46 protein-coding genes and 2 pseudogenes (2 of these 48 cut by a window edge) are annotated in these 57,671 nt (G+C 72.9%); 19 read left to right on the forward strand and 29 right to left on the reverse strand.

All coding sequences use genetic code 11. From position 1 onward, the window contains the following. From ACF061_RS26395 to ACF061_RS26410, 4 genes are all read right to left on the reverse strand, one after another. A protein-coding gene (locus tag ACF061_RS26395) for a FadR/GntR family transcriptional regulator (protein ID WP_392269451.1) crosses the window boundary here: on the reverse strand, positions 1-594 show its 5' portion. The gene continues 294 nt to the left of window position 1, outside the view; the window shows 594 of its 888 coding nt (coding positions 1-594); its start codon is at positions 592-594; the stop codon falls past the left edge of the window. A 162-nt stretch (positions 595-756) separates the two neighbouring features. After that, on the reverse strand, positions 757-3,429 hold the full coding sequence (locus ACF061_RS26400) for an ATP-binding cassette domain-containing protein (protein WP_392269452.1): 2,673 nt from the start codon (positions 3,427-3,429) through the stop codon (positions 757-759). A gap of 139 nt (positions 3,430-3,568) precedes the next feature. Then, positions 3,569-4,327: an NUDIX domain-containing protein gene (locus tag ACF061_RS26405; RefSeq protein ID WP_392269453.1), complete on the reverse strand. Its 759-nt coding sequence runs from the start codon at positions 4,325-4,327 to the stop codon at positions 3,569-3,571. Between the two features lie 456 nt (positions 4,328-4,783). Next, positions 4,784-6,343 carry a DUF4192 domain-containing protein gene (locus tag ACF061_RS26410; RefSeq protein WP_392269454.1) on the reverse strand — a complete coding sequence of 520 codons (1,560 nt, stop codon included), beginning with the start codon at positions 6,341-6,343 and terminating at the stop codon, positions 4,784-4,786. A gap of 141 nt (positions 6,344-6,484) precedes the next feature. On the opposite strand from ACF061_RS26410, the gene ACF061_RS26415 reads away from it, so the two are divergent. Together ACF061_RS26415 and ACF061_RS26420 are read left to right on the forward strand one after the other, a co-directional pair. After that, positions 6,485-8,650 (forward strand): RecQ family ATP-dependent DNA helicase, encoded by a 2,166-nt coding sequence (locus tag ACF061_RS26415; protein ID WP_392269455.1) that lies wholly within the window; start codon positions 6,485-6,487, stop codon positions 8,648-8,650. Positions 8,651-9,121: 471 nt separating this feature from the next. Beyond that, positions 9,122-9,739: a hypothetical protein gene (locus ACF061_RS26420; protein ID WP_392269456.1), complete on the forward strand. Its 618-nt coding sequence runs from the start codon at positions 9,122-9,124 to the stop codon at positions 9,737-9,739. Positions 9,740-10,100: 361 nt separating this feature from the next. On the opposite strand, the gene ACF061_RS26425 is transcribed toward ACF061_RS26420, so the two are convergent. The 3 genes from ACF061_RS26425 to ACF061_RS26435 all read right to left on the reverse strand — a co-directional run bounded on the left by ACF061_RS26425 (position 10,101) and on the right by ACF061_RS26435 (position 12,208). Beyond that, entirely contained in the window at positions 10,101-10,730 is a 630-nt protein-coding gene (locus ACF061_RS26425; protein WP_392269457.1) for a hypothetical protein, read from the reverse strand. Positions 10,731-10,799: 69 nt separating this feature from the next. Continuing rightward, a complete protein-coding gene (locus ACF061_RS26430) occupies positions 10,800-11,501 on the reverse strand; it encodes a ribonuclease HII (RefSeq protein ID WP_392269458.1) in 702 nt (233 codons plus the stop codon). 83 nt (positions 11,502-11,584) lie between these two features. Then, positions 11,585-12,208, reverse strand: a complete 624-nt coding sequence (locus ACF061_RS26435; RefSeq protein ID WP_392269459.1) for a TetR/AcrR family transcriptional regulator — start codon at positions 12,206-12,208, stop codon at positions 11,585-11,587. Positions 12,209-12,388: 180 nt separating this feature from the next. Between ACF061_RS26435 and ACF061_RS26440 the strand changes: the two genes are divergently transcribed. Next, positions 12,389-13,936 (forward strand): MFS transporter, encoded by a 1,548-nt coding sequence (locus ACF061_RS26440; protein ID WP_392269460.1) that lies wholly within the window; start codon positions 12,389-12,391, stop codon positions 13,934-13,936. A gap of 326 nt (positions 13,937-14,262) precedes the next feature. On the opposite strand, the gene ACF061_RS26445 is transcribed toward ACF061_RS26440, so the two are convergent. The 3 genes from ACF061_RS26445 to ACF061_RS26455 form a co-directional block, all read right to left on the reverse strand. Beyond that, a complete protein-coding gene (locus ACF061_RS26445; RefSeq protein ID WP_392269461.1) occupies positions 14,263-15,171 on the reverse strand; it encodes an ADP-ribosylglycohydrolase family protein in 909 nt (302 codons plus the stop codon). 3 nt (positions 15,172-15,174) lie between these two features. After that, entirely contained in the window at positions 15,175-15,843 is a 669-nt protein-coding gene (locus ACF061_RS26450) for a histidine phosphatase family protein (protein ID WP_392269462.1), read from the reverse strand. A 143-nt stretch (positions 15,844-15,986) separates the two neighbouring features. Continuing rightward, complete coding sequence (locus tag ACF061_RS26455) at positions 15,987-16,592, reverse strand: YdbC family protein (protein WP_392269463.1); 606 nt, start codon at positions 16,590-16,592, stop codon at positions 15,987-15,989. Between the two features lie 155 nt (positions 16,593-16,747). On the opposite strand from ACF061_RS26455, the gene ACF061_RS26460 reads away from it, so the two are divergent. Further along, positions 16,748-17,281: a TerD family protein gene (locus ACF061_RS26460; protein ID WP_392269464.1), complete on the forward strand. Its 534-nt coding sequence runs from the start codon at positions 16,748-16,750 to the stop codon at positions 17,279-17,281. A gap of 139 nt (positions 17,282-17,420) precedes the next feature. Here ACF061_RS26460 and ACF061_RS26465 read toward each other — a convergent pair whose 3' ends face one another. Further along, entirely contained in the window at positions 17,421-20,309 is a 2,889-nt protein-coding gene (locus ACF061_RS26465; RefSeq protein WP_392269465.1) for a vitamin B12-dependent ribonucleotide reductase, read from the reverse strand. Between the two features lie 162 nt (positions 20,310-20,471). Next, complete coding sequence (nrdR, locus tag ACF061_RS26470) at positions 20,472-21,032, reverse strand: transcriptional regulator NrdR (protein WP_392269466.1); 561 nt, start codon at positions 21,030-21,032, stop codon at positions 20,472-20,474. Between the two features lie 642 nt (positions 21,033-21,674). On the opposite strand from nrdR, the gene lexA reads away from it, so the two are divergent. Further along, entirely contained in the window at positions 21,675-22,379 is a 705-nt protein-coding gene (lexA, locus tag ACF061_RS26475) for a transcriptional repressor LexA (protein WP_392269467.1), read from the forward strand. Positions 22,380-22,590: 211 nt separating this feature from the next. Here lexA and ACF061_RS26480 read toward each other — a convergent pair whose 3' ends face one another. The 4 genes and pseudogenes from ACF061_RS26480 to ACF061_RS26495 all read right to left on the reverse strand — a co-directional run. Then, positions 22,591-24,579 carry an ATP-dependent DNA helicase gene (locus ACF061_RS26480; RefSeq protein WP_392269468.1) on the reverse strand — a complete coding sequence of 663 codons (1,989 nt, stop codon included), beginning with the start codon at positions 24,577-24,579 and terminating at the stop codon, positions 22,591-22,593. A gap of 146 nt (positions 24,580-24,725) precedes the next feature. Next, complete coding sequence (locus ACF061_RS26485; RefSeq protein ID WP_392269469.1) at positions 24,726-25,481, reverse strand: GNAT family N-acetyltransferase; 756 nt, start codon at positions 25,479-25,481, stop codon at positions 24,726-24,728. A gap of 93 nt (positions 25,482-25,574) precedes the next feature. Then, positions 25,575-27,533, reverse strand: a complete 1,959-nt coding sequence (locus ACF061_RS26490) for an IucA/IucC family protein (protein WP_392269470.1) — start codon at positions 27,531-27,533, stop codon at positions 25,575-25,577. Between the two features lie 62 nt (positions 27,534-27,595). Next, positions 27,596-27,946 (reverse strand): annotated as a pseudogene (locus ACF061_RS26495) (aspartate aminotransferase family protein); the annotation flags it as partial. Positions 27,947-28,568: 622 nt separating this feature from the next. Between ACF061_RS26495 and ACF061_RS26500 the strand changes: the two are divergent. Further along, complete coding sequence (locus ACF061_RS26500) at positions 28,569-29,798, forward strand: trypsin-like serine peptidase (RefSeq protein ID WP_392269471.1); 1,230 nt, start codon at positions 28,569-28,571, stop codon at positions 29,796-29,798. 130 nt (positions 29,799-29,928) lie between these two features. Here the strand turns inward: ACF061_RS26500 and hflX are convergent, their stop codons facing one another. The 6 genes from hflX to miaA form a co-directional block, all read right to left on the reverse strand. Further along, positions 29,929-31,419 carry a GTPase HflX gene (hflX, locus tag ACF061_RS26505; RefSeq protein ID WP_392269472.1) on the reverse strand — a complete coding sequence of 497 codons (1,491 nt, stop codon included), beginning with the start codon at positions 31,417-31,419 and terminating at the stop codon, positions 29,929-29,931. A 254-nt stretch (positions 31,420-31,673) separates the two neighbouring features. Beyond that, positions 31,674-33,152 carry a M1 family metallopeptidase gene (locus tag ACF061_RS26510; RefSeq protein ID WP_392269473.1) on the reverse strand — a complete coding sequence of 493 codons (1,479 nt, stop codon included), beginning with the start codon at positions 33,150-33,152 and terminating at the stop codon, positions 31,674-31,676. A gap of 293 nt (positions 33,153-33,445) precedes the next feature. Next, positions 33,446-35,599, reverse strand: a complete 2,154-nt coding sequence (locus tag ACF061_RS26515) for a RelA/SpoT family protein (RefSeq protein WP_392269474.1) — start codon at positions 35,597-35,599, stop codon at positions 33,446-33,448. 299 nt (positions 35,600-35,898) lie between these two features. Continuing rightward, positions 35,899-36,768 carry a diaminopimelate epimerase gene (gene dapF, locus ACF061_RS26520; protein WP_392269475.1) on the reverse strand — a complete coding sequence of 290 codons (870 nt, stop codon included), beginning with the start codon at positions 36,766-36,768 and terminating at the stop codon, positions 35,899-35,901. 122 nt (positions 36,769-36,890) lie between these two features. Then, complete coding sequence (locus ACF061_RS26525) at positions 36,891-37,397, reverse strand: hypothetical protein (RefSeq protein ID WP_392269516.1); 507 nt, start codon at positions 37,395-37,397, stop codon at positions 36,891-36,893. Positions 37,398-37,505: 108 nt separating this feature from the next. Continuing rightward, the gene (gene miaA, locus ACF061_RS26530) at positions 37,506-38,444 is read right to left on the reverse strand and encodes a tRNA (adenosine(37)-N6)-dimethylallyltransferase MiaA (protein WP_392269476.1); all 939 of its coding nucleotides are present in this window, start codon (positions 38,442-38,444) and stop codon (positions 37,506-37,508) included. Between the two features lie 258 nt (positions 38,445-38,702). Between miaA and ACF061_RS26535 the strand changes: the two genes are divergently transcribed. Both ACF061_RS26535 and ACF061_RS26540 read left to right on the forward strand, forming a co-directional pair. Then, entirely contained in the window at positions 38,703-38,915 is a 213-nt protein-coding gene (locus ACF061_RS26535) for a gliding motility protein (RefSeq protein WP_392269477.1), read from the forward strand. A 24-nt stretch (positions 38,916-38,939) separates the two neighbouring features. Continuing rightward, positions 38,940-39,311: an antitoxin gene (locus tag ACF061_RS26540; RefSeq protein ID WP_392269478.1), complete on the forward strand. Its 372-nt coding sequence runs from the start codon at positions 38,940-38,942 to the stop codon at positions 39,309-39,311. A gap of 211 nt (positions 39,312-39,522) precedes the next feature. Here ACF061_RS26540 and ACF061_RS26545 read toward each other — a convergent pair whose 3' ends face one another. Together ACF061_RS26545 and miaB are read right to left on the reverse strand one after the other, a co-directional pair. Further along, positions 39,523-40,236 (reverse strand): class III extradiol dioxygenase subunit B-like domain-containing protein, encoded by a 714-nt coding sequence (locus ACF061_RS26545; RefSeq protein ID WP_392269479.1) that lies wholly within the window; start codon positions 40,234-40,236, stop codon positions 39,523-39,525. Between the two features lie 188 nt (positions 40,237-40,424). Next, positions 40,425-41,945, reverse strand: a complete 1,521-nt coding sequence (gene miaB / locus ACF061_RS26550; RefSeq protein WP_392269480.1) for a tRNA (N6-isopentenyl adenosine(37)-C2)-methylthiotransferase MiaB — start codon at positions 41,943-41,945, stop codon at positions 40,425-40,427. 251 nt (positions 41,946-42,196) lie between these two features. On the opposite strand from miaB, the gene ACF061_RS26555 reads away from it, so the two are divergent. After that, the gene (locus tag ACF061_RS26555) at positions 42,197-43,432 is read left to right on the forward strand and encodes a glycosyltransferase 87 family protein (RefSeq protein WP_392269481.1); all 1,236 of its coding nucleotides are present in this window, start codon (positions 42,197-42,199) and stop codon (positions 43,430-43,432) included. A gap of 8 nt (positions 43,433-43,440) precedes the next feature. Here the strand turns inward: ACF061_RS26555 and ACF061_RS26560 are convergent, their stop codons facing one another. Further along, positions 43,441-43,845, reverse strand: a complete 405-nt coding sequence (locus ACF061_RS26560) for a MazG nucleotide pyrophosphohydrolase domain-containing protein (protein ID WP_392269482.1) — start codon at positions 43,843-43,845, stop codon at positions 43,441-43,443. A gap of 138 nt (positions 43,846-43,983) precedes the next feature. Here ACF061_RS26560 and ACF061_RS26565 point away from each other — a divergent pair, with 138 nt between their 5' ends. Continuing rightward, positions 43,984-44,982 carry a TAXI family TRAP transporter solute-binding subunit gene (locus tag ACF061_RS26565; protein ID WP_392269483.1) on the forward strand — a complete coding sequence of 333 codons (999 nt, stop codon included), beginning with the start codon at positions 43,984-43,986 and terminating at the stop codon, positions 44,980-44,982. A 21-nt stretch (positions 44,983-45,003) separates the two neighbouring features. Here the strand turns inward: ACF061_RS26565 and ACF061_RS26570 are convergent, their stop codons facing one another. Continuing rightward, a complete protein-coding gene (locus tag ACF061_RS26570; RefSeq protein WP_392269484.1) occupies positions 45,004-46,422 on the reverse strand; it encodes a sensor histidine kinase in 1,419 nt (472 codons plus the stop codon). Between the two features lie 9 nt (positions 46,423-46,431). After that, positions 46,432-47,118: a response regulator transcription factor gene (locus tag ACF061_RS26575; protein ID WP_392269485.1), complete on the reverse strand. Its 687-nt coding sequence runs from the start codon at positions 47,116-47,118 to the stop codon at positions 46,432-46,434. Between the two features lie 294 nt (positions 47,119-47,412). Between ACF061_RS26575 and ACF061_RS26580 the strand changes: the two genes are divergently transcribed. The 8 genes from ACF061_RS26580 (at position 47,413) to ACF061_RS26615 (ending at position 54,322) form a co-directional block, all read left to right on the forward strand. Beyond that, positions 47,413-48,189: an amino acid ABC transporter ATP-binding protein gene (locus ACF061_RS26580; RefSeq protein WP_392269486.1), complete on the forward strand. Its 777-nt coding sequence runs from the start codon at positions 47,413-47,415 to the stop codon at positions 48,187-48,189. Positions 48,190-48,388: 199 nt separating this feature from the next. Beyond that, positions 48,389-49,225 (forward strand): glutamate ABC transporter substrate-binding protein, encoded by an 837-nt coding sequence (locus ACF061_RS26585; RefSeq protein ID WP_392269487.1) that lies wholly within the window; start codon positions 48,389-48,391, stop codon positions 49,223-49,225. Between the two features lie 82 nt (positions 49,226-49,307). Further along, the gene (locus tag ACF061_RS26590; protein WP_392269488.1) at positions 49,308-49,973 is read left to right on the forward strand and encodes an amino acid ABC transporter permease; all 666 of its coding nucleotides are present in this window, start codon (positions 49,308-49,310) and stop codon (positions 49,971-49,973) included. Continuing rightward, positions 49,970-50,857, forward strand: a complete 888-nt coding sequence (locus ACF061_RS26595) for an amino acid ABC transporter permease (protein WP_392269489.1) — start codon at positions 49,970-49,972, stop codon at positions 50,855-50,857. The genes ACF061_RS26590 and ACF061_RS26595 overlap by 4 nt, the downstream gene beginning before the upstream one ends. 185 nt (positions 50,858-51,042) lie before the next feature. Continuing rightward, positions 51,043-52,662: an FAD-dependent monooxygenase gene (locus tag ACF061_RS26600; RefSeq protein WP_392269490.1), complete on the forward strand. Its 1,620-nt coding sequence runs from the start codon at positions 51,043-51,045 to the stop codon at positions 52,660-52,662. 541 nt (positions 52,663-53,203) lie between these two features. Then, positions 53,204-53,275, forward strand: a complete 72-nt coding sequence (locus ACF061_RS26605; protein ID WP_309544753.1) for a putative leader peptide — start codon at positions 53,204-53,206, stop codon at positions 53,273-53,275. 85 nt (positions 53,276-53,360) lie between these two features. Then, entirely contained in the window at positions 53,361-53,912 is a 552-nt protein-coding gene (locus ACF061_RS26610) for a cysteine dioxygenase (protein WP_392269491.1), read from the forward strand. Continuing rightward, entirely contained in the window at positions 53,909-54,322 is a 414-nt protein-coding gene (locus ACF061_RS26615) for a rhodanese-like domain-containing protein (protein ID WP_392269492.1), read from the forward strand. The genes ACF061_RS26610 and ACF061_RS26615 overlap by 4 nt, the downstream gene beginning before the upstream one ends. A 219-nt stretch (positions 54,323-54,541) precedes the next feature. Here ACF061_RS26615 and recX read toward each other — a convergent pair whose 3' ends face one another. Beyond that, positions 54,542-55,534, reverse strand: a complete 993-nt coding sequence (gene recX, locus ACF061_RS26620; protein ID WP_392269493.1) for a recombination regulator RecX — start codon at positions 55,532-55,534, stop codon at positions 54,542-54,544. Between the two features lie 3 nt (positions 55,535-55,537). After that, positions 55,538-56,665, reverse strand: coding sequence for a recombinase RecA (gene recA, locus ACF061_RS26625; RefSeq protein ID WP_392269494.1), 1,128 nt, complete (start codon positions 56,663-56,665; stop codon positions 55,538-55,540). A gap of 323 nt (positions 56,666-56,988) precedes the next feature. Between recA and ACF061_RS26630 the strand changes: the two are divergent. After that, a pseudogene (locus ACF061_RS26630) lies at positions 56,989-57,671 on the forward strand (hypothetical protein) (it continues 108 nt past the right edge of the window).

Genomic DNA, 57,671 nt, shown 5'->3' on the forward strand with positions numbered 1-57,671 from the left:
CTGCCCGAGTGCGTGCCCCATGATCTCGACCATGTCGGCGAGGCGCTGCTGGACGTCCTCGCGCCCGTGTCCGGCGGCGAGCCGTGCGGCGAGCGGCTCGATCGTCCAGCGCAGCTCGCTCAGCTCGCGGCGCTGGTCGTCGCGCTGCGGCCCGAAGGCCCGCCATTCGATGATGTCCGGGTCGAGGAGATTCCAGTCGCTGACCGGCCGCACCCGCGTGCCGACGTTCGGCCGGGCGCTGACCAGGCCCTTGGCCTCCAGGACGCGGAGCGACTCACGTACGACGGTGCGGGAGACCTCGAAGCGCTGGCCGATCTCCTCGGGCACCAGCGGGCGGTCGGCCCCGAGGTCCCCGGAGACGATCATCTGACCCAGCTGCTGGACGAGTTGGCCGTGCAGTCCGCGGCCTCGGCTGCCCGCGGCGCGACGGCCGACGCGGCCCAGCTCCGGCTCCGCGCCTTCCCAGGCGGGGCTCGAGACACGGTCGGGAGCGGCCGCCTCGGCGTACGGGTAGCGGTCGAGTCCGCCCGGGCCGGCGAGACCGGAGTCTGTGGGGCGGGCGGCGGTCATCATGGTGTGCGCAAGGGTACTCACGCATCCTTTGTCGGCGTCGTTTCCAACTCCCTTGAGGTCTTTGGTGAAAAGCACACGAAAGGGTGATCGCTCACTCTGTCGTAATTGACGCCTTCTTGAAAGGAAATGCACTTTCTGTAGCCAATTGAATTCGAGGAGCGACCGAAAGCGGGTGCACGGATGTCATCGACCCCTGCTCCGCAGAGCCGTCAGCAGGTACCCGCACACCAACGCGGCCAGCGACAACGCCAGTGCCGCGCCCATGGGTTGGGCGATCACATCGATCGCGGCGGCCAGGTAGCCGTCGCCCCCGAAGGGCCACTGCAACAGGAACGTCCGGCGCAGCCGGGCGGGGACCCCGTCCGCGCTCCAGGACGCTCCCCCCATGCCGCTCTGCACGAGCGGTGCGACGACGACCGGTACGGCGACCACCGCGGCGAGCCCGGCCGTGGTGGAACGGAACAGTCCGGCGGCCAGCACGCCGGCCCAGGCACACCCGACCACGAGCCCGAACCAACCCGCCCCCAGCGTGAGCCAGTCGCCGGGGATCCGCGTGAGCTCCCGTCCGTAGACGACGTAGAGCACCTCGGCGTCGCAGCCGACCGTGAGGAAGGCCAGCATCAGCCCGGTGACGGCGGCGACGACGAGCTTCGCGGTCAGCAGCCCGAGGCGGCGCGGCACGGTGCCCCGGTCCGCCGCCAGCGCGGGGTGGCGGAACTCGTCGCCGAAGGCGAGCGCACCGAGCAGTCCGGCGCCGAGCGCCGCGGGCGGCAGGGGAAGTTGCCGGGGCCATGCGGCCAGCAGCCGCGGCTGCGGGCTGTGACCGAGACGCCCCATGACCAGAGCTCCGAGGGCGGAGACCACGAGGACGGCCGCGCCGACGGCGAAACCCGTTCCGATGCCGGAGGCGCGGCGCAGTTCGTAACGGAGCGGTCGCAGCGGACCGGGGCCCAGGCGGACGGAGATGGGAGGCGGGAGAGGGGACGAGGCGTCGAGCGCGACGGCCTCGGCCGGGCGTGGAGTGGGGATGGAGGGGTGGACACTCGCGGGCCGCCAGGTCCCCGGCCGCGCCTTCGCGGCGTGCGGGGCGACGGCCGGCCCGGTCCGTGAGCCACCGGGGCGGGAGGTGGAGCGCTGTCGGGAGGAGGACGGCTCGGTGCCCGGGCGGTGGCCGTCCGGGGCCGCGCCGGCCGGCCCGTCCGCGCGGCCGGCCGGCGCGCACTCGGCGTCCCGGCGGCCGGCGGCGGACCCGTCGCCCGGGCGCGTGGTGGCGGGCGGGCCGTCCGGGCGCGTGGCAATGGAGGGCGGGGCGGGACGGGCGCCGGCCGACCGGTCCGGGTTCGCGCGATCGACGGGACGGACCCGGCCCTCGGTACGGTCCGCGCCGGACCCGCCGTCCGCGTCCGACGGTGGGGGTCCGCCGTCGGCGGGAGCCGTGCCGGAGGAATCACCGGGGCGCGGCGCCAGGGAGATCGTCCCGGCGGTGACGGACGCCCTTTCGCTCTGCTCGGCGGCGGCCGCGTCCTCGAACCGGGCGGAGACGTTTCCGCCCCTGGCCAGCCCGGGGACGGACGCTCCCTGGAAGCGTCCGCCGAAGGCGCTGCCGCCGTCCAGGGCCGGCGGTCCCGACGCCTCGTCGGCGCCTGCCGCGATCAGAGCCCCCTCGGCCGGCGCTCCCTGCTTCGTGTCCGTGGCACGGGCCGCGGGAGCGGACGCGGGGGGCGCCGTCGGCTCGGGAAGCCCGGCACCGGAGGCGGCCGACACCGGATCGGTCAGTGCTCGGCCGTGGTGCGACGCACTGTCGGAGTCGGGCGCGTGGATGTCGGCGAGCCGCCGGACGCCCACGGCCGCACGGTGCCCGGCGTGCGGCGCGTCGGCCGGTCTCTCCGACGTCCCTGCAGCCTCCGGGACCACCGTGCCGGCCGTGGCACGGGCCTGTCCCGCGGGGTGAGCGGAGGCCGGTGGCGTGGCGCCCGCACCAGGCCCCATGTCGCCCACCTCATCGGCTAGTTGGTGGACCAGAATGCCGTGGCGGAACGCCGCCTCGCCGACATCCGCGCAGGTACTGCCGTAGACGGACAGGCGGTTGCCGTCCTCGCGCACGACCTCGACGGAGCGGTGGGCCGTTCGAGCCTCCTTGGCCAGGAGGGCCGCGAGGCGTGCGGCGTGCGGGCTGCGGACGACGACACGGGGGCGCAGTCGGTTGCGGGCGAAGTCCGCGGCCTCCTGGTCGGCGACGAGAGCGCCGCGCTCCAGAGTGAGGACGCGGTCGGCCGTGCGGGCAGCCTCCTTGGCGTCGGCCGTGGAGAACAGGACGGTCCCGCCCTGGGCCGCATGGGCCCGCAGCATGCCGTGCAGCCAACGGCCCTCCCGTGCCGAGACCCCCTCGGCCGGGTTGTCCAGCACCAGCGTGTGCGGCTCGGGCAACAGGACGCAGGCCAGGCCCAGACGCCGGTCCAGTCCGCGGGAGAGCGTGCCCAGGCGTTCCTCGCGGAAACTGACGAGCCCGACGGCCTCGAGGACTTCGTCGGCGCGCCGGGCCGGGAGGCCCGCCGCCGCGCACAGCATGCGCAGGTGACCGCGTACCGTGCGCGACGGGTGGCCGGGGACGTCGCCCAGGAGAACACCGACTTCACGCGCCGGGCGGGGGATGCGGTGCAGCGGCCGGCCCCTGAAGTAGGCGATGCCACGGCCCTGTTGAAGTCCGAGCAGAAGTCTGAGCGTCGTCGTCTTGCCCGCGCCCGCCGCCCCCAGGAGCGCGGTGACACGCCCCGCGTGCGCTTCGAAGGAGACGTCGTCGACGGCGGAGGGAAGGTCCTTACGGGAGTCGCTGGTCAGTCCGAAGGCCTGGATCACCCGCAGCAAGATAGCGCGTTATGTACCTTTTTTGGTGATCGCGACGCGCGTAACGGCGTCCGTGACGCCGTCGCTCGACCCTGTGTTCGCCATTCGTGGAAAAGGCCGACCGGCAGCACGGCCCCCGACTCCGTCGGCGTCAGACCTCGGGACGGAGCATGGGCGGATTGAGCAGGGTGGCGCCCCCGGCCCTGAAGAGCTGGGCCGGCCGCCCGCCCTGGCGGGTGGTCGTGCCCCCGGTCGGCACGAGGAAGCCCGGAGTACCCGTCACCTTGCGGTGGAAGTTGCGCGGGTCGAGCGCCACGCCCCACACCGCCTCGTAGACACGGCGGAGTTCCCCGACGGTGAATTCCGGCGGGCAGAACGCCGTCGCCAGCGACGAGTACTCGATCTTGGAGCGGGCGCGTTCCACCCCGTCGGCGAGGATCTGCGCGTGGTCGAAGGCGAGCGGAGCCACCGGCTCGCCGTCGCGGCCGTAGCCGCCCCGCTGCAGCAACTCCGCCACGGGCGCCCAGCGGGCGTCGCCGGCGTCGCCGCCCGCCCTGGGCGCTGGCAGGTCCGGCGCGAGGGCCAGGTGGGCGACACTGACGACCCGCATACGGGGATCACGCTCGGGGTCGCCGTAGGTCGCGAGCTGCTCCAGGTGAGCGCCGTCGTCCTGGACCGGCGCGGACGAGTCGTGGGCGCGCAGACCGGCTTCCTCGGCCAGCTCCCGCGCCGCCGCCTGCGCAAGGTCCTCGTCGGCCCGCACGAAGCCGCCGGGGAGCGCCCAGCGCCCCTGGAAGGGCGGCTCCGCCCTGCGCACCGCCAGCGCGCACAGCGCATGTCGGCGCACGGTCAGCACGACCAGGTCAACGGTGACGGCGAAGGGCGGGAAGGCTGACGGGTCGTAGGACATGCGGCGATCATAGTCGTCTTCCTGACGATAAACACTCCCTCCGCCGGTCGTATCGACGGCCGGTCCAGCTCGGTCCGCCGCAGGTCCCGCCGCCGCGTCCCGCGATCGCCCGGCATCGCACCGTACGAGTTCGGACTCCCCTCCGGCTCTGCTCGGCCGCCCCTTCGGCCGGACCGGGCCGAGCCGGCCCGCCCGCTCCGAGGGCCCCCCCGTGCCCACAGCCCGGGAGGCCGGCCCCTCAGACGTGCCCGAACAACCCGGGCGGAGGATGACGCGGGCCCGGCACAGTCCAGGGGCGACTCGCCGAGCCGCCCGCCACGCGGTGAGCGACGTGCCGGCGGCCGCCATGGTGCCCGCGGGGCGGCCGTGCGGGGGCACCTGCCGTCGGAGCTTCGGCGCGGTGCCACGAAGCGTCCCCGGCCGGTCGTTCCGCCATCCGGGCGGACCCCGCGGAACTCACGCGCCGCTCCGCGGATCCGTGACCGGCGGGCACGCGCCGCGACGGCGAACGGCCTCCTTGGAGTTGATGCGCGTACGGTCCGGTGCCGGGGACGAGCCGGGACGGGCGCTGTCCGTTCGGGAGGCGGCCGGGCGCGCGCGGTCCGATCCCACCGGAGCCGGACCGCAGCCGTCCGCCCGCGGCCGGCGCCGGCGCCGGCGCGTCGTCTCGGGCCGCGCACCGGGGGAACCGGCGTCTCCACCGGCCACCGGGTTCCGCGCCGTGGGGCCCGGGCCGGCCGCGGCGGACGGGCGCTCCTCCCGGCCACCGTCCTCCGCGCCTGCGCCACCCGACCCGGCAACCTGGCCCCCCGCACCCCGGTCCCCGATTTCCTCGACGGCCGGCCCGGCAGACCCCTGGCGTTCCCTACGCAGGCAGCGCCGCACCGATTCGGGGTCCAGTCCTTCGTTGCAGGCCTGGTGCAGAAGCCGGGCGAAGAGATAGTCGGGGTCTGCGCCCAGCGCCATGGCCAGGGCTTCCCGGGCCTCCACGTCGTCGCCGGCCGACCATGCGACCCAGCCCGCGAGGGTCAGCGGCGCGGCCGCGTGTTCGCCGTACGGGCCGACGCAGCGGCGGGCCAGGGCCCGCCACAGCCGGAGCGCCGGGCCGGCCTCGTCCCCTTCCATCCACCCGGCCGCCCGGTCGCGGGTCGTGCGGTCCTGCAGGCCGAGGATCAGCGACGCGGCCTCCTCGTCGCCGAGCAGCCGGTCGTCGCGCAGGTCGGACGGGGCGGCGCCGGCGACGAGGGGCGCCTGGGCGAACCGCCGCATGACCCGTTCGGCGAGGCCCAGGGTCTCCTCGGCCACCGCCGCGCGGCCGGTCTCGTCGAGGATCCTGGGCACCAGGGCCATGCCCGCGGCGTCCAGTGCGGTCTCCTGGGCACGGACCTCGGAGGTCTCCCGGGGAAGCAGCCTGGCGCGCAGCTCCCGCAGGCTGCCCCGCACCTGGATGCCGGCGTAGGTCGCCGCGGCCGCCAGCACGGACGTACCGGGCAGCCCCATGGGCCGTCCTTCGTCGGGGCAGCACCCGTCGTCCGGACAGCAGTAGGACCAGAATCGACCGGCGGAGATGCAGAGTGCCTCGATCACCGGAACGTCGAGGCGGCCGCATTCCGTGCGCAGTTTCTGGGCCAGCGGACGCAGCCTGCGCATGACGTCCCGCCCCGACTCGCCCGGCGGCGGCTCCTGGCAGATGAAGGCGACCATCTGTTCCGGCTTGGCGCCCCTGCGCTCACTGCCCGTGACCAGACCCTGTGCCAGCTGGCGGGCGGCGGACTGCCAGTCGCCCTCGTTCGGCGGAATCCCGAGCCGGGCCCGGCCGCCGAACCTGCCGCGTCCGCCCCGGTCGTGCAGGGCGGCGAGGACGATGCTGTCCTCGGGCGGGTAGCCGAGGAGGTAGGGCAGGGCGTCGGCGAGCTCGGCGGGAGTACGCAGGGTGACCTGGTGTTCCGGGCCGAGACCGTCGTAGGTGATGTCCCCGTTTCCGGAGGGTCCGGCCGTTTCGCTGTGATTCGTCATGCGCCGACGATCTCGCGGAACAGAGAATCTCGCTTGGGCTTGTGGAAAACTCTGGTAAGGGCCATGACACCCAGGTCGGCGCATACCGGTCCGCGGCCGGGCCCGTCCCGATTGTCAGTGCCGTCCTGTTGTATGGGACGCATGGAGCACACGAGCAACGCGGAACTCCGGGCGGCCGCCGACGCGGTCCTCGCCCGCCTCGTCGGCGACGCCACGGGGACGGCCCGGCTGCGCGAGGACCAGTGGCGGGCGATCGAGGCGCTCGTCGCCGAGCGGCGACGGGCCCTGGTCGTCCAGCGCACGGGCTGGGGCAAGTCCGCGGTCTACTTCGTGGCCACCTCGTTGCTCCGGGCTCGGGGAAGCGGCCCCACCGTGATCGTCTCGCCGCTGCTCGCGCTCATGCGCAACCAGGTGGAGGCCGCGTCCCGCGCCGGTATCCACGCCCGCACGATCAACTCGGCGAACACCGAGGAGTGGGACACCGTCCAGGCCGAGATCGCCTCCGGCTCGGTCGATGTCCTGCTGGTGAGCCCGGAGCGGCTCAACAACCCGGACTTCCGCGACCAGGTCCTGCCCAAGCTGGCCGCCGCCACGGGGCTGCTGGTCGTCGACGAGGCCCACTGCATCTCCGACTGGGGGCACGACTTCCGTCCCGACTACCGACGCCTGCGGACCATGCTCGGCGACCTCCCTCCGGGCGTGCCCGTCCTCGCCACCACCGCCACCGCCAACGCGCGCGTGACCGCCGACGTCGCGGAGCAGCTGGGCACCGGCGACGCCTCGGACGCCCTGGTGCTCCGCGGCCCGCTGGACCGGGAGAGCCTCAGCATGAGCGTGCTGCGGCTGCCGGACGCCGCGCACCGGATGGCCTGGCTCGCCGACCACCTCGACGAGCTGCCCGGATCCGGGATCGTCTACACGCTCACCGTGGCGGCCGCCGAGGAGGTCACCGCCTTCCTGCGGCACCGCGGTCACGCGGTCGCCTCCTACACCGGCAGGACCGAGAACGCCGACCGGCAGCAGGCCGAGGACGACCTGCTCGCGAACAAGGTCAAGGCCCTCATCGCCACCTCGGCCCTCGGGATGGGCTTCGACAAGCCCGACCTCGGCTTCGTCGTGCACCTGGGATCGCCGTCCTCCCCCATCGCCTACTACCAGCAGGTGGGCCGCGCCGGCCGCGGTGTCGAGCACGCCGAGGTGCTGCTCCTGCCGGGCAAGGAGGACGAGGCGATCTGGGAGTACTTCGCCTCGCTCGCCTTTCCCTCCGAGGAACTGGTGCGCCGGACCCTCGACGTACTCGCCCGCGCGGAGGGGCCGCTGTCGCTGCCCGCGCTGGAGCCTCTGGTCGAGCTGCGCCGTTCCCGCCTGGAGGCCATGCTCAAGGTGCTCGACGTGGACGGGGCGGTCCGGCGGGTCAAGGGCGGCTGGGTCTCTACCGGCCGCCCGTGGACGTACGACGCCGAGCGGTACGACTGGGTCGCGCGGCAGCGGGCGGCCGAACAGCAGTCGATGCGGGAGTACGCGGCGACCACGGGCTGCCGGATGGAGTTCCTGCAGCGCCGGCTCGACGACGAGAGCGCCAGGCCGTGCGGCCGTTGCGACAACTGCGCCGGTGCCCGGTTCACCGTCGACGCCTCCGCGGCTGCGCTGGACGCCGCCCGCGTGGACCTCGGCCGGGCGGGAGTCGAGGTGGAGCCGCGTCGCATGTGGCCGACCGGCCTCGCGGCGATCGGAGTCGACCTCAAGGGACGCATCCCCGCCGGTGAACAGGCCGCCGCGGGTCGCGCGTTGGGACGTCTGTCGGACATCGGCTGGGGCAATCGGCTGCGGCCGATGCTCACCCAGCACGCCCCCGACGGCCCCGTGCCGGAGGATGTGGCCCGGGCCGTGGTGGGCGTGCTGGCCGACTGGGCGAAGGGGCCCGGCGGCTGGGCCACGGGGGCGGCGGACGCGCAGCCGCGCCCGATCGGCATCGTCACCCTGGCCTCGCGCACCCGGCCCCGTCTGATCCAGTCCCTGGGCGCGCACATCTCGCAGATCGGCCGGTTGCCGCTGCTGGGGGGCGTGGAGTACACCGAGGAAGCGCACCGGGTGTCGCGCAGCAACAGCGCCCAGCGTCTCAAGGCCCTCGACGGGGCGCTGACCGTTCCGCCCGCACTGGCCGCCGCGCTGGCCGGCAGCCCTGGGCCGGTGCTCCTCGTGGACGACTACACCGAGACCGGCTGGACCCTAGCGGTCGCCGCGCGGCTGCTGCGAAGGGCCGGTGCGCAGGCGGTGCTGCCCCTGGTGCTCGCCGTTCAGGGGTGAGCGGGCGGCGCACCCGCCGGGCTCGGGCGCACGGGCAGCGCGGTCCCCTGGTCCAGGACACCGTCAGCACCGTCGCCATCACCGCCATCGCGGCACAGCCCCCGGCGCACGCCGCCCGGCTCGCAGCGTGCTCACCCACCGTGATCCCGGCCACCGCTGGCGCCTCGGAGGCCGCGGAGAAGTGCCTAAGCCCCCTGACCGCTGATGTCTTCTGCCGCGCGACCACCGGAACGCGGTGCGGCCGCCGCTCCAGGCGTCGCCCGGCGACACCCTGGGTAGGGATATAAGGCGCGGGTCGTCCGATAACGGTCGGCGCCTCCAATTGCTCGTTGCCGCATCCCAGTTCGACAGGAAGAATTGAAGTCCGCTCCCCGCACGGCCCGGCCGTGATCCGGTAGGGCTCTGCTGCGGTGTGCGCTCCCCCGAAACCGACCCCGCCCGCAGTGTGGGCGCGTAGCCGAAGGGAGGAACGTGACCTTCGGATTCGCTCCGTCCTCGGCGGCGTCGTTGTCTGCGTCCGCCGCCTCCGCCCATCGCGTGCTCGAACCCGCGGAGTGGGCCGCCGCGGGCATCCCCCTGCTGCGCAACCCGCGCGAAGTGGTGAGCGGACTGCACGCCCGGCACCACCCCGGCCCCGCCACCGCCGTGGTCGCGGTCCTCGACCCGGACGAACGGCTGCGGGCGAGCGCCTCCTTCATCCGCCGCCCATCGGCTGCCGACGGCTGGATGTTCCGCAACGCGCTGCTCGCCCAGCTGCGCCGGGTCATCCCGCACGATCTGCGGCGCCGCACTCCGGTGCGCACCGCCGTGCTGCTCTACTGCCGCGAGGGCGACGCGCGTTGGACGGAGGAGGACGGGGCGTGGATGTGGGGCCTTCGTGACGCCTGCACGCTGCACGGGCTGCGCTGCGGGGCGTACATCACGCTGACCCGGGACGGCTGGCAGGTCCTCGGCGAGGGCCGCGGCGGCCGGCGACCGAGTGCCGACTCCGCTCCCGAGCCGTTCGGGACGGCCGGTACGCCGCCACCGCGCCCACCCCGCACCGGGGGCGCCGCCTCCGAGGTGCTGCGCCGCGCCGCGGCTCGCTGACGCCGACGCGGCGGGCTGACGCCGACGCGGCGGCCGACGAGGAGCCCGCGGAACACGCGCACCCCCGACCGGGGGCCTGCTGATCGGCGGATCACCGGCGAGCCCGCGCCGCGGGACTGGGCTGTTCCCACCGTCGACGGCACGGTCCCGGAGCCCGTCCGGCGGCCCGGCGGCCGCCCCGACGACAGCCGTCGGCCCCTCCAGACATGACCGCGCGCCGCATGGGCCACAACGCCGCACCGGGCGCCCGCAGTCGTCCGCGCACGCCCAAGCGGCCGTCGCGCGGTGACCACCGCGGCGACGGCTGCCGCCCAGCACGACCCCGGACGGACCGGGGTCTTCGGGCACGGCCCGAGACGACTCAGACGCCCGCGCCCAGCAGCGAGTTGATCTTCTGGGGGTCACCGCAGACGATCAGCAGCGCACCGGCCCGGGTGTGGGCCAGAGGCAGGACGGTGGCGGCGTCGGCGTCGGTGCCGCCGTTGACGGCGACCACGACCACCGGACGCGACGCGGCACGGGAGGCGGCGGCGGCGTCCAGGTAGAAGACGTCGTCACCCGCGTCGTGCTGCGCCCAGTAGGACGTGTCACCGAAGGACAGCTCGTGTGCGGCCCAGGGGTGCGGGTCACCCGTGGTGATCACCAGCACCTCACCGGGGGCACGACCCGACTCCAGGAGCAGGTCGACGGCCTCCTCGGCGGCGTCGAGCGCACCCTCGGCGGAGGCCGGGAGCAGCTGGATCTGAGGGCCCGCCGGGGCGGCGGGGGCGGCCGGGCTTGAAGGCCCGGGCTTGGTCGCGGTCACGTCCCGCGGCGTACGTTGCACCGGCGGCGCCGGCCGCGCGGGGCCAGGACGACCGGGGCGCGACGGAGCCGCGGGACGGGGGCCGGGTACGGGACGAGGGGTCGGCGCGGTGCGGCCGGTGGCCGGAGTGACGCGGGGACCCTGGGCGCTCTCGTGAATCTGAGGCTCCTCGGGAATGAGAGGCATGGGCTGATATTTATCAAACGTTGGTGCGGCTCGCGCGGGCGGGTGGCACTTCCGGGCAGGAGGGAACCATCAGAAGTCGAAACCGAGCTGACCCTCGATCTCCGGAACGCCTCCGTCCGCCTGAACGCGGACCTTCTTGAGGTGCTGCCACCGGGGCAGCGCATCAAGATACGCCCACGACAGCCGGTGGTACGGGGTGGGCCCCCGATCCTCCAGCGCGGCCTTGTGCACCGGCGACGGATATCCGGCGTTGGCCGCGAAACCGAAGTCTGCATGGTCGATGCCGAGTTCGGCCATCATTTTGTCGCGGTGGACCTTGGCGATCACCGATGCCGCCGCGACGGCCACGCAGGACCGGTCGCCCTTGATGACCGTGCGAACCGTCCAGGGAGCGCCGAGGTAGTCGTGCTTCCCGTCGAGGATGACCGCGTCCGGCCGGACGGGCAGTGCCCCCAGGGCGCGCGAGGCCGCGAGCCGCAGCGCCGCGGTCATCCCGAGGTCGTCGATCTCCTCGGGCGAGGCGTGCCCGAGGGCGTACGCCGTCACCCACTTCCGCAGCTCCGCGTCGAGTTCGGTGCGTCGCTTCGCGGTGAGCAGTTTGGAGTCGGTGAGACCCGCGGGGGGCCGGCGCAGTCCGGTGACCGCCGCGCAGACGGTGACGGGACCGGCCCACGCGCCGCGCCCCACTTCGTCGACACCGGCAATGACCTTCGCTCCGGTCGTGGCTCGAAGGGAGCGCTCGACGGTATGGGTGGGTGGTTCGTACGGCATGGCGCCCTTAGCCTACGCCGCCCGGATACCGCTGCGACACCCCGGTTTCCACCGGTGGCCGCACGGTCCGCCCTCCCCGGCGGTCAGGGACCGGCCGGGCGCAGCAGCGGGACCATCACCCGGTCGATCATCTCCTGGAGTTCCGCGTCCGTCCATTCGCTGGTGCACATCTTGGACCGGTACATCATCATGGCCGGGACGACGTCGAGGACATAGTCGTCCACCGCGTCGGGGCGCACCTCTCCCCGCTCGATTCCGCGGGTGATGACTTCCCGGAGGAGTCTGACGGTCGGCTCCACCACGGCGCTGTAGATCACACCGTGAAGGCGCTCCTCCTGGTCTGGATCGCATTCGTGAATGACGGCGCGCAGCGCGGTGCCGGGGCGCGAGAACATCGCCCCACGGACCCGCCGACACAGGGCCAGCAGGTCCTCACGTACAGCGCCCAGGTCCGGCGCCTCCTCGACGGGCGAGAACCCGGCTCGCAGGGCGTCCTCGACCAGGTCCTCCCTGGACGGCCAGCGCCGGTAGACGGCGGCCTTCCCGGTCCGGGCGCCGGCGGCCACGCCTTCCATGGTCAGACCCCTCCATCCGACCGTGCAGAGCTGTTCCAGGGCGGCTTCGAGGATCGCACGTTCGAGCACGGCGCCGCGCCGTCGGGGGGCGGCCGCCCTGGCGGGTGCGGCTTCCCAGCGCGAGGTAACCATCTGTCTTCTCCAGCGAGCGGTGAGCGGGATGTATGGGGAGGGGAGGGCCGAACGGCCGCGACGGGGGACACGTCGCATGACAGAGCCGAAAGTGAACGCTTGCGTTCACTATGGGGACTCACTACCGTTGGCGCAGCAGTGAACGGGTGCGTTCACTAACGCTGTCGTGGGGGACCCATAGTGACAACCTCTCAGTTGATCCAGAACCAGAAACCGGGTGCGGCCCGCCGGGAGGGGCATCCCGGTATCGCGCTCACCGTCATCGCGGCCTGCCAGCTCATGGTGGTACTCGACGCGACGATTGTGAACATCGCACTCCCGCACATTCAAGACGCGCTCGCGTTCAGCACCACCGACCTCACCTGGGTCGTCAGCGCGTACACACTCACCTTCGGCGGCCTGCTGCTGCTCGGCGCCCGGGCCGGCGACATCCTCGGCCGCCGCCGGATCTTCATGACCGGCATCCTCGTGTTCACCTTCGCCTCGTTGCTGGGCGGGCTCGCCCAGGAGCCCTGGCAGCTGCTGGCCGCACGAGCCCTGCAGGGCGTGGGCGGCGCGATAGCGTCGCCCACCTCGCTCGCACTCATCACGACGACCTTCCCCGAAGGCCCCGAGCGCAACCGGGCGTTCGGAGTCTTCGCCGCGGTCTCGGCCGGCGGCGGCGCCGTCGGACTGCTGGCCGGCGGAATGCTCACCCAGTGGCTCGACTGGCGCTGGGTGTTCTTCGTCAACGTGCCCATCGGCGTGCTGATCGCCCTGGTCGCGCCGGTGTTCATCAGCGAGTCCGAACGGCATCCCGGGCGCTTCGACATCGCGGGCGCGCTGACCTCCACGGCGGGCATGGCCTCTCTCGTCTACGGCTTCATCCGCGCGTCGGAGGACGGCTGGCGGGACGGTCTCACCCTCGGGTCCTTCGCCGCCGCGGTGGTCCTGCTGCTGGCCTTCGTACTCACCGAGCGGCGTGCCAAGGAACCGATCACACCGCTGCGGATGTTCGCCGACCGCAACCGCTCCGGCACCTATGTGATCATGCTCAGCCTGGCCGCGGCGATGTTCGGCATGTTCTTCTACATCGTGCTCTTCGTGCAGAACGTGCTGGGGTACAGCCCCATCAAGGCCGGGCTGGCCTTCCTCCCGGTCACCGCCGCCATCGCGGTGGGAGCGGGACTGTCGCAGCGGTTCCTCCCCGTGCTCGGCCCCAAGCCGTTCATGGTCACCGGCTCGGGACTCGTGGTGATCGGGCTCTTCTGGCTGACCTTCATCAGCCCCGGCAGTTCCTACGCCGGCGGAGTGCTCGGCCCGATGCTGGTGTTCGGCTTCGGCATGGGCCTGAACTTCGTGACCGTGACGGTCACCGCCGTCTCGGGCGTCGCCCAGCACGAGGCGGGCGCCGCATCGGGCCTGCTCAACGCCACCCAGCAGGTGGGCGGTTCGCTCGGACTGTCCATCCTCACCACGGTGTTCGGCTCGGCCAGCAAGGACGAGGGGAACAAGCAGCTTCCGAAGTTCCTCACGGACGGCTCCGCGGAGCAGAAGGCACAGTTCGCCAGGACCCACCAGTTGCCCGCTCCATGGGGACACGACGTCCTGGCCCAGGGCATCTCGACCGCCTTCGTCCCGGCCACGGCGATGGCCGCGCTCGCCCTGGCGACCGCCTTGCTGGTCATCCGCGTCCGCAGGAGCGACCTGGCGGCCCTGGCCGGAACGGCAGGACCCGGAATCGGCTGACGGCGGCGCGGGGCGGACCGGCCGGAGCCCTTCGGCGGCGGACGTCACGCTGCGACGTCCGGCGCGGACCGGCCGTCCCTCGCTCGGAACGCCACGCGACCGGAGGTGACCGATCCGGGACCACGGCACCGACCGCGTCCCGGCGGCGGCGGCCACCAAGAGCGGCACGACCTCCGCGGCCCGCGACCATGGCATGACTCCCCCGCCCCTCGGCCGACGCCTGTGTCCGGCGCGCCCACGGCACGCGCGGCCCATGCCGGGACAACGGACGAGGGTCACGCTGAGTTCCCGACGGACACGGAGAGTTCCCGGTCGCGTGGCCCTGGTCAGCCGGAGACCGGCACCCAGTCCGGCAGCGCCTCCGTGCGGCGTGCCCACTCCACGGGCGGGCTCCCCGCCCTTCCCGAGGCCAGGACACCGCCCACGATGGCGCAGGTGGTGTCCACGTCGCCGCCGACCTGGGCGGTCGTCCAGAACGCCTCCTCGAAGTCACCGAGGCGCCGGGCGGCCGACCAGAGCGCGAAGGGCACCGTGTCATGGGCCGTCGTGCGCCGGCCGCAGCCGAGGACGGCCGCGACCGTGACCGCGTCGCCGTAGTCGAGCATGTCGCGGGCCCGACGCAGTCCGGCGCCCACCGCGCTCCTGCCCGGCACCAGGGCGATGACGCCGTCGAGCAGCGCCCCGGGGCTCGGCGGCCCGCCGGGGGCGGCGGCCAGCGCGGCGGCTGCCGCCACGGCCATGGCGCCCACGACCGCCTCGCGGTGCTGGTGGGTCGGGTAGGCCGAGATCTCGGCCTGATGGGTGGCCTGCTCCGGGTCGTCCGCGTACCAGGCGCCCAGGGGGGCGATCCGCATGGCGGCGCCGTTGCCCCACGAGCCCTGGCCGTTGAACAGGGCGGCCGAGAGCACCCGCCAGTCCCCGCCCTCCCGGACGAGGCGCAGCAGGCGGTTGACCGCGGGACCGTAGCCCCGGTCGAAGTCGTGGTGCCGGGCGAAGGACTGCGCGAGGGCGTCCTGGTCGATGCGGTGGTGGGCGGCGAGTACGGCCACCACCGAGCAGGCCATCTCCGTGTCGTCCGTCCACTGCCAGCGGCCGGGCGGCAGCTCGCGGTTCCTCAGCAGGGGCCGGTTCGCCGGCACGAAGAACTGGGAGCCGAGGGCGTCCCCCACCGCCAGTCCGCGCGCGCTGGCCAGGGCGCGTTCCAGGCGCCCGCCGGAGGAGGAGTCATGGGTCATCGCTCAGCCGCTCCATCCAGTGATCCCGTACGGTTCCGGATCCCGCCATCGTTCGAACGGCCGGTTCAGGACGTACCTGCCGTCGTCCCCGAGAACGAGCATCCGCGTCTCGGCGTTCCCCGGGTTCGACAGCGACTCGAACTCCGCGACGGTCCAGTGGAACCAGCGCATGCAGAACAGCCGCATCGCCAGGCCATGGGTGACCAGGAGCACGTTGGGCGGGTGGTCGGGCTCCTCGAAGCTGCGGAAGAGGCTCTCCAGGAATCCGCCGACCCGGTCGTAGACGTCGGCCCCGGACTCCCCCTGGGCGAAGCGGTAGAAGAAGTGACCGTAGGCGTCCCGGCAGGCCTTCTGGAAGCGTACTTCGTCGCAGTCCTGCCAGTTCCCCCAGTCCTGCTCGCGCAGCCGCGGCTCCTCCCGCACCCGGATGAGCCCGGGATCGAGACGGAGGGCGCGGAGGGTCTCGTGGGTGCGGCGGTAGGGGGAGACGTAGACGCTCACGCGCTCCCGGCCGAACAGTGCGCGCAGTTCCTCGCCCGTCTCCTCGGCCTGCCGCAGGCCCCGCTCGGTCAGGGCCAGCGCGTGGTCGGGCTCGCGCTCGTACACCGAGTCGTCGACGTTGCCCGCCGACTCGCCGTGCCGGACAAGGACGATGCGCCGTGGTCGTGCCATGTCGAAACACTAGATCGGGTGACGGCCGTTCGAGGACTCGAGCGGCCCGCGTACGGCACAGATCACACGGATCGCGCCGGTGGCCGCCCGCCGGGGGAAGTGCCCGCCCGGCTCGTCCAGCACACCGCGCCGTCCGGGCGGGGCTACACCGTCCAGGCGGGTTCCAGCTCCACGATGTCGCCCGTGAGGGCCGCGACGTCGGCCTCCGTCTGCGCGCGCAGCGCGAGCCGCTCGACCCGCTCCGTGCGGTACTTGCCGTGCTCGGCGGACGACTGCCACATCGACAGCACCAGGAACTCGTTGCCCGGGGCCTCGCCGAACAGGCCGCGGACCATGCCGGGCGAGCCGGCCATCGCCGGGTTCCACACCTTCTCCTGCATCAGCGTGAAGTGCTCGGCGCGCTCCTCGTGGACCCGGCACAGGGCGACGCGCAGCAGGTCGGCGTCCGTGAAACGCGGTTGGAAACCCGTCTTTACGTCGAACCGGTGATCGAAGAGCCGCACCTGGGCGTTCTTGAAGGTGCCGGCCTGGGCCGCCGCCAGTCGGTCGTGCGAGCGGGCCATGAAGGAGTCGTAGAAGGCGCGGCTCTCCCAGAAGGCGAAGGTGTGCGCCACGCCCTGCCGCCCCCGGCTCCAGCCACCCCCCTGTCCCCGAAACCCCGGCTCTCCCAGAAGCCCCGCCCACTTCCGCTGCCCCCGCTCGAAGCCCCGGCGGTCCACCACGGTGCAGCGAATCCACTTGACCAGCACCGCGCCATGGTAAGGCCATGGAGCGTGGCGCCGGTCACGCTCGCGGGATCAGCGCCCGCGCGGGCGCCCCCGCGCACATGGCACGATGGACAACGAGCGCCCGCGATCCGGAAGTCGGGGCAGGGGGGCGCACGGAACCGGGAAGGGGGAGTCCGGTGAGCGGGCTCAGCAAGGGAATCCGCAAGGTCGAGGTCGCGATCAAGTGGGATCCGAGTCCGGCGGGGCAGCCACCCACCGATCTGGACATCGTCGCCGCCACCTACCTGGCGGGCGATCCGTACGGGGTCCCGTCCTACGTGGTGCACTTCGACAGCCGTTCACCCGACGGCACGATCTACCTCAACCGGGACAGCACGGACGGCAGGGGCTTCGGCTGGGACGAGGTCATGACCCTGGAGCTCGACCGGCTCTCCGAGCGCTACACGCGGGTGGTGGTCGGCGTCGTCATCCAGCAGCGCGCCGCGCACCGTACCTTCGCCGGCGTGCTCGACTCCGGCCTTCGCATCCGCGAGGGCTACACCGTGCTCGCCGAGGACGACTTCGGCACGGTCCCCTCAGCCACGGCCGCCGCCGTCGCGGAGTTCACCCGCGACGGCTCCGGGAGCTGGGACTTCCGCCCCGGCATCCACGGTTTCGAGGACGACCCGGCGACGTTCACCCGCGAGATGGGCCGGGCGCACCAGTCCTAGGTGCCGCAACAGGCAGCGTTCACCCCGCTCCTTGACGGGCGAACGCTGCCTGCCGCGGCACTGGCCGCCACGCGGCGGGGGGCGCCGGCTCGTGGCCGGCGCCCCCCGCCTCACGACGTTTCCGTCGGTTCCGCCCGCGTCAGCTGCAGCCGCTCGTCGAGCCGCAGCCCTCGCAGATGTAGCAGGAACCGGCGCGCTGCATCTTGGTGCCGCAGGAGAAGCACAGCGGGGCGTCGGCCTGGATACCCAGCTGCATCTCCACCAGCTCGGCGCTGGTGTGCGCCTGCTTCGGGGCGGGCTGGGCCGCCTCGACCTCGGCCTTCGGCGTGGCGACGGCCTTCAGGTCGGTCTGCCGCGGCGCGGACTGGGCCAGACCCTCGACGTCGACCTCCTCGTCGATCGGCTCGTAGGAGCCGGTCTCGAGGTGGCGCTGCCGCTCCTCGGCGGAGTGGATGCCGAGCGCGGAGCGCGTCTCGAACGGCAGGAAGTCCAGCGCCAGGCGGCGGAAGATGTAGTCGACGATCGACTGCGCCATCCGCACGTCCGGGTCGTCGGTCATGCCGGCCGGCTCGAAGCGCATGTTGGTGAACTTCGAGACGTACGTCTCCAGCGGGACGCCGTACTGCAGGCCCACCGACACCGCGATGGAGAAGGCGTCCATCATGCCCGCCAGGGTCGAGCCCTGCTTGGACATCTTCAGGAAGACCTCGCCGAGACCGTCGTCCGGGTAGGAGTTGGCGGTCATGTAGCCCTCGGCGCCGCCGACGGTGAAGGAGGTGGTGATTCCGGGACGACCCTTCGGCAGGCGCTTGCGGACCGGACGGTACTCGACGACCTTCTCGACCTTGGCCCGCGGCTCCTCGACGGCCTCGGCCTTCTTCTCCTCCTCCTTCTTCTTGGCGGAGAGCGGCTGGCCGACCTTGCAGTTGTCGCGGTAGATGGCGAGCGCCTTGACGCCCAGCTTCCAGGCCTCGAAGTAGATCTCCTCGACCTCCTCGACGGTCGCCGACTCCGGCATGTTGACCGTCTTGGAGATGGCGCCGGAGATCCAGGGCTGGATCGCCGCCATCATGCGGACGTGGCCCATCGGGGAGATGGCGCGCTCGCCCATGGCGCAGTCGAACACCTCGTAGTGCTCCTGCTTGAGGCCGGGAGCGTCGATCACGTTGCCGTGCTCGGAGATGTGGGCGACGATCGCCTCGATCTGCTCCTCCTGGTAGCCCAGGCGGCGCAGGGCCTGCGGGACGGTGCCGTTGACGATCTGCATCGAGCCGCCGCCGACCAGCTTCTTGAACTTGACCAGCGCGAGGTCGGGCTCGACACCGGTGGTGTCGCAGGACATCGCCAGACCGATGGTGCCGGTCGGGGCGAGGACCGACGCCTGGGAGTTACGGAAACCGTTCTTCTCGCCGAGGCGCAGGACGTCCTGCCAGGCCTCCGTGGCGGCCGCCCACACCGGGGTGTCCAGGTCGTCCATGCGGACGGCCGTGGCGTTGGCGTCGGCGTGCTGCTTCATCACCCGCTGGTGCGGCTGGGCGTTGCGGGCGTAGCCGTCGTACGGACCGACGACCGCGGCCAGCTCGGCGGAGCGCTTGTACGCGGTGCCGGTCATCAGCGAGGTGATGGCGCCGGCGAGGGCGCGGCCGCCGTCGGAGTCGTAGGCGTGGCCGGTCGCCATCAGCAGGGCGCCGAGGTTGGCGTAGCCGATGCCGAGCTGGCGGAAGGCGCGGGTGTTCTCGCCGATCTTCTGGGTGGGGAAGTCCGCGAAGCAGATGGAGATGTCCATCGCGGTGATGACCAGCTCGACGACCTGCGAGAAGCGCACGACGTCGAAGGACTGCTCGCCCTTGCCGTCGTCCTTCAGGAACTTCATCAGGTTCAGCGAGGCCAGGTTGCAGGACGTGTTGTCCAGGTGCATGTACTCGCTGCAGGGGTTCGAGCCGTTGATCCGGCCGGACTCCGGGCAGGTGTGCCAGTGGTTGATGGTGTCGTCGTACTGGATGCCCGGGTCGGCGCAGGCCCAGGCGGCCTCGGCCATCTTGCGGAACAGGGACTTGGCCTCGATCTCCTCGATGACCTCGCCGGTCATGCGGGCCCGCAGTCCGAACTTCCCGCCCTGCTCGACGGCCTTCATGAACTCGTCGTTCACACGGACCGAGTTGTTGGCGTTCTGGTACTGGACGGACGTGATGTCGTCGCCGCCCAGGTCCATGTCGAAGCCCGCGTCGCGCAGGGCGCGGATCTTCTCCTCCTCCTTCACCTTGGTCTCGATGAAGTCCTCCACGTCGGGGTGGTCGACGTCGAGGATGACCATCTTGGCCGCGCGGCGGGTGGCGCCACCGGACTTGATGGTGCCGGCGGAGGCGTCGGCGCCGCGCATGAAGGAGACGGGACCGGAGGCGTTGCCGCCGGAGGAGAGCAGTTCCTTGGAGGAGCGGATGCGGGACAGGTTCAGGCCCGCGCCGGAGCCGCCCTTGAAGATCATGCCCTCTTCCTTGTACCAGTCGAGGATCGACTCCATGGAGTCGTCGACGGACAGGATGAAGCAGGCGGAGACCTGCTGCGGCTGGGGCGTGCCGACGTTGAACCAGACGGGGCTGTTGAAGCTGAAGATCTGGTGCAGGAGGGCGTAGGCCAGTTCGTGCTCGAAGATCTCCGCGTCGGCGGGCGAGGCGAAGTACTTGTAGTCCTCACCGGCCTTCCGGTACGTCTTCACGATGCGGTCGATCAGCTGCCTGAGGCTGGTCTCCCGCTGCGGGGTGCCGACGGCACCGCGGAAGTACTTGCTGGTGACGATGTTGACCGCGTTCACCGACCAGAAGTCGGGGAACTCGACACCACGCTGCTCGAAGTTGATCGAGCCGTCGCGCCAGTTGGTCATGACGACGTCACGGCGCTCCCAGGCCACCTCGTCGTACGGGTGCACGCCGGGGGTGGTGTGGATGCGCTCGATCTGCAGTCCCTTGTTCCCTGCCTTGGAGCCCTTGGCGCGGGAACCACGTGCCGGACCGCTCGCCGTCTCTGTCATGCCGCCTCCCTGATACGGGCGAAAACGCCCTGAAGTGCCTCGATGTTCCGAGACACGGTGTTCTGTCTGGTGCTGCGGGCGCCTGTGTCGCCGCCGCCCGCAACCGTCTTTCCCGCCGCCGCTGAGCCGGCCCCGGACCCGTGGTCCGGACCGGCCCGCCTGTCAGTCGGCGGCGCGCGCGGGCCCGGGGACGTCAGCCGTCCCACCGCGCCCGCGGTCGTCTTCCTGGCTCCCCGCGACGGCGCATTCGCCGCCCTCCTGCTCCGCGGCGGGGCTTCGCGTCCCTTCCCTGAGTTCCGCGATGGCGGCCTCGAAGTCCTCCAGCGTGTCGAACGCCCGGTACACGGACGCGAACCGCAGATAGGCGACGAGGTCGAGCTCCCGCAGCGGGCCGAGTATGGCCAGCCCCACCTCGTGGGCCGCCACCTCGGCGCTTCCGCTGGCGCGCACCGCCTCCTCGACCCGCTGGCCGAGCTGGGCGAGCGCGTCCTCGGTGACGGGCCGTCCCTGGCATGCCTTGCGCACGCCGTTGATGACCTTGGTACGGCTGAAGGGCTCGGTGACTCCGGACCGCTTCACCACCATGAGCGAGCACGTCTCCACCGTCGTGAAACGACGGGTGCAGTCGGGGCACTGGCGGCGCCTGCGGATCGACGTGCCGTCGTCCGTCGTACGGCTGTCGACGACGCGACTGTCGGGGTGCCTGCAGAAGGGGCAGTGCATGGACTCCAACCCTCCTCACAGCAGACTCAAAAGCCTCGCCAGGCCTCATGGGCCCCGCGAAGCAGCCCCAAGCATAGGCGATGAAAGAGGCGGCCAAGACCCGGGGCAACACAACTTGTGGGCCGCTGTAGCCATCCAACCACTAGATGTGGGGATCGTCCCTCAAACGCCCGAGAGGCAGCCATGTGTCGCAAGGGCGGGGTCGTAGGCCGTCTGCCCGCGCCACGAGAGCGCACACGCCCCGCGCGCCTGTACCGCGGGAACGCCTGCGGGGATACCGTGAGCGCCCCGGGGAGGACGCGTGGGACTCCGGCGCGGAAGGGCACCGGTGCTCGGCCGGCGGGGCGCCGGATGGCAGACTGGGGCGCGGCCCCGGAGGACCCCGGCCCGGCGGTGAAGAGTACCGCAATGGTCCCGTATGTCCGTCAGGTGCGGCGTGAGCCATACACCCACAGACATGATCAAGTCTGGTGATTCGCGTTTTTTCACTCGAACGTGTGTTTGGCGCAACCTTTCGAAAGCCACTACCGTTGTGCCGGAGGGAGACCATCGAGAGGGGCCGACGTGACCACCACCGCCGCAGACAGTGCCACCATCACTGCCCAGGACCGCCCCCAGGGCCGACTCGAGCCGGTGCATGCCATGAACGAAGCCGCGAACCCCGAGGGGCCCAAGCGCTCCCTGCCGGGCCGACCTCCAGGCATCCGGGCCGACAGCTCGGGCCTCACCGACCGGCAGCGCCGGGTGATCGAGGTCATCAGGGACTCCGTCCAGCGGCGCGGCTACCCGCCGTCCATGCGGGAGATCGGCCAGGCCGTCGGTCTGTCCAGCACCTCCTCCGTCGCGCACCAGCTGATGGCCCTGGAGCGCAAGGGTTTCCTGCGCCGTGACCCGCACCGTCCGCGCGCCTACGAGGTCCGCGGCTCGGACCAGGCGGCCACGCTGCAGCCCACGGACACCGTCGGCAAGCCCGCCGCGTCGTACGTCCCGCTGGTCGGCCGGATCGCCGCCGGCGGCCCGATCCTCGCCGAGGAGTCGGTCGAGGACGTCTTCCCCCTCCCCCGGCAGCTGGTGGGCGACGGCGAGCTGTTCGTCCTGAAGGTCGTCGGCGACTCCATGATCGAGGCCGCGATCTGCGACGGGGACTGGGTGACGGTCCGCCGCCAGCAGGTCGCGGAGAACGGCGACATCGTGGCCGCCATGATCGACGGCGAGGCCACCGTCAAGCGCTTCAAGCGCGAGGACGGCCATGTCTGGCTGCTGCCGCACAACGCGGCCTACGAGCCGATCCCGGGTGACGACGCGACCATCCTCGGCAAGGTGGTGGCGGTCCTGCGCCGCGTCTGACGACCGCGGTGGGCCGGCTCACCGACCCCCTGATCGGGCCCCGGGACCCCTGCGCCGGTTCCGGGGCTCTGTGCTGCGCGCACGAGAACCGGGACCCGTGTGCGTCGCTGTGACGGTTCGGCGCACAGCCCGGCGCCCGGGCACGGGCCCCCGCGCGGTCGCGTGGGATCACGGTGGTGCTGCCCGGCCCGGTCAGCACCCCGCCCCGCGATCACTCCCCGTCCGGCCGGCCCTCCGACCGCTGTGCCGCCGCGTCGATGGCCGTCAGGGACTTCCGCACCTGGTTGCGGTCCGTGGTGGACCAGAAGTCGGGCAGCGACGCCTTCAGATAGCTCCCGTAGCGCGCCGTGGCCAGTCGCGGGTCCAGCACGGCGACCACGCCCCGGTCCCCCGAGGCGCGTACGAGGCGTCCGGCGCCCTGGGCCATCAGCAGCGCCGCGTGGGTCGCGGCGACCGCCATGAAGCCGTTGCCGCCGGCCTCCTCGACCGCCTTCTGGCGGGCGCTCATCAGCGGGTCGTCCGGGCGCGGGAACGGGATCTTGTCCATGACCACGAGCTGACAGCTGGGACCGGGGACGTCGACGCCCTGCCAGAGGGAGAGCGTGCCGAAGAGACAGGTCTTCGGGTCCGCGGCGAAGTTCTTGATCAGCTCGCCCAGGGTCTCCTCGCCCTGGAGCAGGATCGGGAACTCGGGGATCCGGGTGCGCAGCTCCTCCGCGGCGAGCTGAGCGGCCCGCATCGACGAGAAGAGGCCGAGCGTCCGGCCGCCGGCCGCCTGGATCAGCTCCGTCAGCTCATCGAGCATGTCGCCGCGGTCGCCGTCCCGCGCGGGGCGTGCCAGGTGCTTGGCCACATACAGGATGCCCTGCTTGGGGTAGTCGAACGGCGAGCCCACGTCCACCCCCTTCCACTTCGGCACGTCGTCGCCCTCGGTGCCCTCCGGGGCGAGGCCGAGGGAGGCGCCCACGCCGTTGAAGTCGCCGCCGAGCTTGAGGGTCGCGGAGGTCAGGACCACCGAACGGTCCGTGAAGAGCTTCTCCCGCAGCAGGCCGGACACGTTCATGGGAGCCACCCGCAGGGAGGCGCCGAACCGGTCGTGCCGCTCGTACCAGACGACGTCCCACTCGGAACCGTTGGTGATGCGCTCCGCCACATCGTGCACGTTCTCCACGGAGGCCAAGGCCTGCTTGCGGACGGCGTCCTCGTCCTGGACCGACTTGTCGCGGGTCTGGCCGAGCGCCGAGATGACCGTGCGGGCGGCGTCGCGCAGCGCCATCAACGCGTAGCCGAGGTCCTCCGGGATCTCCTCCAGCCGGCCGGGCAGAGCGAGCTCCATCAGCCGCTCGAAACCCTCGGCGGCGGTCTGGAGCTGGTCGGCGGCCTTCTCGTTGACGAGCTTGGCGGCGCGCCGGACCGCGCGGTTGACCTGTCCGGGGGTGAGCTCGCCGGTGGCGACACCGGTCACCCGGGAGACCAGCTCGTGCGCCTCGTCGACGATCAGCACCTCGTGCTGCGGGAGGACCGGCGCGCCCTCGATGGCGTCGATCGCGAGCAGCGCGTGGTTGGTGACCACGACCTCGGCGAGCTTGGCCTGCTCGCGGGCCGTCTCGGCGAAGCACTCGGCGCCGTAGGCGCACTTCGAGGCGCCCAGGCACTCCCGGGAGGAGACCGACACCTGCGCCCAGGCGCGGTCGGACACGCCGGGCGTGAGGTCGTCCCGGTCGCCGGACTCGGTCTCGTCGGACCAGTCGCGCAGCCGCAGCAGGTCCTGGCCCAGCCTGCTGGTGGGGGCGGCCGCCTCGAACTGGTCGAACAGGCCCTCCTCCTCGTCCTGCGGAACGCCCTCGTGCAGCCGGTGCAGGCACAGGTAGTTCGACCGGCCCTTGAGCATGGCGAATTCCGGGCGGCGGCGCAGCAGCGGATGCAGGGCGTCGACCGTGCGCGGCAGGTCCCGTTCGACCAGCTGACGCTGGAGGGCCAGGGTGGCGGTCGCCACGACGACCCGCTCCCCGTGGGCGAGCGCGGGCACGAGGTAGCCGAGGGACTTTCCGGTGCCGGTGCCGGCCTGGACCAGCAGGTGCGAGGCGTCGTCGATCGCGTCGGCGACGGCTTGGGCCATGGTCACCTGGCCGGGGCGCTCCGTACCGCCGACGGCTGCGACGGCGGCGTGGAGGAGTTCGGGAAGGGAGGGCTTCGTCATAGCGCGACCACCCTACGGCTCGGGACTGACAAACGGGCGGTCGAGGCGGGGGTCGGCGGCTCGGCTCCGGTCCGATCCGGCCGCGACGGGCGGGGACCGGATCGTCCCGCGCGGTGCACCGGCGGCGATGACGGCATCGCCCGCTGTCACATCAGGTCGCGCAGGGACCGGTCGCGGACCATGAGGGCGGCCCGCTTGTCGGGCAGGCCGACCTCGGCCGCGTAGCGGAATCCGGCGGTGAGGAACGCGGCCACGGAGGGCGCGTTGCGCAGGTCGGGTTCGGCCACGACCCGGGCGCAGCCGGGGCGCTTGTCGAGGATCAGGTCGGCCACGGCTCTCAGCAGGGCGCCTCCCAGTCCTCGGCCGCGGTCGGCGACGCTGCCGATGAGCAGGTGGACGCCGGTGTCGTGCGGCCGGGCGGGGTAATGCCGGGCGAGCGGATCGAGATCGGCCCGGTAGATCTCCCAGTAGCTCATCGGCGTGCCGTCGACCAGGCCGAGACAGGGGACGCTGCGTCCGTCGCCGTCGAGCTGGGCGCCGAGGTGGGCCTCCGTCACGCGCTGCTCACCGGCCAGTTGCCAGAACTCGGCGACGGCCGGGTCGTTCATCCAGCGGCTGATGACCGGCAGGTCGCGTTCGACGCGGACGGGAACCAGCCGAAAGGCGCCGACGGGGGTGCGGGTGGGGCCCCAGTCGCCGACGCCGCCCAGCAGGTCGTCGCTCCGGGCGGCGCCGGTCCCGGGCGTCCGCCCGAAGAGCGCCGTGAACTCGTCGGGCAGGTGCAGGTCCAGCGTGTCCTCGCCGTCGGCGCCCTGCTCGGGAGGAGCGGGTGGACGGTCGGCGTCGGGGGTGGTCGCGGCACAGGCGTGCTCGACGGCTGGGCCCGCGTCGGTGGGCGGCATGGCGCGCTCCTCTCGGAAGGCGGGGGTGGGGCGGGGTGCGGCGAAGTCCTGGCGGCGAAGGGGCGGCGGCGGAGGCGGCGGAGGCCGAGCCGCTCAGAGTCTCAAGGGGTTGGCGATGGTGACGTAGACGGACTGGGTGTCGACCGGGCCGACGAGTTCGTCGAGGCCGTGCAGCCGGGTCAGGAGGTTGGCCTTGCAGCGCAGCACCGGTGAGTCGAGCAGACGGGCCGGCAGGGTGGAACGCATTCGGGCGGGATGGGAGGCGGCCTCGCCGAGGAAGCGGCGGAACGCGGCCAGCAGCAGCCTCTCGTCCGCCAGCCGCTGGGAGCCGAAGGCGCCGATGAGGCCGAACACGTTGTTGACGGCGAGGTAGTACGCGAAGCGTTCGTCCGTGACCTCGTCGGGGACGAAGGTGTCGCTCCGCTCCCCGATGCCCGGGAGCCGTGCGTCCAGTTCCGCCCGCCGGGAGGCACGGAAGTAGTAGCCCTGGTTGTCCCGGTAACGACCGCCGGCGGGCCAGCCGTCGGCGTCCAGCAGGAGCAGCGTGTTCTGCTGATGGGCTTCGAGGGCGATCCCCGCCTCGCCGTCCAGCCAGAGCACGGGCCGGATCACTTGTTCGAGGTAGCGCAGGAACCACTCGACGGCGACGGCTGCGCGCGGCCGGCCGGTGCGCGCGGCGAGGCGCGTGACGATGTCGTCGAGCCGCGACCGCATCGTCGGGCCGGCGGCGGCCCGGGGGGCCGTACCCGTGCACGGGTACGGTCGGGGCGCGACGAGTCCGGCGACGCACGAGACGTCGTCCTCCGGAGCGAACGGATTGTGCCGGATCATCACGTCCAGCCCGGGCACCGGGGCTCCGTCCTGGTCGTCGACGGCCAGCCAGGCCGGGTCCCGGACGATGTCGAAGCCCGGGTGGACGGCCCGCCACTGGCTGCCCAGGCCACCGCGCAGCAGACGGTGGACCTCGACACCGCGGTGCAGTTCCTTGCGAAGGTTCTCCCGTCGGGAGTTGGTGATGCGCAGTGCCAGCGAGAGTTTGAGCATGGCGCGGGCGCCGGTGCGGTGCACGGTGCGCACGGAGGAGGTGGGACACCAGGACGGTCCGTGCGGTCCCAGGTCGCGGAGCAGTCCCGCGTCGAACAGCGCCGCCGGGCCCGCGCGGTGCCGGACCTCACGCAGCTGCCATGGGTGCAGCGGCAGGGCGGCGTACCCGTCGGGCAGAGGCAGCCCGGCCCCGGCGAGGCGGGCCGTGAGCCGGTCGGCGGGCACGGGGCGACCGCCTTCGGTCCAGGCCGAGTCGGCGGCGAGCAGGCGGGGGGAGACGGCCGTCCAGTGCAGGGGGAAGGCGCCGCGCGACTCCGGCGAGTAGGGGCGCGCTTCCGCTTCCGAGAGGCCGTCCCTGCTTTTCGGGGCGGGGTGCAGCGGGTGTCCGAGGATCAGCGCCTGTTCCGCGGCGAGGAAGCGGTCCGGCCCGTCGGCGGGACGTGCCCGGCGGTCACCGAGGAAGAGGGTGGTACGACGCACGGAGTCGGCGACCCGGGCGACGAGATCGGCCGCCTCGGCGCCGGTGGGACCGGCCGGGGCGGTCGGCCCCGGCATGAACGGAGCGGATGCCGTCGGCGCGTGCGCGGTCGTGGACGGACAGGCGGTTCGGGGCGTCTCCCGGGCGAGCAGGGCGGCGACCGTGACGGCGTCGGCCGGCGCGGCGGACACCGGGGCGCCGGCCAGGCGCGGCGGACCGAAACGGTGCCAGCCGGTCGGGGACCAGTGGCGGACCGGGACGAGCAGGGCGGTTCCGCTGGCCGGGAGGGGGATGCGAAGGGTGTCGCCGGCGGGCTCGGCGGTGCCGGTCTCGCGCACCCAGCAGCGCAGCAGACTCTCCACGGTCGCGGCCTGGGCGGCTGTGTGGGGGTCGGGGTGCTCCAGCGGATCGGCGGCACAGTCGTCGGTGAGCCCCAGGCCGTGCGGCGCCCCGCCGGACGGGCGCGGCACCGCCCCGGTCGGTGCGTGGGCGGGAGCCGGGTGACCGTGGGGTGTCCGGGCGGTGGTCAAGACGGGCTCCTCGTGGTGTGGTGCTGATCTCGGTGCCGGACCGCGGGCGGGCCGGGAAGCTACGCCCGGTCGGCGAGCCCGGGCGGCAGCGTGCCGAGGAGTTTGGCGGGCGTGGCCTTCTCCAGGGCGTGCAGCGGCGCGCCCTGGTCGAGTACCTTCCGGTTGGCTTCGGGAACGACCGGGTGGTTGTGCCCGAGGGCGAGGGAGCCCGCGCCCGAGAGGCAGGCCGGATAACGACGGCCGTCCGCGCCCTCGATGGTCAGTCCGCGGGCCCGCACCGGGACGATCGGCATGGTGCGCGCAGAGGCCCGCGCCGCCGACTCGCGCGCCGACTGACGCCGCAGGACGCCCTCGTGGAGGGGGCGCGCCTCCACGGAGGCGGTCCCTCCCGGCGCAGACTCCGTCACCGTCACGGTTCCCTGTCCTCCCGCTCTCCCAAGGCGTCGACCGCCCCCTGTCCCGAGGCGCCGGACTTCCGCCGCCGCACGGCGTCGGGCTCCCCGGCCGCAGGAAGCCGGTGCCTCCCGGCGCCCTGCCGCCGGACGCGGACGCCCGGCGCGTCATCGGGCGGCGGACGTCCCGGTGGCGCCGAACGCCGTGCCCGCGCCGGCGCCGAGTCGCCCACCGGCGGCGAGGGGCCCGGACGTGGACCGCGGGCCCCCGCCGCTACAACCGCGCACCGTCCGCTCGGTTACGGGTTTCCTCGAGATCCTTGCCGGGACGGAGCCGTCGCGGGTTCCGCTCGCCCGCCCCCGGCAGGGCCTCGGTCCCTCGACGTCCGTGTCACGGGGGCGGGGCCGCGACGCCGCCACCGGCCTCGGCCCGGGCCGCTCAAATCGGTGGATGTCCGGACGATCGTGCAGGTCAGGTGGCTTGTAGCCGAACCGTTGCCGTTCCGTCGGTGCTCCCCCACAGCGAGCGCATAGTGTGTGGTCGCGTTCCACCACACCGTGACCCGCCCGAGTCCAGCCGGAGTTGGGCGATCGGGCGCGGAGGGTTTTCAGCAAGTCCGTCCGTTCCAGGGGGAGTCAGAGCATGCGATCCACACGCCCGTCCGTCACCGCTCGCCGGGGAAGGAGCGCCCGGCGCACGACGTCCCCCGTCGTGGCCGCCGTCGCGCTGGTCTCGGTGGTGGCCCTCACCGCCACCGCCTGCGACTCGGGCGACGACGAGGCGGACGGGAAGCCGTCCGCCTCCGCGAACGCCGGCGGCACGGGCGACGGCAAGATCAAGATCCCGGACGACATCCGGAACAAGCTCAAGGAGCACGGGATCGACATCGACAAGTGGCGGAACGGCGCCTGGAGGGACTGGAGCAAGGACGACTGGCTGCGCGAGGCCAACGACTTCGTCAACCCCATCATCAAGGACCTGTGGGACCCGGACCGGATGCGCCGGGCCAAGAACCCCGACAAGCGCGTCGACGCCAACGACATCTCCGGTGACCAGGGAGTCACCGACCCGACGCCGGCCCCGGTGACGGCGCAGGCGGTGTCGCCCACGTACCACGCCAACGCCGCGACGGCGGGCAAGGTGTTCTTCGACTCCCCCGAGGGCACGATGGTCTGTTCCGCGACGGTCGTCGAGGACCCCGCCCACCCGGGCAAGTCCAACCTGGTGTGGACGGCCGGCCACTGCGTCCACGCCGGCAAAAAGGGCGGCTGGTACCGCAACATCGCTTTCGTGCCGTCGTACAACGACGCGGGCCGGAGTGCTGCGCAGTTGAAGGGCGCCCCCAAGGACGAGGTGGCCCCGTTCGGCCTCTGGTGGGGCGACTGGGCGCAGACCTCCGACCAGTGGATCGCGCAGGGCGGTTCGACCGGCGGGCAGGGCGCGCCGTACGACTACGCCGTCATCCACGTGACGCCGGAGAAGGGCGGGAACGGCAAGTCGCTCCAGGAGACGGTCGGCGCGGCGCTGCCCGTGAACTTCGACGCGCCCGCGGTGCCGAAGGTGCGGAGCCTCACCGCGACCGGCTACCCGGCGGCGGCACCGTACGACGGGCAGCGGCTGTACCAGTGCCAGGACAAGCCCGGACGGCTGTCGGTCACCGCGTCCGACCCGACGATGTACCGCATCGGCTGCACCATGACCGGCGGTTCCTCGGGTGGCGGCTGGGTGGAGACGGGCCCGGACGGCAAGCCCGCGCTGGTCTCCAACACCTCGATCGGCCCGGTGTCGTCGGGCTGGCTGGCGGGGCCGCGGCTGGGCCCGGTGGCCAAGAAGGTGTTCGACTCGGTCAGCGGCAAGTTCGCCGGGCGGTGAGCACCCGGTGACCCGGCGGCGGCGGTGGGGCGAGCCACGGCCGCCGTGGCACCGGCGCGCCGAGGGCCCGCCCCCCCTTTCGTGCGGGGGCGGGCCCTCCTGCTGTGCGGCCGGGCGGAGCCGGGACGCCTCAGAGCGCGGGAGCCGGTACGTACGGCGCCAGGTCCGCCGCCAGCTCCTCGTGCACCCGGGCCTTGAGCAGGGTTCCCTCCGCGGTGTGCTCCTCGGAGATCACCTCACCCTCGGAGTGGGCGCGGGCGACCAGCTTGCCGTGCGTGTAGGGCACGAGCGCCTCGATCTCGACGGACGGGCGGGGCAGCTCGGCGTCGATCAGGGCGAGCAGTTCGGCGATGCCCCGTCCGGTACGGGCCGAGACCGCGATGGAGCGCTTCTCCACCCGCAGCAGCCGCTGGAGCACCAGCGGATCGGCCGCGTCCGCCTTGTTGACGACGACGATCTCGGGCACGTCGGTGGCGCCGACGTCCCTGATCACCTCGCGCACGGCGGCCAGCTGCTCCTCCGGGTTCGGGTGCGAGCCGTCCACCACGTGCAGGATCAGGTCGGAGTCGCCGACCTCCTCCATCGTGGAGCGGAACGCCTCGACCAGGTGGTGGGGCAGGTGCCGGACGAAACCGACGGTGTCGGCCAGCGTGTAGAGCCGCCCGCTCGGGGTCTCGGCCCGGCGCACGGTCGGGTCCAGGGTCGCGAACAGCGCGTTCTCGACCAGGACGCCGGCGCCGGTGAGGCGGTTGAGCAGGGAGGACTTGCCGGCGTTGGTGTAGCCGGCGATGGCGACCGAGGGCACCTTGTTGCGGCGCCGCTCCTGGCGCTTGATCTCGCGGCCGGTCTTCATGTCCGCGATCTCCCGGCGCATCTTCGCCATCTTCTCGCGGATCCGCCGCCGGTCCGTCTCGATCTTGGTCTCACCGGGACCACGCGTGGCGAGGCCGCCGCTGCCGCCGCCCATCTGCCGGGACAGGGACTGACCCCAACCGCGCAGCCGCGGCAGCATGTACTGCATCTGCGCCAGCGCGACCTGCGCCTTGCCCTCGCGGGACTTGGCGTGCTGGGCGAAGATGTCCAGGATCAGGGCCGTACGGTCGATGACCTTGACCTTGACGATGTCCTCGAGGTGGATGAGCTGGCCCGGGCTCAGCTCACCGTCGCAGATGACGGTGTCGGCGCCGGTCTCCAGGACGATGTCCCGCAGCTCGTCGGCCTTGCCGGAGCCGATGTAGGTGGCGGCGTCGGGCTTGTCGCGGCGCTGGATCACGCCGTCGAGCACCATCGCGCCCGCGGTCTCCGCCAGGGCGGCGAGCTCGGCCAGGGAGTTCTCCGCGTCCTGCACGGTCCCCGAGGTCCAGACGCCGACGAGCACGACCCGCTCCAGACGGAGCTGCCGGTACTCGACCTCGGTGACGTCCTCGAGCTCGGTGGAGAGTCCCGCGACACGGCGCAGGGCCGCGCGCTCGGAGCGGTCGAACTGCTCGCCGTCCCGCTCTCCGTCGATCTCGTGGCTCCAGGCGACGTCCTCTTCCATCAGGGCATCGGCCCGAAGACCTTCGGGATGGGTGCGCGCGAAGCGCTTGGTGGCCTGGGAAGAGGAAGAAGAGGAGGTCATTGGGTCCTTACGTCGTTGGGAATCCGTGGTGCGGCGACGAAACCGCGGCGGAGTCCGACCGGCTTCCGACAGCCGTTCCGTCACTGCTGACAACGCACGGATACCCCGGGAGATTCCCGTGTACCGTGCCGCGCCGACCCCAAGATGGTCGCACGGCACGGCTCGTCTCGTCACGGTGTTATTTCCCGCCCGTCCCACCGCCCCGGCCCCGTCCGGACGGTCCCGTCCGGACACCGCCCCGGTCCCGTCACAGGTCACTTCTTCGCCGGCTTCGCGGGCGGTACGGGCTTCCAGTCCGGGTGACCCGGCATCGGCGGGGTCCTCACGCCGTACAGCCAGGCCTTGAAGAAGGCGCTCAGATCGCGTCCGGCGATGCCCGCGGCCAGGCGCTCGAAGTCGGCCGTGGTCGCCGTCCCGTCCCGGTGGTCGCGCACCCAGGCGCGCTCCAGGCGCTCGAAGGCCGGCCTGCCGATCTCCTGGCGCAGCGCGTACAGGACGAGGGCCGCTCCGTCGTAGATGTTGGGACGGAAGATGCCGATCTTGTCGCCGGCCTTGGGCGGCTTGGGCAGCCCGGGCGGTCCGCCTGCCGCCCGCCAGCCGTCGGAGGCTCCGTAGGCGGCCTTCATGCGCGCCTCCATGGGCCGGTGCGCGGTCTCCTCGGCGTACAGGGCCTCGTACCAGGTCGCGTGTCCCTCATTGAGCCACACGTCGGACCACGCGCGCGGGCTGACGCTGTCGCCGAACCACTGGTGGGACAGCTCGTGGACCATGACCGACTCGACGTACCACTTCGGGTAGGCGGGATCGGTGAACAGGTCCTTCTCGAAGAGGGAGAGGGTCTGCGTCTCGAGTTCGAAGCCGGTGGTGGCGGAGGCCATGAGCACGCCGTACGTCTCGAAGGGGTAGCGCCCGATCTTGCCCTCCAGCCAGGCGATCTGGTCCGGGGTCCGGGCGAGCCACGGCTCGAGCGTGCGGCGGTCCGCGGTGGGGACCACGTCGCGTACGGGCAGGCCGTGCGGGCCGGTCCGGTGCAGCACGGTGGAGCGGCCGATGGAGACCTGGGCGAGTTCGGTGGCCATGGGGTGTCGGGTGCGGTAGGTCCAGGTGGTCGACGCGCCGGTGCGGGCGGTGCCGGCGGGCAGGCCGTTCGCCACGGCCGTGTAGCCCTGGGGCGCGGTGACGTGGATGGTGAACATCGCCTTGTCGGAGGGGTGGTCGTTGCACGGGAACACCAGGTGGGCCACGTCGGCCTGATTGGCCATGGCGAGACCGTCGGCGGTGCGCACCCACCCGCCGTCCCGGCTCTTCCCGGGGACGGGGTCGCTGGTGTGCCGGACGGTGATCCGTGTCCGGCTGTCCTCGGGCAGCGGCACCGGCGGGGTGATCACGAGGTCCTCACCGGCGGTGGTGAAGGCGGCCGGCACGCCGTCGACCTCGACGGATTCGACGGTGCCGTGCGTGAAGTCGAGGTTCAGGCTCTCCAGGGGCCTGGTCGTCCGGGCGTCGATGGTGGTGACGGCCCGCAGCGGCTTGCTGTTGTCGCCGGCGTAGGTGAAGGAGAGGTCGTACGCCGACACGTCGTATCCCGGATTGCCGAGGTACGGGAAGAGCCGGTCGCCGACGCCGAGCGGTGCGGGCGGCGCGCTCGCCGCCAGCAGGCAGACGGAGACGGCGGAGGCGAGGAGGGGCGCCGTCAGGCGGCGCGGAAGGCGGTGACGGAGGGTGCGCGGCATGCACACACGGCTATCAGGGAGCGGCCCTCGTACGGCGCCGACGCGCGCCCGGCCCACCCGAACGGGTCCTTCGGGGGTGCGAGGCGGAACCGCACCACCCATGCAGGCCCGGCGCGCTCCCGAACGCTCGAAAACGCCGCCGAGACCCCCGCACGCCCCCCGGCCGTCCCTCACCCGGCTCTCCGTCGTCCCCGTCTCCGCAACGGTTCCGGTACGTCCGGGTGCCTGTCCGGGCGCCGTCCCCCCACCCCGGCCCCGGCCCCGGCGACCGGGGCGGGGGCCGGGCGCCCGTCTCAGAATCCCGGTGGCTGCGACTGGGGCTGCGGCTGGGCGCGGCTCACGTCGTACACCCCCGGGACGTTGCGCATCGCCCGCATGAGGGCGGGCAGCCGGGCGGCGTCGGGCAGTTGCAGCGTGTAGGTGTGGTGGACGCGCTGCTGGGCCGGCGGGGCCACGGTCGCCGAGACGATCTCGACGCCTTCCAGCGCGATGGCCTCGGTGAGGTCCGCGAGCAGATGGGGGCGGCCGAACGATTCGGCGAGCAGCGTCACACGGCACTCGGTGGTTTCGCCCCAGCGCACGCCGATCTCCGCGCGCCCCGCACTCTTCATCCGCTCGACCGCGGCGCACTCGACACGGTGCACGGTCACCACTCCGCCGCGCACGGCGAACGCGGCCACCCGGTCGGGCGGTACCGGTGTGCAGCAGCCGGCGAGCCGCACGGTGGCCTGGGGCCGGTCGACGACGACGGCGCCCGCCGTGCCGGGCCGGCCGCCGCGCGGACCCGCGCCCGGCCCGTCGGCGGTGTCCGGGACGGTGGTGCGGGCCTGCTCGTCGGCCTCGGGCGGGTCGACGGCCGTCGGATGGGTCGTCAGCCACCGCTGGATGGCGATGCGGGCGCCCGGGGTGCGGGCGTGGTCCAGCCATTCCCTGGAGGGTCCGGAGGCGGGGTCCTGACCCATGAGGAGCTGGACGGTGTCGCCGTCCCCGAGGACGGTGCTCAGCGTGGCCAGCCGACCGTTGACCCGGGCGCCGATGCACGCGTGCGCGTCCTCCCCGTACTGGGCGTACGCGGCGTCGACGCAGGTGGCGCCCTCGGGCAGGCCCAGGCTGCCGCCGTCCGGCCGGAAGACGGTGATCTCCCGGTCCTGGGCCAGGTCCTGGCGCAGGGTGGACCAGAAGGTGTCGGTGTCGGGCGCCGCCTGCTGCCAGTCGAGCAGACGGGAGAGCCAGCCGGGGCGGGTGGGGTCGGCGCGCTCGCCGTCGCCGGCGGCCTGCTCGTCCGAGGGGGGCGCGTAGGGGTTGCCGAGCGCGACGACGCCGGCCTCGGCGACCTTGTGCATCTGATGGGTGCGGATGAGGACTTCGACGACCTGGCCGTCCTCGCGGGCGACGGCGGTGTGCAGCGACTGGTACAGGTTGAACTTCGGTACGGCGATGAAGTCCTTGAACTCCGAGACGACCGGTGTCATGCACGTGTGCAGTTCGCCGAGGACCCCGTAGCAGTCGGCGTCCTCGTTGACCAGGACCAGCAGCCGCCCGAAGTCGGAGCCGCGCAGCCGGCCGCGCTTGCGGGCGACGCGGTGCACGGAGACGGAGTGACGGGGTCTGACGAGGACTTCCGCGGTGATGTCGGCATCCCGCAGCACCCCGCGGACCTGTTCGGCGACCTCGCTGAGCGGGTCGTCGGGGCGGCCCGCGTTCTCCGCGATGAGCTCGCGCGTCCGCTCGTACTCCTCCGGGCGCAGGATCGCGAAGACCAGGTCCTCCAGCTCGGTCTTGAGCGCCTGCACACCGAGCCGTTCGGCGAGCGGGATGAGCACGTCCCTCGTCACCTTGGCGATGCGGGCCTGTTTCTCCGGGCGCATGACGCCGAGGGTGCGCATGTTGTGCAGCCGGTCGGCGAGTTTGATCGACATCACACGGACGTCGTTGCCGGTGGCGACGAGCATCTTGCGGAAGGTCTCGGGTTCGGCGGCCGCGCCGTAGTCGACCTTCTCCAGCTTGGTGACGCCGTCGACGAGGTAGCGGACCTCGGCGCCGAACTGCTCGCCGACCTGGTCCAGTGTCACGTCGGTGTCCTCGACCGTGTCGTGGAGCAGGGAGGCCGTCAACGTCGTCGTCTCGGCGCCGAGTTCGGCGAGGATCAGGGTCACGGCGAGAGGGTGCGTGATGTACGGTTCGCCGCTCTTGCGCATCTGACCGCGGTGCGAGGACTCGGCGAGCACATAGGCGCGGCGCAGTGGTTCGAGGTCGGCGTCGGGGAAGTGGGCGCGGTGCGCCTCGGCCATGTGCCCGATGGCGTCGGGCAGACGGTCGCGGGCGGCGGGGCCGAGCAGCGCGGCCCGGCCCAGACGGCGCAGGTCGAGCCGCGGGCGGGTCCTTCTGCGGGGTGCCGCCGGCACCACCGGACCCGGGGCCGCGGGGTTCGTGGCATCCGCACTCATGGGCACCTCCGGCTGCGTGGACCGGCGGACGGGGTGCCCCGGGGCGTATTCGGCTCAGGGGTTGGCGTCGGATCCCCCGTCCGTGCCGGTGCTTGATGCTACCGAGCCCAGCACACTCGGCCGACCGCCTCTCGGGGAGCGTGAAACGGATCACCCATTCGAGCGACGAATCAGAGGTTTACGATTTTCGGCCACCTGGCAGAGGCCGGCCGTGCGTTCCACCCCCCGAACCGGACCGCGGACATGGATCTTGCCCCGGCCCGGTCCGCCGTCGCCGCGAATGCCAGGTCCACGCACGCTCAGCCTGCGGCGTTTTCCAGCCACTCCGCATCGATCGCGCCCTCGGCCACGATCACCGCGGGACCCGTCATCTCGATCTCGCCGTCCGGCCGCTCGGTGATGACCAGGGTGCCGCCGGGCACGTCGACCGTGTACGTGGCCGGAACACCGGTGACGGCCGGGTCGGCACCGTCGCGGCGGGCGGCCGCCACGGCGACGGCGCACGCGCCCGTGCCGCACGAACGGGTCTCGCCGGCCCCGCGCTCGTGCACGCGCATCGCGACGTGCCGGGGGCCGCGGTCGGCGACGAACTCGACGTTCACGCCGTCCGGGTAGGCGGCGGCCGGACTGAACGGCGGCGGGGAGATCAAATCGCCGGCGTCCGCGAGGTCGCCGACGAAGGCCACCGCGTGCGGGTTGCCCATGTTCACGTTCCGCGCGGGCCAGCTGTGCTCCCCGACGCTCACCGTGACGTCCCCCTCCGGGAGCCGGGCCCGGCCCATGCCGACCGTGATGTCACCGTCCTTGGCGATGTGGATGGTCTTCACGCCCCCGCGCGTGGCGACGGCGAGGTCACCCTCGGACACGTGCCCGGCGTGCTGGAGGTAGCGCGCGAACACGCGCACGCCGTTGCCGCACATCTCCGCGATCGAGCCGTCGCCGTTGCGGTAGTCCATGAACCACTGCGCCTCGGGCGCCAGATGGCGGGCCTCCGGGTGCGCGGCGGACCGGACGACGTGCAGCACGCCGTCGGCGCCGATGCCCGCGCGCCGGTCGCACAGCGCGGCGACGGCTGCGGGTGACAGGTCGAGGGCGTTCTCCGGATCGGGGAGGATCACGAAGTCGTTCTCCGTACCGTGGCCCTTGAGGAAGGCGATGCGGGTGCTCATGCCTCGATCGTACGGGGTGGACATGACGACACGGCGGCTCCGCCCGCCTGCCGGACCGCCCCCGCGCGGGCGGGGTTCCGTTCGGGGGAGCGGGCTCCGTGCGGGGAGTCCCGAGGGGCCGGCTAACGCAGCCGGGCGACCCGCCAGACGGCGAGGACCACGACCAGTGCGACGATCACCACGTAGGCCCCGATCAGTCGCCAGTCGGGTCGCCGGCCGGCTCCGCGCGGCGGCAGGCCCGGCCAGGTGTAGCCCACGCGGCGGGCGGCCATCATGCCCCAGCCCGCCGCGCAGGAGCAGATCAGCAGCCCGAGCATGGCGATCATCGCACCGCTGTCGCCGTCGAAGGCGAGCGGGAAGGCGAACATCAGCGAGCCGACCGCGGCCAGGCCGACGATCGGGGCCAGCTGCCAGATGCGCAGCCGCCGCTGCGGGCGCAGCTCGACCTCCACCTCGGGCCCGGCGAACATCTCCTCGGGCCCCGGTCCGTCCTCGGTCACACCGCCGAGCGGGCCGTCGGGGCCGTCGGGGCTCAGCGAGACCTCCTCCGGTTCCGTTCCCGTTCCGGTGCGCTCCGCGGTGACGCGCTCGGTGCCGCCTTGCGCGGTGTCGCGAGGGCCGGCCTCCATCGCCACGCGCCCTCCCAACTAGGATTCCATTTGGTCGATCGAAGCTCGATGATGGCACGGCGCCGGTGGCCTGGATGACGGCCTGGGCTTCCCGATGCCATCACGTGATCAGGCTGTAACCGGTCGTTCGACCAACGCCAGGGCCCGGTGCGGAAGTTCCGTGACGTCCCCGGCGGCCCCGCTCAGCCAGTGCACGCGCGGGTCGCGCCGGAACCAGGAGTCCTGGCGGCGCGCGAAGCGCTTGGTGGCGCGCACCGTCTCCGCGCGCGCCTCCTCCAGCGTGCACTCCCCCGCGAGCGCCGCGAGGACCTGCTGGTAGCCGAGCGCGCGCGAGGCCGTGCGCCCCTCTCGCAGACCCTGCGCCTCCAGCGCGCGCACCTCCGCCACGAGTCCGGCCTCCCACATCCGGTCGACCCGGCGCGCGATGCGCTCGTCGAGCTCGGGACGGGCGACGTCCACACCGATCTGCACGGTGTCGTAGACGGAGTCGTGGCCCGGGAGGTTGGCCGTGAAGGGCCGGCCGGTGATCTCGATCACTTCGAGGGCCCGGACGATGCGGCGGCCGTTTCCCGGCAGGATCGCCCGCGCCGCCTCGGGGTCGGCGGCGGCCAGCCGGGCGTGCAGCGCGCCGGAGCCGCGCAGGGTGAGTTCCTCCTCCAGCCGGGCCCGCACCCGCGGGTCCGTGCCGGGGAACTCCAGGTTGTCGACGGCCCCGCGCACGTAGAGCCCGGAGCCGCCGACCAGGATCGGCCAGCGCCCGTCGGCGAGCAGGGCGTCGATCCGCTCCCGGGCGAGCCGCTGATACTCGGCGACGGAGGCGGTGACCGTCACGTCCCAGACGTCCAGGAGGTGGTGCGGCACGCCGCCCCGTTCCTCGGACGTCAGTTTCGCGGTGCCGATGTCCATCCCCCGGTAGAGCTGCATGGAGTCGGCGTTGACGACCTCGCCGCCGAGACGCTGGGCCAGGAACACGCCGAGATCGGACTTTCCGGCCGCCGTGGGGCCGACGACGGCGATGACGCGGGGTACGAGGGGTGCGCTGCTCACCGCACCAGTTTCGCAAACCTCTCGCGGGCCCCTCGAACGAGTTACGTGACAGCGCGGACGCGGGGTCGTTGCCCGTTGAGAGGTTCCCGCGCCCGGATTCCGAGAGGCGGTGGCGCGGGCACCGCGAACGGAGACACCGGACCACGCGGGATTCCGCCCGCACAAGTAACGTATGGAGTTGATATGGGCGTTTTTGCGCGACTTTTCCGGAGGTCCAGGACGGCGGACGGGGCGACGGCCGCCGAGGAACCGGCCGACGTGACGGCATCCGGTCCGGAGAGCGTCCACTCCGAGGTGGGCGGCTCGCCGGCGGACGCCGGCGCCGGCGAGGAGGCGACGAAGGCCGGGGACGGCGGCGGCGAGGACGCGGCGGGCACCGGCAGCGGCGCCGCCGACGGCGTGGAGATCCCCAAGCAGCAGTCCGCCGACGAGGTGGCCGAGCAGGAGACCGGCAAGGGCGCCCGCACGTAACTGCCCCGCAAGGGAAGGTGAACCATGGGTCTGCTGGACAACATGAGGGCCCGGCTCGGCCCGGCCCGGAACAAGGTCTCGGACCTCGCACAGCGACACGGCGGCTCCATCGAGCACGGCCTCGACCGGGCCGCGAGGATGGTCGACGAGAGGACCAAGGGCAAGTACAGCGAGAAGATCCACGCGGGCACGGACAAGGCCAAGGGCGCCATGGACCGGCTCGCCCAGCAGGGCGAACCGGGTCCGCACGCGGGTCCGGCCGCCAGGACCGGCCAGGCGACGGCACCGGGCGGCGCGCCCGAGACCGGCGGCACCGGCCGGGCCGACACGACCGACCGGACGACGCGGACTCCGCAGCAGGACACACCGCCCGGACCACCTCCGCCCATGTCCTGAAACAACACACCGGCGCACGCCGGCGGACCGCCGGGCAGGCATCCGCGGACGACCGGTCAACCGGGCGCCCGGGGAGCCGGCGCACATCGGCGGACGGCCGGGAGGCATGTGACCCCCGGCCGTCCGCCGGTGTCCGGGCGGCGGTCCCGAGGGGTGCCGTTGCCGGACCGGTCCTCCGGCCGCTCCGGGCACGCGCCGCGGCCCCGCGGCGTCAGGACCAGGTCGCCACCAGGTAGCCCACGCCGTACGGCGCCTCGTCGTACAGGAGTGCTCCGGACAGACCCGCCTCCTCGGCCGCGCCCGCGAGCACCTGCCACGGGGCCCGGCCCGACACCTTCAGCTCGTCCGCGAGCCCGGCGTCGAGCGCCGCCAGGGCCGCCGGGTCCGCGGCGCCCAGGGCACGGGCGACCTCCGCGTCGAAGGGTTCGGCCCGTTCGTCGAGGTACCCCGGCGCCTTGAGCGACCGGCAGGCGCTCGCGTCGCCCATCACCAGCAGCGTCACTCGCCCGGGCCGCCCGGCGATGTCGCGCCCGGCGGCCAGGCACCGTTCGGGCGCCAGCGCCTCCCCCACGCCCAGCCCCTCCACCGGCGCGTCGGACCACCCGGTCCGCTCCAGCAGGTGTGCGGCCACGGCGAGCGAGGTCGGCAGCCCGCGCTCCGCGGCGGTGCCCAGGTCCCGGCCGAGCCGTACCTCCAGGTCCACGCCGAAGCCGCGGAACGAGCCCCGTGCGCCCTCCGGGTGCGGGACGACTCCCGCACCCTCGGCGGGCCCCACGACCACGAGGCGGTCGGGCCGGGCGGCGGCGAGCACGCCCAGCGCGTCCGTGCACGCGGCCCGCGCGGCGACCAGCTCGGGGGCGGCTCCGGCGGCGACCGCGGGCACGAGAAGGGGCGGACAGGGGCAGACTGCGGCGGCGACAAGCATGATCGGCAGGGTAACCCCGCGGGCGGGCGGGCCGCTCATCGCCGCCGCGCCCGCTTTTGGCCCCGCTCCTCGCTCCGCACCGCCGCCGCACCCGCCTCGGCCGCGGCTCGCAGCGCCCGGGCCGCCGGCAACGGCCGTCCCCCGTGGCCGCTCCGGCGGCCGTCCCCGGAAGGCGGTGCGTCCGCGGGTCAGTCGCGGACGCAGCCGCTGTTCGCCGCGACCGGCAGCGGCTCGGGGACACCGACCTTCGGCAGGCCCAGCAGGACGCCCGCCGGCTTGGCCGCGGCGGCGGCGGTGCGCTGCTCCCAGGCGTCACCCGCACGGGTGCGCCGCACGTCGAGCACCGCTCCCTCGGCGAGCAGGTGGTGCGGGGCGGCGTAGGTGACCTCGACCGTGACCATGTCGCCGGGGCGGACCTCCTGCTCCGGCTTGGTGAAGTGGACCAGACGGCTGTCGGGGGCGCGGCCGGACAGACGGTGCGTGGCGCCGTCCTTGCGGCCCTCGCCCTCGGCGACCATGAGTTCCAGCGTGCGGCCGACCTGCTTCTTGTTCTCCTCCCAGGAGATCTCCTCCTGGAGGGCGACGAGCCGCTCGTAGCGCGCCTGGACGACCTCCTTGGGGATCTGGTTCTCCATCTCGGCGGCGGGGGTGCCGGGCCGCTTGGAGTACTGGAAGGTGAACGCCTGGGCGAACCGTGCCTCGCGCACCACGTGCAGCGTCTGTTCGAAGTCCTCCTCGGTCTCGCCGGGGAAGCCCACGATGATGTCGGTGGTGATCGCCGCGTGCGGGATGGCGGCGCGGACCTTCTCGATGATCCCGAGGTAGCGGTCCTGGCGGTAGGACCGGCGCATCGCCTTCAGGACCGTGTCCGAGCCGGACTGCAGCGGCATGTGCAGCTGCGGCATGACGTTCGGGGTCTCGGCCATGGCGGCGATCACGTCGTCGGTGAAGTCGCGCGGGTGCGGGGAGGTGAAGCGGACGCGCTCCAGACCCTCGACCCTCCCGCAGGCCCGCAGCAGCTTGCTGAACGCCTCGCGGTCGCCGATGTCGGAGCCGTAGGCGTTGACGTTCTGACCGAGCAGCGTGATCTCCGAGACGCCCTCGCCGACCAGCGCCTCGACCTCGGCGAGGATGTCGCCGGGACGACGGTCCTTCTCCTTGCCGCGCAGCGCCGGGACGATGCAGAAGGTGCAGGTGTTGTTGCAGCCGACCGAGATGGAGACCCAGGCCGCGTACGCGCTCTCGCGGCGGGTCGGCAGCGTGGAGGGGAACGCCTCCAGGGACTCGGCGATCTCGACCTGCGCCTCCTCCTGGACGCGGGCGCGCTCCAGCAGGACCGGCAGCTTGCCGATGTTGTGCGTGCCGAAGACGACGTCCACCCAGGGCGCCTTCTTCACGATGGTGTCCCGGTCCTTCTGCGCCAGGCAGCCGCCGACCGCGATCTGCATCCCGGGCCGCTTCGCCTTCTTCGGGGCGAGGTGACCGAGGTTGCCGTAGAGCCGGTTGTCGGCGTTCTCGCGGACGGCGCAGGTGTTGAAGACGACGACGTCCGCGTCGCCGTCCGCTCCCTCCGGCGCCCGCACGTAGCCCGCGTCCTCGAGCAGCCCGGCCAGCCGCTCGGAGTCGTGGACGTTCATCTGGCACCCGTAGGTGCGGATCTCATAGCTGCGAGTGACGCCCACTTCTCGGCTCCGGTCGATGCTGCTCATGCCATAAGGGTAGGCGCTCGGCGCAGTGCCCCCGGACGGCGTGATCACCGGAGGGACACGCCCGCGACACGAGCCGGCTCTTGCCCCCCGAAGGGGGACGAGAGATCCAAAATGGGGACGCCCCGTCCACCCGGCCGGCGGGGTGGTTCCGCGCGGCGGCCCTCGCGCCCGCCGACCGGCCGCTCCTCCGCCCGCGGTCCGCCCGCTCCCCGACGTCCTCCCAGCGCAGCCCTCCCGGACAGGTACGTGTGATGCAGCTTCGTGACGCCCCCCGGACGTCCGCCCCGCGGGTGCCCGCGGTCCCGGTGCCGCGCGCGTGGCTCCTGCGGCCGGCCGGTCCGGTCGCGGTCGCCGTCCTCGCCGCCGTCCTGCTGGCCCGCGCCGCGCGCGTGGCGGCCGTCCACCCCCAGGGGGGCATGGACAACGCCTTCGTCGTCCACGCCGGGCAGGTCTGGCTGCACGGCGGGGCGCCGTACGCCGACCGGCGTTTCCTCTACCTGCCGAGCGCCGTGCTGTTCGCCGCCGGGCAGGCGCTGCTGCCGGCGCCCGTGCTCCGGATCGCAGCGCCCCTGGTGTGCGTGGCGCTGGTCGCGGCCGGCTGGTGGTGCGCCGTGCGCCTGTTCCGTCTCCCGGCGCTCAGTCGCTTCGCCGTGCTGGGGCTGCTGGGGCTGGTGCTGTTCTGGGCACCGGTCGGCCATCTGATGAACCTGGGGAACTGGACCGCGGTCGGCGTCCTGGCGCTGCCGTTGGCGCTGCTGCTGGCGGACCGCGGCCGCTGGGCCGCGGCCGGGATGGTGCTGGGCGTGTCCGTGGCGGTGAAACCGCTGCTGGTGCCGGTGGTCGTCCTGCTGGTCCTGGCCCGTCGGTGGCGGGCCGTGGCCTGGATGGTCGCGGTGCCCGTGGCACTGTCCGCGGGCACGGCGTTGATCATGCCGGATCCGGGCGGGTTCCTCACCCGCACGCTGCCCTTCCTCCTCAGGGGCGGGGACGCCCTGATGCGGCCGTTCGACTGCTCGTGGCCCGCGGTGCTGCCGCGGCTCGGAGTGCCGCCGGTGCTGGCCGAAGCCGTCGCCCTGGCCGCGGCGGCGGCGGGGGTGGTGTGCGCCCGGCGGCGCTGGCGGCGCGCCGACGCCGGTCCGGCCCGGCTGGTGGACACGGCCGCGATGCTCATGCTGGCCTCGTACCTGGTCTCCCGGCCGTCCTACGAGCACTACCTGGTGGTCGTCGTGCCGCTGCTGCTCGCCGGCGCTCTCACGGCGGCGGACTCGGCGGCGCGCTCGCCCTGGTTCTGGGCCTCGCTCGTTCCGCAGGCGCCCGACTTCGCGTTCCCCCACCTGGACGCCTCGACGCGCAGGGCGTTCAAGGACGTGGTGACGCTGTCCGGTCTCGCGCTGGTGCTGGCCGTGCGGTGCGTCCGGCCGTCACCCGGGCGGCCGCCCCGCCCGGCGGGCGGGCCGGCGGCGGACGTGCCGGGGCCGGCGCGCTGAGCCGGGCGTCAGGCGCCGTCGGGGTCCCAGCCCTGGCGGCGCAGGACGGCGGACACGTCGGGGGCCCGGTAGTGGTCGCCCTTCAGGACCTTGCCGTCGGTACGACGGGCGACCTGTCCGTCGGGGCCGACCTTGGTCATGTTGGCGCGGTGGATCTCGGCGATCACCTCGTCGAGGTCGATGCCGTGCACCAGGGCGGTGCCGTACGCCACGTAGACCACGTCCGCCAGTTCGTGCGCCAGCCGGTCGAGCGGGCCGCCGACGGACACCTCGGCGACCTCGGCCGCCTCCTCGGCGAGCAGTTCCCCGCGGTGCGCGGCGAGCTCCGGTGACACCCGTGCGGGTGTGCTGCGGGCGTCGAGCCCGAAGACCCGGTGGAACTCACGGACGAGGTCGGCGGGCGAGGAAGTCATACGGCGACTGTAGTCGGCGCCGCCGGCGCTCCTCCCCCACCGGCCGCGGCCGGACCCCGCCCCGCCGGCACCGCGCCCGCGCCCCCCGCCGGGGCGGGGCCTGGTCAGCACCCTGCCCCGGCTGGCAGGATCGCGCGCATGTCCAAGGTGCTCCTCTCCATCGGCAGGCGCCGCGGCCTGCAGGGCGCGGCCGCCGGGGTCGTCGTCCTCGGGCTGCTGCTGTGGTGGCTGCTGCCGTTGGGCGACCGCCCGCCGAGCGGGACGATCACCTTCAGCACCGGGACCCTGCGCGGGGTCTACCAGGAGTACGGCGAGCGGCTGCGCACCGCGTTCGGCAAGGACATGCCGGACCTGGAGGTGCGGTTGCTGACCAGCGACGGCTCCCAGGAGAACGTCACGCGCGTGGCGACCGGCAAGGCCGACTTCACCATCGCCGCGGCCGACGCCGTGGAGACCTACGAGCTGGAGAACGGTCCGGGGGCGGAGCACCTGCGCGGGGTGGCCCGCCTCTACGACGACTACGTGCAGCTCGTCGTCGCGCGCGGCTCGCGGATCAACTCGGTGGCGGACCTGCGCGGCAAGCGGGTGGCGGTCGGCCCGCCGAAGTCGGGCGTGCGGCTGATCGCGGAGCGGGTGCTCACGGCGGCCGGGATCGACCCGCGGCAGGGCGTACGCCCCATGGCCGACGGCATCAACACCGGGCCGGGCCGGCTGCGGCAGGGCGCGATCGACGCGTTCTTCTGGTCGGGCGGTCTGCCGACGGACGGGCTCAAGCAGCTCGCCCCGAAGTTCGCGTTCCGGTTCGTTCCGATCGAGGCGGACCTGGTGGCCAAGCTGCACGCGCAGGGCGGCGCCACGCGCTACTACCGCGCCACCAACATGCCGGAGTCGGCCTATCCGAACATCCAGGACGGCTCGCCCGTACCGACCATCGCCGTGTCCAACGTGCTGATGACCCGCGATGACGTCGATCCCCGGCTCACCGAGTGGGTGACCCGGACCGTCATCGACAGCCGCGACCGCATCGGCGCCCATGTCCACTCCGCCCAGCTGGTCGACCTGCGCACCGCCATCTACACCGACCCGCTGGCCCTGCACGCGGGCGCGCGGCGCTACTACCGGTCCGTCAAGCCGTAGCCCTCGCCGGGCGCCGGGCGGCTACGACGTTCCCGGGGCCGTCCGCGGCACGGTCACCGTGACCTTCAGCCCGCGTGGCTCGTGGACGTGGTGGTGGGCGTAGGAGACGGAGCCGCCGCCCGCCGCGAGCAGCGCCCGGGTGATGGACAGGCCGAGGCCGGAGCCCTTGATGTTCTGGTGCCGGCCGCTGCGCCAGAAACGGTCGCCGATGCGGGACAGCTCCTCGTCGGTGAGGCCCGGGCCGTGGTCGGCGACCACCACCGTCGAGGTGTCGCCGCCGCCCGCGACCCGCACGTCGACGCGCTCGCCCTCCGGCGTGAACTTCACCGCGTTGTCGATCACCGCGTCCAGCGCGGAGGACAGCGCCACCGGGTCGGCCCAGGCCGTGGTCGCCGGGCACTCCCCGACCAGCCGGACCCCCTTGGCCTCGGCGGTGGGCGCCCAGGCCGCCACCCGTTCCGCGGTCAGCTCGCCGATGTCCATGAGCTGCAGGTCCGCCTCGGCGTGCTCGGCGAGCGCGAGGCCGAGCAGGTCGTCCAGGACCTGCGCGAGGCGCTTGCCCTCGGTGCGGACCGAGGCGATCTCCTCGTTGCCCTCGGGCAGTTCGAGGGCGAGCAGCTCGATCCGGAGCAGCAGCGCCGACAGCGGGTTGCGCAACTGGTGCGAGGCGTCGGCGACGAAGGCGCGCTGCTGCTCCAGGACGTCCTCGACGTTGTCCGCCATCTCGTTGAACGACCGGGCCAGCCTCCTGAGTTCCGGTGGCCCGCCGGCCGCCGCCACCCGCGACTTGAGCCGTCCGGTGGCGATGTCGTGGGTGGTGGCGTCGAGCACCCGCACCGGACGCAGCACCCAGCCGGTCAGCCGCAGGGCCGCGCCGACGGCGACCAGCATCGCGACGATCTCGCCGGCGCCGATGGTCAGCCAGCCGTGCAGCGTCCGGGACCGCATCTGGCCGGTCGGCGAGTCGGTGAGGACGACGGCGACGACGTCACCGTCCCGGATGACGGGCGAGGCGACGACGAGCCGGTGCCGCTGCCAGGGCCAGACCTGTTCGGGGTCGTGGCTGCGCCGACTGAGCAGCGCCTCGTCGAAGGCGTTGCGCACCTCGCCCGTGGGAGGCAGGGACCAGACGAAGGGAGCGTTGGCCATGGCCGAGCCGGAGCGGTAGAAGACGCCGGCCCGGATGCCGTAGACCTTGTAGTAGCTGCTCAGTTCGCGGCTGAGGGTTTCCAGGCGCTCGTCGGGCACCGTCCGGCGGGAACCGGAGGGCCGGTCGGTGACGAACTGGGCGAGGGCGGCGAACCGGGCCGTGTCGTCGATCCGGTCGACGACCACCTTCTGCTGCTCGCCCGCGGCCAGGCTGACGGCGAGCGGGAAGCCGAGGGCGAGCAGCACCGCCGCCATCAGGACGATGAGCAGCGGCAGCAGTCGTGTGCGCACCTGTCCCCGCTACGCCGCCGGGGCGACGAGGCGGTAGCCGACGCCGCGTACCGTCTCGATCAGGGCCGGCAGGCGCAGCTTGGCGCGCAGGGAGGCGACGTGCACCTCCAGGGTGCGGCCGGTCCCCTCCCAGCTGGTGCGCCACACCTCGCTGATGATCTGCTCCCGGCGGAAGACCACTCCGGGACGCTGGGCGAGCAGCGCCAGCAGGTCGAACTCCTTGCGGGTGAGCTGGACGACCGTGCCGTCCACGCTGACCTGCCGGGTGTGCAGTTCGATGCGCACCGGGCCGAGGCTCAGGGCGCTCTCGCCGCCGCCGCCCGCGTCCTCCTGGACGGTGCGGCGGCTGACGGCGTGGATGCGGGCGAGCAGTTCCCCGGTGTCGTAGGGCTTGACCACGTAGTCGTCGGCGCCGAGGTTGAGGCCGTGGATGCGGGAGCGGACGTCGGAGCGGGCGGTGACCATGATCACCGGGATGCCGGTGCGCTTGCGGATCTTGCCGCAGACCTCGTACCCGTCCTGGTCGGGCAGGCCCAGGTCGAGCAGGACCACGCCGAAGCCGGCGCCCTCGGGGACGAGCGCCTGGAGGGCCTCCTCGCCGCTGCGGGCGTGCGTGACGTCGAAACCGTGCCTGGCCAGTATCGCGGACAGCGCGGCCGCCACGTGGTTGTCGTCCTCGACGAGGAGCAGTCTCATCCCGGCCCCCTCCGGTCCGTCGTATGGTCATCCCGGGTGGCTGACGCCCGCCCGCGAGTGCGCACCCCTCGCGTGCACCATGGCAGTCACGCCGATGGACGGGGACGCCGTCAAGAGGCTCCCGGTTGCGCGCCGCTGTCGTTACCCAGCCGGTACGCGCCCCGGCCGGGCCCGCTACCAGCCGTGTCCGGCCGCTACCGGATCGTGATGCTCAGATCTCCCTCAGATGTGATGACGCTGGTCGTGCCGCATCGCTATGGTCCCCGAAACCGAGGAGGACGGAGCCTGAAAGCGATGACCGAAGTATCGGTGGCCAAGGAAGACCTGGCCTCGACCGGCGAACTGGTCGTCCTGAAGAGCGTCAACAAGCACTTCGGCGCGTTGCACGTGCTCCAGGACATCGAGCTGACGATCTCCCGCGGCGAGGTCGTCGTGGTCATCGGGCCCTCCGGGTCCGGCAAGTCCACCTTGTGCCGCACCATCAACCGCCTGGAGACCATCGACTCGGGCACGATCACGATAGACGGCAAGCCGCTGCCCCACGAGGGCAAGGAGCTGGCCCGGCTGCGTGCCGACGTCGGCATGGTCTTCCAGTCCTTCAACCTCTTCGCGCACAAGACCGTGCTGGAGAACGTGACCCTCGGTCAGGTCAAGGTCCGCCGCGCGGACAAGAAGGCGGCCGAGGAGCGGGCCCGCGCCCTCCTCGACCGGGTCGGGGTGGGCGCCCAGGCCGACAAGTACCCCGCACAGCTCTCCGGCGGCCAGCAGCAGCGCGTGGCCATCGCGCGGGCGCTGGCGATGGAGCCGAAGGTCATGCTCTTCGACGAGCCGACCTCCGCGCTGGACCCGGAGATGATCAACGAGGTGCTGGAGGTCATGCAGCAGCTCGCCCGGGACGGCATGACGATGATCGTCGTCACCCATGAGATGGGCTTCGCCCGATCGGCCGCCAACCGGGTGGTCTTCATGGCCGACGGCCGGATCGTCGAAGAGGCCGCGCCCGACCAGTTCTTCAGCAACCCGCGCAGCGACCGGGCCAAGGACTTCCTGTCGAAGATCCTGCACCACTGACCCCGGTCCCGGCCCCGGTTCCCGCCCCGGCCGGTTCCCGTGCCGCTCCCGGCCCGGCCGGCTCACCGGCGGCCGACCCGCGTCGCCGGTCCGGCCGCCGGCTCGCGCCATCGGACCGCCGTCGCCCGTCGGCACCGCCCGGCCGTCCGCTCCGGAGGCCCGCGGCCCGCACCTCCTCAACACCCGAAGGATGTTCACCATGAAGCTCCGCAAGGTCACCGCCGTCTCGGCCGTCGTGCTCGCCCTCGCCGTCTCGGCGACGGCGTGCGGTTCGGACGACAAGAAGGACGAGGGCTCGTCGGGCGGCGGCAAGAAGATCGCCATCGGCATCAAGTACGACCAGCCGGGCCTCGGCCAGAAGACGCCGCAGGGCTACTCCGGCTTCGACGTGGACGTGGCCAAGTACGTCGCCAAGAAGCTCGGTTACAACGAGAACCAGATCGAGTGGAAGGAGTCGAAGAGCGCCGACCGCGAGACCATGCTGCAGCGCGGTGACGTGCAGTTCATCGCCGCCACCTACTCGATCACCCCGAAGCGCGAGAAGAAGGTCGACTTCGCCGGTCCGTACCTGCTCGCGCACCAGGACGTCCTGGTCCGCGCCGACGACAGCTCGATCAAGTCTCCGGCCGACCTCAACAGCAAGAAGCTCTGCTCGGTCACCGGCTCCACCTCCGCGCAGAACATCAAGGACAGCCTGGCGCCCAAGGCGAACCTGCTGAACTACCCGACGTACTCGGCCTGTCTGACCGGTCTGCAGAACAAGGCCATCGACGCGCTGACCACCGACGACTCGATCCTGGCCGGTTACGCCTCCCAGGACCAGTTCAAGGGCAAGTTCAAGCTGGGCGGCCTGAGGATGACCAACGAGAACTACGGCATCGGCGTCAAGAAGGGCAGCGACCTCAAGGCCAAGATCAACAAGGCTCTGGAGGACATGGTCTCGGACGGTTCCTGGGAGAAGGCCGTGAAGGCCAACTTCGGCCCGGCGAACTACCAGTACGAGAAGGCGCCGAAGATCGGCGACATCAAGAGCTGACCCAGCACCCCCGGGTGCGCCGCCCACGGGGGAGCGGCGCACCCGGGGCCCGGCCCCTTCACACGCGGAAGCGCGGGAGATCGTGTTCGACTTTCTTTCAGGCTATGACCTGCTGGGAGCCTTCTGGGTGACCGTGCAGCTCACGCTGCTCTCGGCCGCCGGCTCCCTGGTCTGGGGCACCCTGCTGGCCGGCATGCGCGTCGGCCCGGTGCCCCTCATGCGGGGCTTCGGTACCGCCTACGTCAACATCGTGCGGAACATCCCGCTGACGGTGATCATCCTGTTCACCTCGCTGGGCCTGAACCAGACCCTCGGGGTCGGCCTGGGCTCCCAGGACTTCGGCACCATCAACTTCCGGCTCGCCGTACTCGGCCTGGTCGCCTACACCTCGGCGTTCGTCTGCGAGGCGATCCGTTCCGGCATCAACACGGTGCCGGTCGGGCAGGCGGAGGCGGCCCGGGCGCTCGGGCTGAGCTTCACGCAGGTGCTGACCCTGATCGTGCTGCCGCAGGCGTTCCGCTCGGTCGTCGGCCCATTGACCAACGTCCTGATCGCGCTCACCAAGAACACCACGGTGGCGGCCGCGATCGGCGTCGCCGAGGCGGCCCTGCTGATGAAGGAGATGATCGAGAACGAGGCCCAGCTGCTGCTGATCGCCGCCGTGTTCGCGTTCGGCTTCGTGTGCCTGACGCTGCCGACCGGCCTGATCCTCGGCTGGGTGGGCAAGAAGGTGGCGGTGAAGCGATGAGCGGCTCGGTGCTGTACGACGCGCAGGGGCCCAGGGCCAAGCGGCGCAACGTCCTCTACTCGATCGTGTTCGTCCTCGCCCTCGCGGCGCTCGTGTGGTGGGTCTTCCAGAGCCTGAGCGACAAGGAGCAGCTGGACTGGGCGAAGTGGAAGCCGTTCCTGTCCGGGTCCGAGGCGTGGACCACGTACATCCTGCCGGGCCTGAAGAACACGCTGATCGCGGCGGCCCTGTCGATGGTCATCGCGCTGCCGCTCGGCGCCTTCTTCGGCATCGCGCGGCTCTCCGACCACGTCTGGGTCAGAGTGCCGGCCGCCGTGGTGGTGGAGTTCTTCCGCGCCATCCCGGTGCTGATCCTGATGATCTTCGGGAACGCGCTGTACGCCCAGTACACCGACGTCGGTTCGGACGACCGGCCGCTGTACGCCGTCGTCACCGGCCTCGTGCTCTACAACGCCTCCGTCCTGGCGGAGATCGTCCGCGCGGGCATCCTGGCTCTGCCCAAGGGCCAGACGGAGGCCGCCCAGGCCATCGGTCTGCGCAAGACCCAGGTCATGACGTCGATCCTGCTGCCGCAGGCGGTCACCGCGATGCTGCCGGCGATCGTCAGCCAGCTCGTGGTGATCGTGAAGGACACCGCGCTCGGCGGCGCGCTCCTCACCTTCCCGGAACTGCTGGCCTCGGTCTCCCCGATGAGCTCCTACTACGGCGCGAACACCATCGCGAGCTTCACGGTGGTGGCGCTGATCTACGTGGTGCTCAACTTCAGCCTCACCAGCTTCGCGAGCTGGCTGGAGCGGCGGCTGCGGCGCGGGAAGAAGTCGACCGGTGCGGTGCTCCCGCCCACGGCGGTGGCGGGCGCCGAGACGACCGGCGCCGCCGCCTGACGGGCGGTCAGCCGACAGACGTGCCACGTCATGGGGCGGGGGCAGTGGAGTGATCACCACTGCCCCCGTCGCTTGACGCGAGCAGCGGCAATAGGTTGCATACTTTCTGTGATCGTGCACCCTGCTCCAACCGTCTGTTCACGTCTGTCCGTCAGGACACCGCCACGGGCAGGGAGCGCCGCGCCGTGGATCCGGTGATCGTCGTCGGAGCGGGGCCCGTCGGGCTCGCGCTCGCCCTGGCACTGGCGCGTCAGGAAGTACCGACCGTCGTACTCGACGAGACGCCGGGCAGGGAAGCGCCACGCGCCGCCCGCACCGTCGTACTGCGCGAGGACACGGCCGCCCTCATGGAGCGGCTGGCCGGTGTGCCGCTCGGCCGGACGGGACTGCGCTGGACCGGATGGCGGTCCATGCGGCGCAAGCAGGTGACGAACGAAGTCGACTTCGGCGACCCGGAGGCCCCGGGATCGGCCGGGCCGGCGCCGCTGCACATCGCCCAGCACGTGCTGACCGGCGCGCTGCGCGCCGCCGTCGCCCGCTCGCCCCTGGTCGAGCTCGCCCCCGACAGCCGGCTCGACGCCATGGAGCAGGAACCCACGGGCGTGACCGCGCACACCCGCGGGCCGGACGGCACCTGGTGGCGCGGCAGCCACCTGGTCGGCTGCGACGGCCCACGCTCGACCGTGCGCAAACTGCAGGACATCCGCTTCCCCGGCCGCACGGCCGTCGAACGGCACGCCGTGGCCGCGTTGCGCGCCGAACTGCCCCGGCCCGAGGAAGCGTTCCTCCACCGCACACCGCCCTGGCGGACGACCGGCCCCTTCGCCGGGGAGATCACCGCGCGTCCGCTCCCCGACGGCGTCTGGCGGCTGGACTGGCTGCTGCCGCCCGGCAAGGACCTGGTCACGCCCGAACTGCTGCTCGACCGCGTCCGGGAGACCCTCACCGGCTGGACCGGCGAGCCCGCACCGGCGTACGAACTCCTCGACACCGGAGTCCACACGGTCCACCACCGGGTGGCCCGACGCTGGCGCGCCGGGCGGGTCTTCCTCGCCGGGGACGCGGCGCACCTGCTGGGCGCGTTCGGCACCCAAGGACTGGACGAGGGCCTGCGGGACGCCGACAACCTCGCCTGGAAGCTGGCCTCCGTCTGGCACCACGGGCCCAACGAGGCACTGCTGGACAGCTACCAGACGGAGCGGCGCGCCGTCGTGGCGGCCCGGCTGCGCGCGGCGGACCAGGTACTGCCGGTGCTGCGCGGAGGCGGGGGGCTGCGGTCCTACGTCCCCGGGGCGGCGCGCGGGCACGACGCGCTGCTCATGGACGGCCATCTGGGGCGCGGGACGCTGGGCGCTCCAGGGTCGTACGCCGACTCGCCGCTCGCGCCCGATCCCTCCGACGCCGAGGCGCCCGTGGACACGCCGGCCGGCGCGCAGGTCGCCGATGTGGTGGTGACCGCGGAGGACGGCGCGTTCGTGCCGCTGCGGGACCGGCTGGGCCGCGGGGCGCTGCTGGTGGTGCTGGTGGCGCCGGGCACGGTGGTGTGGGAGCGCCGGCACTGGGTGAGCGCCGGGATCATGCCCCGGCTGGCGGCCGCGGTGGCCGCCCTGCCGCACCCGGCCGAACTGCTGGTCGCCGAGGGCTACCCGGGGGCGGCCCCGCACACCGTGCTCCTGGTACGGCCCGACGGGCACCTGGTCACGACGATGAGCGGAGTGCGTCCGGCCGACCTCTACACGGCGGCCGAGACCGCGCTCGGCGGCGCGGCACGCTCGGAGGCGCACGCCGAGGCGGGCACGCGCTGAGCCAGGCGCACACGGAGGCGACGGCGCGCGCCGGCGCAGGCACGCGCTCAGGCTACGGCGCGTGCTGACGCGACGGCGCGTCGAAGGCGGCAGTCGCCGGGCGGGCACGCTCTGAGCCAGGCACGCGCTCAGGCGACGGCCCGTGCTCAGGCACGCGCGCGCTCAGGCGACCACGCGTCGAAGGCGGCAGGCGGACACGCGCCGGGCGCCGCGCGCTGGGAAGGGCGTGTGCGGGCGCGTGTCCGGGGGCCCGGCGCGCTGGGAGGGGCGCGTCTTGACGCGGACGGACCGGCGGGCGCGGAAGGGGCTCGCCGGTGTGCGGGCCGCCCGAGGGACCCTCGTGGGGGCCGGAGCAGCCTCGGTGCGGATCGGTGTGGAGCACGCCGGCGCCGAGCACCATGACCTGTACGCCGGGCGGGCGCGGGGTGGGACCGGGCGCGCCGGGCGGACCGTACGCGCCGTCACCGCGCGTCCGCATGGTGACAGTCGGTTGACCGGTCCCCGGGCTCGTGGTGTACTCCGGATCGTGACCGACACCGATGTGCGCCTGTGGCGGAGGGTCCACATGGACCTCGTCCGCTACGCGGGCTGCGTGTGTCGCCCGTCCTGCTGAACTCGCGTTCCCCTTCCGACTTCACCGCGCGCGCCGCTCCCGTGCTGTCGCGCGCTTTCCGCGAACGTTCCTCAGGACGGTGTACGTGTCTGCCTCCCCTACTGCTTCCCTGTCCGCTCCCGCCTCGGCGTCCACGTCCCCCTCGGCGCCCACCCAGGCGGAACTCCTCGACTTCGTCCGGCGCACCGCCGCCGACACCGAACTGATCGCCTCGCTGCCGCTCGACCCGGAGGGCCGCACCTGGGTGCGCCTGACCGGCCCCGGCGGCAGCGAGGCCTGGTTGATCAGCTGGCCGCCGGGCAGCGGCACCGGCTGGCACGACCACGCCGACTCGGTCGGCGCCTTTCTCACCGCGGCCGGTGAGCTGCGGGAGAACTCCCTCGCCGCCCGGCTGCCCACCGACGGCTGGAAGACCCTGGAACTGACGGACGGCGTGGACCGGGAGCGACGGCTTCCGGCAGGTCAGGGCCGCGCGTTCGGCCGCCACCACGTCCACGAGGTCCTCAACGAGTCCACCGACCGGCACGCGATCTCCGTGCACGCCTACTACCCGCCGCTGCCGCGGATCCGCCGTTACAGCCGCACGGGGCACACGCTGCGCCTGGAGCAGGTCGAGCGACCGGAGGACTGGCAGTGAGCGGGGCCGGACAGCGACCGCCGGTCGGTGTCGACGAACTGCTGGAGCGGGTGCGGCAGGGGTACGAGCGGGTCGAGCCGGGCGAGGCGTACGCCGCCGCCCGGGCCGGCGAGGCCCTGCTGGTGGACATCCGGTACGCCGCGCTGCGGGAGCGGGACGGGCTGATCCCCGGCGCCCTGGTCGTCGAGCGCAACGAACTGGAGTGGCGGCTGGACCCCCTGGGCAGCCACCGCCTCCCGGAGGCCACCGGCCACGATCTGCGCCCCGTCGTGGTCTGCAACGAGGGATACGCCTCCAGCCTGGCGGCGGTGTCCCTGCACCAGCTGGGCCTGAGCCGGGCGACCGACCTCGTCGGCGGCTTCCAGGCCTGGCGGGCGGCCGGACTTCCGGTGACGCCGTACATCCGGTGACGTCATGGGGGCGCACCCGGACGGAGCGGAAACGGCCGCTCGGGTCGCTCCCCGCGCCGGCCCGGCCGCCCTGGCGCGGGTCCGGCCGTCCTGGTGGCTCAGGCGTCCGACGGGCGCTACGGGAGGTGCGGGGTCCGTGCCGCCCTCGGCGGTGAGGCGGATGGGTGTCCTGCCGGCCTTCTCGGCCCCGCGTCCGCGCGGCGGGGCGACGGTGTGCCCTCAGTACCCCTCGTTCTCGAGGAACTCGGTGTCCTCGCCCTCCTCCTCCAGCGCCTGTCTGACCACCCGCAGGGCCAGACCCTGGGAGTAGCCCTTGCGGGCGAGCATGCCGGCCAGCCGGCGCAGCCGTTTGTCCCGGTCGAGGCCCCGGGTGGAGCGCAGCTTGCGGGCGACGAGCTCGCGCGCCGTGGCCTCCTCCTGTTCGGCGTCGAGCCGCCCGACGGCCTCGTCGATCAGCGTGGCGTCGACGCCCTTGGTCCGCAGTTCCCGGGCGAGGGCCCGCCGGGCCAGTCCGCGCCCGTGATGCCGGGACTCCACCCAGGCGTCCGCGAACGCGCTGTCGTCGATCAGCCCGACCTCCTCGAACCTGGACAGCACCTCCTGCGCCGCGTCGTCCGGGATCTCCCGTTCGCGCAGGGCGTCGGCGAGCTGCTTGCGAGTGCGCGGGGTCCCGGTGAGCAGGCGCAGGCAGATCGCGCGCGCCCGCTCCACCGGGTCCCCCGGAGACTCCCCCCGCTCAGCCCTCGACAAGGAGGAAGCGTCTCCGTCCACCGCGGGCGCCTCGCCGAAGTCCCGCCGACGACGCCCGCGCCCGCCGTGCGCCCCGCCGTCACGCGAGCCGCCCCGGCGTGGACCAGCCGTCCGTGATCCACCGGCTCCACGCGTCCCACCGTCACCCGGCTCGCCGTCCGGGTCTCCCCCGTGCCCGTCGGCGAAGCCGGCGGCCGTGAAGCCGCCCTCGTCACCGTCCGACCGGTGAGGCCGGTCGCCGGCGTACCCGCTGCCGTCATCCGGCCAGTAGGCCCCGTCGTCCCCGTCCCCGTACGTGCTGTCACCGTCCGGCCGGTACAGGCCGTCGCCCCGGTACGCGCCGGCGCCGTCCGCCCCGACGCGGTCCCCGGTGCCCCTCCCCCGTGGGGCACCGGAGGCCGCGCGTCCGCGCTCGTACGCGGGCTCGTACTCGTACTCGGCCCAGTCGGTTCGTCGTGTCACGGGTCAGCTCTTGGCTGCGGCGGCCTTGGGCTTGGTGGCCTTGGCGGCCGCCGGTGCGGGCACCGTCTTGGCCGCGTCACCCGCGGCCGCGGCGACCGCGGCGTCCTCGCCCGGCTCGGCCGCCGGCTCCTCCGGTCGCACTCCGACGCCCAGCTTCACCTTGATCTTCTTCTCGATCTCGTTGGCCAGGTCGGGGTTGTCCTTCAGGAAGTTGCGCGCGTTCTCCTTGCCCTGGCCGAGCTGGTCGCCCTCGTACGTGTACCAGGCACCGGCCTTGCGCACGAAGCCGTGCTCCACGCCCATGTCGATCAGACCGCCCTCGCGGCTGATGCCCTGCCCGTAGAGGATGTCGAACTCCGCCTGCTTGAAGGGCGGCGCGACCTTGTTCTTCACGACCTTGCAGCGGGTGCGGTTGCCGACCGCCTCCGTGCCGTCCTTCAGGGTCTCGATGCGGCGGATGTCGATGCGCACGGAGGCGTAGAACTTCAGCGCGCGGCCACCGGTCGTCGTCTCCGGGGAGCCGAACATCACGCCGATCTTCTCGCGCAGCTGGTTGATGAAGATCGCCGTGGTCTTCGACTGGTTGAGGGCGCTGGTGATCTTACGGAGGGCCTGGCTCATCAGGCGGGCCTGCAGACCCACGTGCGAGTCGCCCATCTCGCCCTCGATCTCCGCGCGCGGGACGAGCGCGGCGACCGAGTCGATGACGATGAGGTCGAGCGCGCCGGAGCGGACCAGCATGTCCACGATCTCCAGCGCCTGCTCGCCGTTGTCCGGCTGGGACAGGATCAGGTTGTCGATGTCGACGCCGAGCTTGCGCGCGTACTCGGGGTCGAGGGCGTGCTCCGCGTCCACGAAGGCGACCTGGCCGCCGGCCTTCTGCGCGTTCGCCACGGCGTGCAGGGTCAGGGTCGTCTTGCCGGAGGACTCCGGTCCGTAGATCTCCACGACACGGCCGCGCGGCAGGCCGCCGACGCCGAGGGCCACGTCGAGCGCGGTCGAGCCGGTCGGGATGACCTCGATGGGCTCCTTCGACCGCTCGCCCATGCGCATGACCGCGCCCTTGCCGAATTGTCGTTCAATCTGTGCGAGCGCGGCGTCCAGCGCCTTCTCGCGGTCGGTTCCTGCCATGGGTTCCACCCGGTTTGCTTGAGTCGATCGCTTCACGTCAAAGACGCTAACGCCTGCCACTGACAATGCGCCTCGACGCATGTCCGGCCTGTGGATAACCAGGGGATCTACTACCCCGAAACGGGACGGAATCCCCTCCGTTGAGCCTGACCGGAGCCTCCATAAGAATAGATGTTCGATTTTCGTGTCAAGCGCACCACACGGGGCCCGCCGGCCCCGGCCGCCCGGCGCTCCCACCCCGGCCCGGCTGCTCCGCGCGGAGCAGCCGGCAGGCCTCCGCCCGGACGACGACGGGAGCGCCACGCGTTCGAGAGGCTCGGGCCATGTCGGTTCCCACGCTCCCGCCGCGCCCCCGGACCCGCCCGTCGCCCGTGCGCGCCCCACGCCCCGCCGAACGGCTGTGTCACGCGACCGGCCTTCTCTCCTCGTCCTGTCCGGCCTGGCCCGTCTGGTGGTGTTCGCGGTCGACGGCGGGCCGTGGGACGGGCCCGTCTCCTGGCGCAAGCCCGTCACGTTCGGACTGTCCTTCGGGGTGACGCTGATCGCGGTCGCCTGGACCGCGTCGTACCTGCGCGTCGGGGAGCGGACGCGCGCCGCGCTGCTCGTGGTGTTCGCCGCCGACTGCGTCGTCGAGGTCGGCGGCTTCACGCTCCGGGCGTGGCGCCGGGTCCCCTCGCACCTGCACACGCAGACGCCCTTCGACACGGCGGTGGCGATGACGCTCGCGGCGGGCGGCGTGGTCCTGGTGACGCTTCTGACCGTGTTCGCGCTCGCGTCCTTCCGGCGCGGGCCCGAGGGCCCGGCGGGGATGGCGCTCGCGCTGCGCTCCGGGTTCGCGATCCTGCTGGTCGCCCTGGCTTCGGGCGCCGCGGTGATCGCGCGCGGCGTGCTGCTGAGCCGGGCCGGACACCAGCAGGCGGCGTACCGCTCGACGGCCCCGCTCAAGCCGCTGCACTGGGTGAGCCTGCACGCGGTCCTGGTGCTGCCCGCGGTGGCCGGGCTGCTG

The organism is Streptomyces sp. NPDC015220 (assembly GCF_043079345.1).
Classification (GTDB): Bacteria; Actinomycetota; Actinomycetes; order Streptomycetales; family Streptomycetaceae; genus Streptomyces.

What these genes read in the sequence shown, in the direction of transcription:
- nrdR (WP_392269466.1), bottom strand. Translation starts at nt 21,032, where the DNA reads ATGCACTGCCCCTTCTGCAGGCACCCCGACAGTCGCGTCGTCGACAGC.
- ACF061_RS26485 (WP_392269469.1), bottom strand. Translation starts at nt 25,481, where the DNA reads ATGCCGCCCACCGACGCGGGCCCAGCCGTCGAGCACGCCTGTGCCGCG.
- ACF061_RS26580 (WP_392269486.1), top strand. Translation starts at nt 47,413, where the DNA reads ATGACCGAAGTATCGGTGGCCAAGGAAGACCTGGCCTCGACCGGCGAA.
- ACF061_RS26565 (WP_392269483.1), top strand. Translation starts at nt 43,984, where the DNA reads ATGTCCAAGGTGCTCCTCTCCATCGGCAGGCGCCGCGGCCTGCAGGGC.
- ACF061_RS26405 (WP_392269453.1), bottom strand. Translation starts at nt 4,327, where the DNA reads ATGTCCTACGACCCGTCAGCCTTCCCGCCCTTCGCCGTCACCGTTGAC.
- miaB (WP_392269480.1), bottom strand. Translation starts at nt 41,945, where the DNA reads ATGAGCAGCATCGACCGGAGCCGAGAAGTGGGCGTCACTCGCAGCTAT.
- ACF061_RS26450 (WP_392269462.1), bottom strand. Translation starts at nt 15,843, where the DNA reads ATGGCACGACCACGGCGCATCGTCCTTGTCCGGCACGGCGAGTCGGCG.
- ACF061_RS26560 (WP_392269482.1), bottom strand. Translation starts at nt 43,845, where the DNA reads ATGACTTCCTCGCCCGCCGACCTCGTCCGTGAGTTCCACCGGGTCTTC.
- ACF061_RS26425 (WP_392269457.1), bottom strand. Translation starts at nt 10,730, where the DNA reads ATGCCTCTCATTCCCGAGGAGCCTCAGATTCACGAGAGCGCCCAGGGT.
- lexA (WP_392269467.1), top strand. Translation starts at nt 21,675, where the DNA reads ATGAACGAAGCCGCGAACCCCGAGGGGCCCAAGCGCTCCCTGCCGGGC.
- ACF061_RS26525 (WP_392269516.1), bottom strand. Translation starts at nt 37,397, where the DNA reads ATGGAGGCCGGCCCTCGCGACACCGCGCAAGGCGGCACCGAGCGCGTC.
- recA (WP_392269494.1), bottom strand. Translation starts at nt 56,665, where the DNA reads ATGGCAGGAACCGACCGCGAGAAGGCGCTGGACGCCGCGCTCGCACAG.
- ACF061_RS26545 (WP_392269479.1), bottom strand. Translation starts at nt 40,236, where the DNA reads ATGCTTGTCGCCGCCGCAGTCTGCCCCTGTCCGCCCCTTCTCGTGCCC.
- ACF061_RS26445 (WP_392269461.1), bottom strand. Translation starts at nt 15,171, where the DNA reads ATGACCCATGACTCCTCCTCCGGCGGGCGCCTGGAACGCGCCCTGGCC.
- ACF061_RS26510 (WP_392269473.1), bottom strand. Translation starts at nt 33,152, where the DNA reads ATGCCGCGCACCCTCCGTCACCGCCTTCCGCGCCGCCTGACGGCGCCC.
- dapF (WP_392269475.1), bottom strand. Translation starts at nt 36,768, where the DNA reads ATGAGCACCCGCATCGCCTTCCTCAAGGGCCACGGTACGGAGAACGAC.
- ACF061_RS26515 (WP_392269474.1), bottom strand. Translation starts at nt 35,599, where the DNA reads ATGAGTGCGGATGCCACGAACCCCGCGGCCCCGGGTCCGGTGGTGCCG.
- ACF061_RS26585 (WP_392269487.1), top strand. Translation starts at nt 48,389, where the DNA reads ATGAAGCTCCGCAAGGTCACCGCCGTCTCGGCCGTCGTGCTCGCCCTC.
- ACF061_RS26480 (WP_392269468.1), bottom strand. Translation starts at nt 24,579, where the DNA reads ATGACGAAGCCCTCCCTTCCCGAACTCCTCCACGCCGCCGTCGCAGCC.
- ACF061_RS26410 (WP_392269454.1), bottom strand. Translation starts at nt 6,343, where the DNA reads ATGACGAATCACAGCGAAACGGCCGGACCCTCCGGAAACGGGGACATC.
- ACF061_RS26465 (WP_392269465.1), bottom strand. Translation starts at nt 20,309, where the DNA reads ATGACAGAGACGGCGAGCGGTCCGGCACGTGGTTCCCGCGCCAAGGGC.
- ACF061_RS26540 (WP_392269478.1), top strand. Translation starts at nt 38,940, where the DNA reads ATGGGTCTGCTGGACAACATGAGGGCCCGGCTCGGCCCGGCCCGGAAC.
- ACF061_RS26430 (WP_392269458.1), bottom strand. Translation starts at nt 11,501, where the DNA reads ATGCCGTACGAACCACCCACCCATACCGTCGAGCGCTCCCTTCGAGCC.
- ACF061_RS26595 (WP_392269489.1), top strand. Translation starts at nt 49,970, where the DNA reads ATGAGCGGCTCGGTGCTGTACGACGCGCAGGGGCCCAGGGCCAAGCGG.
- hflX (WP_392269472.1), bottom strand. Translation starts at nt 31,419, where the DNA reads ATGACCTCCTCTTCTTCCTCTTCCCAGGCCACCAAGCGCTTCGCGCGC.
- ACF061_RS26415 (WP_392269455.1), top strand. Translation starts at nt 6,485, where the DNA reads ATGGAGCACACGAGCAACGCGGAACTCCGGGCGGCCGCCGACGCGGTC.
- ACF061_RS26500 (WP_392269471.1), top strand. Translation starts at nt 28,569, where the DNA reads ATGCGATCCACACGCCCGTCCGTCACCGCTCGCCGGGGAAGGAGCGCC.
- ACF061_RS26555 (WP_392269481.1), top strand. Translation starts at nt 42,197, where the DNA reads ATGCAGCTTCGTGACGCCCCCCGGACGTCCGCCCCGCGGGTGCCCGCG.
- ACF061_RS26575 (WP_392269485.1), bottom strand. Translation starts at nt 47,118, where the DNA reads ATGAGACTGCTCCTCGTCGAGGACGACAACCACGTGGCGGCCGCGCTG.
- ACF061_RS26435 (WP_392269459.1), bottom strand. Translation starts at nt 12,208, where the DNA reads ATGGTTACCTCGCGCTGGGAAGCCGCACCCGCCAGGGCGGCCGCCCCC.